The organism is Pontibacter cellulosilyticus (assembly GCF_014306105.1).
Lineage (GTDB): Bacteria > Bacteroidota > Bacteroidia > Cytophagales > Hymenobacteraceae > Pontibacter > Pontibacter cellulosilyticus.
Map to the genome: position 1 here is coordinate 519,043 of NZ_JACRVF010000001.1, position 57,671 is coordinate 576,713.

The following is a 57,671-nucleotide window of genomic DNA, read 5'->3' on the forward strand; positions in this document are numbered from 1 at the left end:
AGAAAAGTTTTCAACCAGCACCTTGTGCACCTTACCAACGTCACGCTTATTGCGATTAAGCGAAGTTTCACGCTGCTTGTTTATGATCTCGTCCAGGCGACGTTTCTTAACTTCCAGCGGAATATCATCTTCCAGTTTTCTGGCAGCCAAAGTACCCGGACGCTCAGAATAGAAGAACATGTAAGAGTAATCGTACTGCACGTAATCCATCAATGACAGTGTATCTTGGTGCTCTTCTTCGGTTTCGGTGCAGAAGCCGGCGATCATATCAGAAGATATACCGCAGTCTTCACCAAGTATAGCTCGTATAGCATCTACTCGATTCAGGTACCACTCTCGGTCGTAGGTGCGGTTCATGAGTTCCAGCACGCGGGAATTACCACTCTGAGCCGGCAGGTGTATGTATTTACAGATGTTGTCGTACTTCTTCATGGTATAAAGTACTTCATCTGTAATGTCTTTAGGATGTGACGTAGAGAAACGCACACGCAGGTCAGGAGATACCAGCGCCACTTTTTCCAGCAGCTGGGCAAAGTTTACGCTTTCTGTTCCGTCTTCTGATGCCCATTTGTATGAGTCCACGTTCTGCCCCAGCAGTGTTACCTCTTTATATCCCTGTTCTACCAAAGCCTCTGCCTCACGCACAATTGAATGTGCATCTCGGCTACGCTCACGGCCACGGGTAAACGGCACCACACAGAAAGAGCACATGTTATCGCAACCACGCATAATCGAGATAAAAGCACTCACGCCATTGCTGTTCAGGCGGATAGGGTTAATGTCAGCATAAGTCTCTTCACGCGAAAGCAGCACGTTTACAGCTTTATGGCCACCGTCCACTTCGTTGATCAGGTTTGGCAGATCACGGTAAGCATCCGGACCTACTACAAGATCTACAATTTTCTCTTCCTCCAGCAATGATTTCTTCAGACGCTCTGCCATACAGCCCAACACTCCGACCATCATCTCAGGCTTCTTCTTTTTAAAGTAGTTGATCTGGCCTAAACGGTTACGAACGGTTTGTTCTGCCTTCTCACGTATAGAGCAGGTATTCAGAAATACCAGGTCAGCCTGTGCAATATCAGAAGTAGTATCAAAACCATTCTCAAACATAATCGACGACACAATCTCACTATCAGAGAAATTCATGGCGCAGCCATAGCTTTCTATGTATAGTTTGCGGCTTTTACCTGTTTGGGTTTCCTGTGTAATATGGGTGGTATCGCAGGCAGCTGCTTCTTCTGGCGTACGGCTATCTATAAAATCTAAATCTACTATCGGATCCATGCTAATTATTTTACTGCTGCAAATATACTATAATCTCTTCAAAACCGTGACAGAATGGCAGGCCTTTTAAAAATTATGAATTAGGAATTAAGAATGATAAATTAAACTTGGTGTACTTATCTCATTAAGTATGACTTCCGATTATTTTCATTCATAATTATAATTCAACATTTAGAATTTGAAGGCGCAAGTTTAACCTTGGTTTAATACCTTCATGATTGCCTGCGCCTTCAACAGGCATTCTTCATACTCGTGTTCAGGGTCGGAGTCGTAGGTGATGGCGCTGCCCACCATAAAAGATAGGTACTTGTTGCTGGCGTTGTATTGAATACTCCTGATCACTACATTAAAATCACAGTCGTTTTCTGGAGTGATATATCCGAAGGTGCCTGAGTATAGACCACGTTTTGTAACTTCCAGTTCTTCTATCAGCTGCATAGCGCTTATTTTAGGGGCACCCGTCATGCTACCCATCGGAAAAGCACCTGCCAATGCATCTATTAGATTATTCTCCTCTCTTAATTCACCGCTTACGGTTGAGATCATTTGCGACACTTGCCTGAAACCGTATATCCCGAACATTTCCTCTACCTGCACGGTTCCGACCCCGCAGGAACGGCTTAAATCATTTCGCACCAGGTCCACGATCATCATATTTTCGGCCAGTTCTTTCTCGTCGTGGCGCAGTTGGTGCTGTAGTTGCGCATCTTCTTCCGGGGTTTGTCCGCGCCTGATGGTACCCTTTATCGGTTGGGAAATCAGTTTAGGCCCTTCTTTTTTAAGAAAGCGTTCCGGAGAGGCACACAGCAGGTACTTATCGTTATACTTCAGGTAACCGGAAAATGGGGTAGGAGAAGCTTCGTTCAGAGCCAAGTATAAAGGTAAAGGGCTAACTTCTACGTCTTCAGCATAAAACTCCATGCAATAATTTAGCTCGTACACATCACCTTCCAGTATATGCGCTTTTATACATTCTACATTTGCTTTGTATATTTCCGGAGTTACCTTTTGCTGTATTTTAAGGTTGGAAGATGCCGCTGCAACTGGCGTGGGTAAGGCAATAATACTTTCAACTACTTCGCTTGTGTTGTTCTTTGTGCTTTTGATTGTTACACCGCCATCTTTAAAGTATAACTGTACCTCTGGCTCGAAAAAAAAGGCCAGCGGAAAAGCAAGATTATCTGAATTATGGCTATTGAGGTTTTCAATCTGGTTCTTTAGGTCATAGGCTAAATAACCACACCACATGTTATGCTGCTTCGAAAGCTCCTGCCGCATACTTTGCAGTACCTGCTGCTGATCGATTTTTACAGCGGCGCCCGAGGAGACAGCCAGCCTATGTTCAAAGCCATTATGCGGATAAGCTATGTCGTTTGGGTTGTAATAGGCAACAAAGCTATACTTATCAGCCCATGCAAGCGCTCTTTTTTGAAACTCACTTAAAGATATTGGCAGTTCCTCTGCTTTTATAGTTACCGTAAACATCCTTATCTGTGACTATAGTGCTGACAGGGCTAATTTTGCCTTTGCATCGATACTGTTTTTATACTCATGGTCTTTGTAGCTCATCGCCTTCTGGAAGTATACTTTTGCCAATGCCTCCTGTTTTTGTTCTTTGTAAAGGTAGCCCAATTGCAATGCGGCATGCGGCGCAAAGTATAAATTTGTGTCGTCACAAATGGCAATCGTGTTTTTATAAAACTTAACAGCCTGTATCGTGTCCTGTAAACCGTGGAAAATACGTGCTTTTCTGTAAGTGAATTCTGCCTGCACCGGAGTGGCCGCTTTTGTTGTATCCAAAGCTCTAAGTGCTGCAAGCGCTTCTTTGTAATATCCGCCATCAGACTGTAGCCTTGCCAGCAACAATGGTTTGATTGGCTTTTCCTGATTCATTACATACTTTGCGGCGTACTTGTCTTCTTCGATCTCTTCCTTGCCTAATTCACTTACTTTGTTGTAGTACCATAGCGCCTGTGGCTGGTGGTTACCCAGGTAATAAGCCAGATAAAGTTTGAAGTGCGCGGCTTTGATGTAATGCTCACCTTTGTGCTGCTTCAGAAATGTAAGATTATGTGCTACAGATTTGTCAAAGTCACCGCGGTACAAGTATAAATCCGCAGCCATGTGCTGCAGGTACGGAAACTTAAGGTACTGGCTGCTTACCGGTCTGTTTAAAAAGTGCCGGAGTGCCTGTTCGCTGTGCTTTGTTTTTTTAAGCAGGTGCATGGCAGCAAATCGAAAGAGCAGGTTGTCAGGCTGGATTTTAATGGCACTCTCAATTAACTGTATGGCCTGTCGTTCATTCTCCTGGTCCACCAGTTGCAGGGTAATGGCATACATAAGTTGCGCCTCTTCCTGGAAAGGATTCTCCTGTGTGGCTGCAGTTCTTAAGTTTGAAAGCCCAGATTTTATACTTCCCTTCATGCCGATGATGTTCAGAAACCACCTGTAGTTATCCGGCACTGAGCCGATGAGCACCTGCAGCATACCCAGCGTCTTTTTGTTTGGTATAAAATCAGGGTGGCGCCTAGCGATGAAAGCATACTGTAAGTATGCCTGTCGGATATCCCATGCAGCAGATAACTTATTGCCGAATAGCAACTTGCTGATACCTATCTGCATTTTTACTTCAGCTTGGGCGTAGCTTTTCCAGGTGCTGTTGCTTTTTAGTTTCTCTATCTGAAGCAACCTGTTTTCCTGGCTCTGCAAAAGTGCGTCGTAATTGGTAGCATCCTGTTGCACACACAGTTCCAGAAAGTCTCCGTAGTTTGCTACAAGCAGGGCAGCGGCATTTGCTGGATTCTGTTGCAGTTCTTGCTTTACCAGTTGCTCTGCAGTGCCAATCTTTAGCTTCAGGTATTCCTGGTGAGCTCTAAGCGTGGTTGTATTATAAACCGAAACGGCATGCAGGGGAAGGGTGCTTAGCAGTAAGAGGTAGAGCACCAAAAAAAAAGGATGGGGTTGAGCCATCCTTTTTAATAATATATATAAGCGTCGTGCGCTCAATTTCTAATTAGTATACACGCTGCTCCACACCAGCCAAGATACGGCCGCAGTGCTCGCATACAATAACTTTCTTCTGTGCTGCAATGTCAGCCTGGCGCTGTGGCGGAACTGTATTGAAGCAACCACCGCAAGCATCACGCTTAACCGTTACTACCGCAAGGCCATTGCGTACGTTTTTACGGATACGAGAATAAGCACTTAGCAAACGATCTTCAATGTTTGTTGATGCATCCTGACGTTCCTGCTCCAGTTTGTTTTCTTCTTCCTCGCTTTCAGAAACAATCTGATCCAGTTCGTGCTTCTTGTTGTCAAGGTCTTTGCGGCGCTCGTCTAAACGGTGCTTAGTACCCTCGATGTCGTTGTTTTTCTGCTCGATCTGGTAGTGAGCTTCTTTGATTTTCTTCTCAGCGATCTGGATCTCCAGTTTCTGAAGCTCAATCTCTTTTGTGATAGCATCGTATTCGCGGTTGTTGCGAACATTCTGCTGCTGATCTTCATACTTGCGGATTAGAACTTCTGCGTCTTTAATGGCTTGCTTACGCTGTGCGATAGAATCATTAAGTGCTGCGATCTCGTCATCAAACTTACGAACCCTCACCTCATAGCCTTCAATTTCATCTTCCAGGTCCTGAACCTCTTCGGGTAAGTCACCTCTAACGCGTCTAATTTCATCAAGCTGCGAATCGATGCTCTGAAGCTTTAATAATGCTTCTAACTTGCTGGCTACAGTACTTTCCATGTATTAAAAAGTGTATCTGACAGGGTTTGTGTTAACGTTTGTTAAATAGACTGCAAAATTAGTAAAGTTTTTGGAAATTGTATCATAAAAAATCTCCTTTGTATATACTTCGCTTTCATAGTGCCCTATGTCAGCGATCATCATGCGGCCTTCTGCGTCAAAAAACTCATGGTACTTCACGTCGCCAGTTACCAGTGCATCAGCCCCTTGACGTAGGGCATCTTTGATAAGAAAGCTGCCGGCACCGCCACAAACGGCAACCCGTTTTATATTTTTAGTACCCACTGTTGTATATCGCAGGCCTTGCAGTTCCATCTTCTCTTTGAGGTAAGCCAGGAACTCTTCTTCGCTTAGGCCCCGCTCTAATTCGCCAATTACCCCAATGCCCACTTCCTGATTCTGGTTTTCGAGGCTGTAAAGATAATGAGCCACTTCTTCGTATGGGTGCGCCGCTCGTAAAGCAGCCATTATTTTACCTTGCAGGTAGGCCGGAAAAATAACCTCCAACCTGTTTTCCTGCACCTGCTCTGGCTTACCGGGCTGGCCTATTTTGGGATCAGCGTTCTCAGAAGGCAAGAATCGGCCAGTACCCTGTACCTGAAAACTGCAGTTGCTGTATTCTCCAATATTACCGGCACCTGCCTGGTGCAAGGCAGCTAGTACTGCTTCAGTGTTTTCTACAGGTACAAAAGTAACCAGTTGCATCAGGGTTTGCGGTTTGTTTGCCAATATGCGCTGCTGCTGCAGTTCGAGCCTGTCTGCAATTTTAGTGTTTACACCATTCACCACGCTATCCAGGTTAGTGTGGCTGGCATAGATGGCAATATTATTCTGAATGGCCTTGATGATAGTGCGCTCTACATAGTTCTTGCCAGTAAGCGATTTCAGTCCTTTAAATATAATAGGGTGGTGCGCCACGATCAGATTACAGCCTTTTGAGATGGCATCCTCTACAACTTCTTCAGTGCAGTCGAGTGAGATCAGAACAGCTCTAACTTCATCCTTAGGGTTGCCTGTAAGCAGGCCGGCATTGTCGTAACTTTCCTGGTAGCGGAGCGGAGCAAGCTGTTCCAGGTGGTCGGTTACATCTTTTATTATGGTTATCATAGTTCTTATTAATTCCTGTTTTGGCGTATTGCTTTAAAATTAATTCTAATTTTGCTTTAGCTACAACCCTATGGCAAAATATCTGAAATTACTGCTTTGGCCTTTCTCACTGCTGTATGGTGGTGTAACAGGCCTCCGCAATATTTTATACAACAAAGGTATACTTAAAAGCACTGCTTACGATATGCCCGTGCTTGCTGTTGGCAACCTAACTGTGGGTGGCACCGGTAAAACCCCACACGTGGAGTACCTGTTGCGCCTGCTGCACAAGTATAAAATTGCAACGCTAAGCAGAGGCTATAAACGCCAGACCACCGGATTTATACTTGCTGATGCCACTTCTACGGCAGCGCAGCTTGGCGATGAACCTTACCAATACCACCTGGACTTTGCAGATGTTGCTGTAGCTGTTTGTGAAAAAAGGGTAGAGGGAGTAGACAAGCTGAAGGCATCGGTTCAAGACCTTGAAGTAGTAGTGCTTGACGATGCTATGCAGCACCGCGCTATAAGGCCTTCCCTAATGATTATGCTTACCGACTACGGCAGACCTTTTTTTAGAGATTTTATACTTCCGGCGGGGCTGCTGCGCGAAAGCAGGCAAGGGTCAAAACGTGCCGATGTGGTGGTGGTCAGCAAATGCCCTCAAAAGCTTAGCCAAACTGAGAGAGAGAAGTACGTTTCAAATATCAGCAAGTATACTTTGCCGGGCACACCGGTGTTCTTCTCTACTTTTGATTATGGTAAACCTGTAAGTGTGGGGGTTACAGATCTGGTGTATAAGAACATTGTTTTACTCACCGGAATCGCCAACCCGGAACCGATGCGGGATTATTTGCAGCAGCAGGGTTATACGATAGTTAAAGCTTATACTTTCCCGGACCACCATACATATGCTACTGATGATTTACTTGAAGTAAAAGACTTTGTGAGTAAGTATAAAGGCAAAGATATCAGTATTATAACAACCAGCAAAGATGCCGTTAAATTAACCGCTCCAGATCTTGCAACAATAAGTAAACAGCTGCCCTTGTTTTACTTGCCGATAGAAGTTTCTTTTCTGGAACACGCCGAAAAATTCAATTCAATAATATCAGAACACGTAAATCAAAAGTTGGCCTTAAAGCAGATATAGCTTTTTACTTATACTTTTATCAGGTATAGAAATGGCACAAGCATACTTTTATGCGAAAATCACTAATTTTGAACTGTGAAAGTTAAATTACTAGCCGGATTCCTCCTCGTTATTTGTCTGTTGGCTGGCCGCAATGCCTCAGCCCAGATCATAGATGATTCTACCAAGGTACTGTACAGCCCAAAAACCACGCTTCAGCTATTTGAAAGAGATGTGCTGGAAGGCCTCCTGCAGCGCAGCCGGATCGATACTTCCATTAACAATATGCAGAATGAGCGTTTCTGGTATAACGATACAGCTTACTATCAGCATTTGGGTAATGTGGGTACTGCTGCCCAGCCTTTATTTTTCCGGGTGCCACAGAAGCTCGGTGTGCGATTTGGCAAGAATACGTTTGACCGTTATGCGTACGACCCTCAGACGATAAACTATTACGATACCCGTTCGCCTTATTCGCATTTATACTATGTGCAGGGGCAGCGTGGCGAGCAGGTGTTCGAAGGTATTTATGCACGCAATATATCTTCCCGCTGGAACGCTGGTGTAGCTTACCGCATACTTTCGGCTAACAAGCAAATAGGAACAAGTAACCGCCGCGAAGGATTGATTGACAACCAGGCGGTGAAAGCTTTTTCACATTATTCTTCCAAAAACAAAAAATACGATCTGTTCTTCAATTATACTTTTATGAAAGTAGAACAGATTGAGACAGGAGGCATACGACCTGTTCCAGACACTGTCCGCTACGAAGATCTGTTTGACTATGAAACAGAAAGTATATGGCTACAGCAGGCTGCCACCGAAGAATCCAGAAATGCATTGCACCTCACTAACATCTTTAAACTGGCTGGTGAAAACCTAAAGCTTTACAGCACAACCGATTGGTACCGCCAGGCCAATGAATACAGCGACAACTCCTTTACTTTTGACGTTGAAAGTGGTAACCTCCTGTTTTACCCGGATACAATCTATACTAACGTTCGAACGCATGACAGGAACATCTACACAGAACTGCAAAACCAGTTTGGCTTTACTGGCAACAGCAGCATTTCTTTTTATAAAGCTTATTTAAAGTATCGCCGCGCGAACGTTGATTACAGTGTACTGGATTTTGTACGCAACGACACTGTGCGAAGCGAAATCAGAAGAGGAGACGAGGCAACCTTTAACCAATTGTTTGTGGGAGGGCAGCTGCGCTTGTTCTACGAGAACAAAGCTGAGATTCTAGTTGACGGGGAATTCCAGATTTCAAATGATTACCGTGTGAAGGCACAGGGGAAACTGGCAGGACTTAAAGTTTCGCAGGAGCGTATTTTGCGGGCACCATCGCTTGTGGAGGAATTTATGCTCAGCAACCATTTTGCTTGGGACAACGATAATTTCAACAGTTCTGTTATTGATAGAACAGAGGTAGGTTATAGCGGCAAACTAGGCGAGAGGCAGTATGTGAAGCTGAGTGGTAATTATACAAACATTAAACGGCACATCTTTTTTAACGAACAGGCCGTGCCGGAGCAGCTTAACGGAAACCAGCGGTTCTGGGGAGCAAACATACTGCACCACATAAATTTCGGATCTGTACATTTTGAGAATTTTGCTGCTTATACCAACACAGATGAGGCAGATAAGATCAGGATACCGGAACTGGTGCTTGATTCGAAGTTGTATTACGAAGGCTTTATTTTCAAAAAAGCATTGTTCGGACAGTTCGGGGTGCAGGCTTACATGCCTACGAGTTACTTTGCTGATGCCTACATGCCTGTAACGCAACAGTTCTACCTTCAAAATAACCTCGAACTAAGGACTTATCCTGTAATTGATGTCTTTGTAAACGCCGACATTAAAACAGTAAATGTATTCCTGAAGATGAGCCACGTAAACGACGAACTGTGGGAGCCTGGATACTTTGTAACGCCATACTATCCTGGCATGCGCCGCAGCTTTGTCTTCGGTTTAAAGTGGATGTTCTTTGATTAAAATACTTATGTCTGAATTACAGCCAAACAAGACCATACTTCGCCTTGAACTCCCGACTGATCCACGTTGGGTGAACATTGCCGAAAAAAACATAGAAGAAATACTGGTAGATCATGCTTACTGCGAGCAAAAAGCCGCCACTTCAGCTATATCGCTTATTGTTAAGTACCCTGATAAAACTAGGCTTGTAGAAGAGTTGACAGACCTGGTAGCTGAAGAATGGAGTCATTTTGAGCGTGTACTGGAGCAACTAAAAAAACGAGGCTATGGCCTGGGTCGCAACCGGCCTGATGAATATGTAGTGCAGCTGAGTAAACACATCCGGAAAGGAGACAAGCGTGAACGCCAGTTAATGGATCACCTCCTGGTTAATGCATTGATTGAAGCACGTAGTTGTGAACGTTTTAAATTGCTCTGGAAGAACATACAGGACGAAGAGCTTCAGAAATTCTACTACGAACTAATGGTTTCAGAAGCAGGCCACTATGTTAGCTTTGTTAAACTAGCCAAAGAATACATGCCAGCCGATATAGTGGATGCCCGTTTTAAAGAGCTGCTGCAAATAGAATCAGAAATTATCCGAAACCTGGAGCCCCGCCCAGACAGAATGCATTAATTTAGTTCTGAGTTATGAGTTACGAGTGTTACTAATAACTCGGAACTCATAACTCATAACTCTTATCTTTTAGGTCTTCTGTTTCTTTTTCTTAGCTGCCGGAAACAGGATGTTGTTAAGTATAAGCCTATAACCCGGTGAGTTAGGGTGCAAGGCGAGGTCAGTTGGATCTTCGCCAACAAGGTGTTGGTAGTCTTCAGGGTCGTGGCCGCCATAGAAGGTCCAGGTTCCTTTGGCATAAGTACCGTGCATATAGCGGATCTCACCTAGCTCTTTGTTCTCGCCCATAACCACCACCTCAGGCTTTATCAGGCTTTTTCTGAAGGCAGTTGTCTGGCCCATAAATCCTTTGATGGTCTTCGCATGGTTTTGCGTTAGCATGGTAGGAATGGGATCCCATTTGGCTGAGAAAGTGAACAGCTGGAAATAATCGTTTGCTTCATTTACAGGGCGTTCCTGTGGCTGCATATCGATGTTGGAGTACTCATACTCGAGCGGGTTTCTGGATATCCTGAAGTCTTTGAATGCAAAGGTTTTAGCGTAGTCTAGTTTACTTTGTGCATTAGGGTCAGCTGCGTCACCATCGAACATTGCTTCTACTATATCCACGCCTTCTGCGGCCAGTGCAATATCATAGGTGTCGGTGGCAGAGCACATGGCAAAAAGAAAGCCGCCACCGGCACAAAACTCTTTTATTTTGTTTACCACTGCCATTTTTAAATGCGAAACCTTCTTAAAGCCTAGCTTAGTGGCAGATTCTTCGGCCTCGCGCTGTTGCTCCTGGTACCAGGGGTAGTGTCGGTAACTGGCATAAAATTTACCGTACTGCCCTGTAAAATCTTCGTGGTGCAGGTGCAGCCAATCATACTTCGGCAGGTCTCCTTTTACAATTTCTTCGTCGTAAATAATGTCATAAGGAATCTCGGCATAGGTTAGCACCAGCGTCACGGCATCGTCCCATGGCATTTTAGATTTGGGAGTATACACCGCCACTTTCGGCACTTTCTCCAGCTTCATGATGTCCATGTTGGCGTCTGGATTGCTGATCTCGGTGAGGATACCGTTGTATTGTGCATCCGAGATAACACTGTAGGTGATGCCCCGCACAACCAGCTCGTTTTCCAACTGTGGTCCGTGGGTAAACGCAAAGCTGCCGCCTCTGTAATTGAGTAGCCAATCTACCGGTACATTCTTGCTGAGCACCCAATAAGCTGCACCGTAAGACTTCAGATGGTCCTTCTGCGACTCATCCATAGGCACCAGGATGGTGCTGGCAAAGGATGAGAATGCACTCAATAACAGGGTGAAGAAAAGCAGTGTGGTACGGAAAAACATCAGGTTCGTCTTTAAAATATTATCAAATGTATAAAATTGACTCATTTTTAAAAGAAAGCAGTTAACTTAGAAGCTGAGCAGCTGTTTTATACTTAACGCAAAAAAGGTAAAAAGCGCACAAAAATCTTTCACTGTCGGATGAATCTGCTAGAAAATATACGCGAAGGTCTACGAGCCATACAAGGCAACTTGCTTAGAACCATACTTACCGGACTTATTGTGTCTATTGGCATCATGTCTTTGGTAGGTATCTTAACGGCAGTGGATAGTATGAAACACTCATTAACCCAAACGTTTTCAAATCTGGGAGCAAACTCCTTTGACATACGCAGAAAAGGGTTTAACAATCAGGGTGGAAAGGATCGTGTGTATCCTAATATCTCTTACGTGCAGGCCATGCAGTACAAAGACATGATGTCTAACAACGCCAAAGTAAGTTTATCAGCTAATATTTCGGGGGCAACTGTTGTAAAGAACGAAATAGAAAAAACGAATCCAAACATTAATGTGATCGGTGGAGATGAGTATTACGTGGAGGCTCAAAATCTGATACTGCAAGCGGGTAGGGGATTCTCTAGTTTCGAACACGAATATGGCTCCAATGTAGCTATAATCGGCAGTGAAGTTAAAGATAAGCTGTTTAAGAAAAGAAGTGCTATAGGCCAGTATATAACTATGCTTGGCCGAAAGTTTAAAGTAGTAGGCCAGCTTGAGTCTAAGGGCAGCAGTATGGGCGGAGGTAGTGATCGTAGAATTATTGTCCCACTCGAAACCGGCCGCCAGATACCACTTGTGGGTGGCGCAGAACTCACGTATGCCATCAAAACGGTTATACCTAAGCCGGAAGAACTTGATTACGTAATGGGAGAGGCAACAGGTATTATGCGCAGTGTTCGCCAGGACCCTTTAGGCCAGGAGGAATCTTTTGAAATAAGACGCAGCGACTCACTACTGCAGAGCCTGAACGAAATATCTGGCTACCTGAAAGCCGGCGGCTTTATTATAGGCTTTATTACGTTGTTGGGAGCCTCTGTTGGCCTGATGAACATTATGATGGTATCGGTGAACGAGCGTACCCGGGAGATAGGCGTAAGGAAAGCTTTGGGTGCTACTGCCAAGCAAATACGCCAGCAATTCTTGATCGAGGCTATCGTTATCTGTATACTTGGTGGACTAGTGGGTATATTTTTAGGTATACTAATGGGTAACGGAATTGCCTCTTTAATTGGAGAGGGTGGTTTTATTGTGCCATGGCTTTGGGTAATAGTGGGCCTTACTATTTGCGTAGGTGTTGGGGTGATATCAGGCTACTACCCAGCGTTTAAAGCCTCTAAGCTAGATCCAATAGAATCATTGCGTTACGAGTAGGAGATTAGGGTATACTTGCTTATTGCTCAATTAAGGTTTTGCTACGCCATGCATTATAGCTCATCTCAAATCTGGTTTCGTCAGATCCGTTAAGTCCGGTTTCTTCCCAGCCTTGCCTGCGGTAAAATTCTTCAGCTCTGGTGTTAAAGCCTGTCCCTAACCAGATGGTGGCTGTCGTCTGGCTGAAGTACCAGTTAAGCATGATGTTTTGCAGTTGTTTGCCGATGCCGTTCCCTTCGTGTTCTGGTTTAAGGAACAGTGCCCATACATTACATTCCTGCAGATCTGCTATGGCAAAGCCCACAATTTCACCATCAATCTCACAAACCCAGCCTTTGCCACGTTTAGTTAAATAATCCTCACAATGCTGATCAGTCACTAAAGTAGGATCCGAAAGTATGTTTTCTCTAACTGAGTGCCGGACTTTTTGAATCTGTGGTATATCGGAAACTGTTGCTTCTCTGAAGGTCATATAAATTTGGTATTTGGCTACTTGTTCCAGTACTGCTTGTCACTTCACTTTAGTGCGCTTAGAGCAAAATTATGAAGCGTTATGGATAAACTTTATAAACTTACTGCATTTTTATTCAATCCTCAGTTTTAAATATACCTATCTATTGCTTCTTCTGTGTGTCTATTTGTAGAAACCTTGCAGCATTGTTGTATAGAATATCTCTTTTTTGTTCCTCTGTCAAAAAATCGGCGTCTTCAATGGTCTGAATCCCTTTTTCAATCATCTCCGGCCAGCGCATCTGATCGGAGCCGAACATTATCCGCTTACCCAGTCCGGCGCTTATAAGTGCTTTTAAGTAACTATAAAATGCACTTCTCGGAATCACCCAGGTAATAGTGGATACATCGCCATAAAGTTGCGGGTACTGATACATCATTGCTATCATTTCATCGAGATAGGGATATCCGGAATTTTCTACATAAAGCCTGAGTTTTGGATGTCGAACCAACACATCTTCCAATAAAAGCGGGCTGCCGTAAGCTGAACGAAAAGACGGAAGGTAGGGCCCAATGCCTGCTGTGTGAATGAGTGTAGGGACGTTAAGTTCTTCGGCAAGGGCAAAGTAAGGTTCAAGTTTCGGGTCGTTTGGCGCGATGCCACTTAGTTGTGTAGCTATTTCTCCCATGCCGCCATAAAAGCCTTCTGCGTATTTCTTTCTAAGGTCTTCTGCTTTGGGTTGTCCAGGTTGGAAGATAAATGGAGCGGCAATAAAACGATCCGGATCCGCTTTGATCCATTTCGCAATGATTGCGGGGTCAAGGCCACTCAGATGGGCCCTGACGATATTGTAGCGATCCATGATCTCTAATGTTTTTCTTAACGTTTCATCATGGCTCGCAGTAGCACCACCTGTACCTTCACATGGTTCCGGCCTGCAGAGAGCAGGTTCTCCTTCATTAATCTTGTAAGGTGGCAGGTCGGCATGCAGGTGCATGTCGATTATGGGTGGCCGTTTCTGACCATACAAAGCGCTGGTAAACTGACTTAGAAAAAGAAAAAGGTAAAGGATACTGAGCGTTTTCATAATAATGTATTTAAGTATAAACTCAATGAGTTATTCAGTTTTGCTCAATTATTGGCCTACATAAATGCAAATCCCGGTTACCACACTTTAATAATGTTTACGGTAGTTGTTTGATTTTTTGGTAAAAACTTATGGTTAAAGCACTACTGCGTGATACCTACATCAGTTATGAAAAATCATTATATAAAAAAAAGGCGAACCTAATGGCTCGCCTTTCTGGTATAGCTATTGCTTATTACTTCTTCTTCGGAGTTTCTTTTGCTTTGTCGGCTTCAACTTTCTCTGTTTCGTACTCTTTGTTAAGGCCTTCAACTACTTCAGTAGTGATATCTCTTGTAGAGTCGCTATAAAGGATGGCGCTGTTGCCACGCTGGTAAGTAAGTACCATTTTATAGCCTTTCTCTTCGCTCAGTTTCTTAAGGTAAGACTCTACCTGATCGTAGATTTTCTTCATTTCCTCAGACTCTTCGCTCATTAGCTCGTTGCCAGAGCTTTGTTGTAGCGCCTGCAACTGCTGCTGCTTCTGCATCAGGCGTTGCTCTGTAGCGGAAGCCTGCTGAACAGTCATGTTTGCAGCCTGCTGCTGGAAACGCTGAACTTCTTTCTGGAAAGACTCTGCCTGAGAACGCAGGCTTTTCTCTTTGGCCTCTGCTTTACCCTGTAGTCTGGTTCTAACGTCTTTAAAATACTCATAGTTAGCCAGTAGCGAATCAGAGTTAACATACACAATGTCAGGAGTGCCTGCTTCGGTTGTTTGTGTAGCACCAGTTTCTTTTACAACTACTGCCTTTTCGCCATTTTGATCGCAGGATGCAAGGGCAGCTGTAGCCACAGCAAGGCCCAAGGTTAGTTTTAATAATTTCACAGTAAGTTTTTAGTTTATCTAAGTTGGAAGTTTTTCAACTCTAAATATAGCTTAATTTTCGTTTAAGCCTAAACATTTTAATGCTTTAGTATCTCCTGGTAGGTTTCTTCAGCCTCCATCAGGCCATTTGTGTCAATCCCTGTCAGGCGCACATGCTTCAGTTCGTTAACCAGCACCGGGTCATACTTGGCAGCTACACGCACGTAATTTTCCGTCCAGCCTTCCATTACTCCGTCTTTCACGTCGTCTTCAAACAACACTGTAAACTCACGGCTAATATTCTGCTCGTAGAAGTGACGCTTCTTTTTCTCAGATAAGATGCGAAGCATATCGGCACGGCGGTTACGGTCTTTTATACTTACCTTGCCGGGCATGTCTGGAGCAAGGGTATTTTCACGCTCAGAGTATGGGAATACGTGCAGGTAGCTAACATCCAAGTCATTGATGAAGTTGTACGTCTCCAGGAAGTCCTCTTCTGTTTCGCCTGGAAAGCCCACAATCACATCCACCCCAATGCAGCAATGCGGCATAAGGGCTTTTATTTTAGCCACACGATCTGTATATAGTTCGCGCTGGTAGCGGCGGCGCATCAGTTTTAATACCTTATTCGAACCCGACTGTAGCGGCACGTGGAAGTGCGGCATGAAACGCTGGCTCTGACTCACAAACTCAATAATTTCGTCCTTCAGCAGGTTTGGCTCAATAGAAGAGATTCTAAAACGCTCAACTCCTTCAACCTTATCCAGTTCCTGCACCAGTTCAAAGAAAGTCTCTACACGTTTGCCGTCCTGCAGCCCAAAATCACCAGTATTTACCCCTGTCAGCACAATTTCTTTTACACCTGATTCAGCAATCTCGTGTGCAGACTTCACTACATTAGCTATACTGTCGGAGCGGCTATTGCCACGGGCTAAGGGTATAGTGCAGAAGGTACAGGAGTAATCGCAGCCGTCCTGTACTTTAAGAAAGGTACGGGTGCGGTCGCCGAAGGAGTAAGAGTTATGGAATGTATTGGCTTCTGAAATAGGGCTGGCGTATACTTCGGCCTTGTCTTTTTTCTCAAACGTCTCCAGGATATCTACCAGTTGAAACTTTTCGGCAGCGCCCAATACGGCATCTACACCCGGTATTTCAGATATCTCTTTTGGTTTAAGCTGCGCATAACAACCTACTATGGTAATAAAGGCATTAGGCGAGTGCTTCAGGGCCTCTTTTACAATTTTACGACATTTCTTATCGGCATTGTCGGTTACCGAGCAGGTGTTAATGACGTAGATATCAGGCGTATCTGTAAACTCTACTTTCTCAAACCCACGCTCCTGGAAAATGCGTCCGATGGTGCTGGTTTCGGAGTAGTTTAGTTTACAGCCTAAGGTATAAAAAGCTACTTTCTTCATAATAAGAGCGCAAAGGTACGAAATTTAATTGTGAATGAGTGAATGCGAGAAACAGTGAGTTTTGTTTTTTACGCAACGTGTAAATTGTTGGTAATTAACTAGAAAGATGAGCTTGGTCTTTAAGCGTCTGATGTGTCTTTAACATTCACACAATCACTCATCTTGATTATTTCTTTACAAAATCGCCATATGAGTACTGCATATAGGCTTTACCCAACTCTACCTGCTCTTCCGGTACGCTGCTGTCTTTACTGATCACTTGCTTCGATACATTATCAAAAGTAAGCACACCCTGTGGAGTAATGTACCCAAAGCCGTCGTTAAACACATAAAAAGCAAACGGATTGGCTACAGGAGCCAGCAAATTGTGCCCCCAGGTAAACTCCTGGTGCGGCAGCTTTAGTGTGGCCAGCAGGGTAGTGGCAATATCTGTTTGGGAGCCGATAGTGTTAATTTTAAGGCCCTGTCGCTTTACAGCACCTCCGGTAAGTATAAACGGTATCCGGAATTTGCTGGGCTGGTGGTTAGCATCATCGCCGGGCAGAGGGTGTCCGTGATCTGCAGCCAGTACGATAAGGGTGTTATCCCACCATGTTTGCTGCTTTGCCTGTTCTATAAATCTACCCAGTGCCCAATCTGTATAATACACGCTGTTCCGGAACAAGGCTTCATTAGTTGTGCCGGAAAATTTAGGATCGATTGGAATCTCGAAGGGTTCGTGGCTGCTTAAAGTATAAACTGTCGAGAAAAAGGGCTGCTTCTCCTGCTTCAATTCCTCCAGCACCCTATCAAAAAGTACATGGTCATGCGCTCCCCACTTAGAATTATAGGTACTCGGATCAAAATCATACTTGTCTGCCAGCTTATGATAGCCACCATTTAGCAAGTATGATTTAATGTTTGCAAACTCCAGTTCTCCTCCGTAATAGAAACTGGTCTTATAACCCCGCTCCTTAAAAACTTTACTTAACTGCGGTAGCTTCTCTGTTTTTTTAGGGGTTTTGATGATCGAAGTAACCGTTTGTACAGGATAACCGCTTAATAAGGCAACCATTCCTTTTTCGCTTCTGTCGCCGCTGGCATAGAGGTTAGTAAAGGTGATACCTTCTGCTGCCAGTTTATCTAAATTAGGCGTTACATCCGCTTCACCGCCTAAATGGTCTACTAGTTTGGCAGTATAACTCTCAAGTATGATAAAAAGAACATTGGGCTTGGCTGTGTTGCGGAGGACAGTTGTGTCAACTGGCTGTGAAGTATGATAAAGAGCCGCAATTTTTTCAGCTGCTTCCTCTTCTGGCATGTACTGATATGGATTACTGCTCGTCTTGCTATACTTGAGCATGGCGTGCATCAGGTTCCAGGGCATGTTAAGGCCGGCATGGTTAGCATAAGGCTTATCCGAAAAGTATACAACACTCTGGTTAATCGGAATCTGCTGCCATCCGCCACGCAGCGGCAACACCAGTAGTACCAGGTACATAAAAGAAAGGCCCCCGGCTAAAAGTTTGCTGCTGTTAAATGAGTACTTCTTTTTGCCGAAGAGATACAAGTATAAAAGTATAAATCCAGCGCTCAGTGCCATTGTAACCAGGCTTAGCAGGAATACAGGTGCTGTGGCTGCTGTGGCAAACATTTCGCCGGGTGTATTTAAGTATTGTAGCGGCGTAGCATCTAGTCTGAAGCCCCAGAAAGTATAAAGTTCCAGGTCTGCAGAAAGCAAAACCGATATCAGCACCAATATGGTAAAGGTATAGGACCTGATAAAACCGCCGACTTTAAGCCTTGGCCAAAAAGCGGCAACTGTGCTCACCAGAAAGGGAATAATACTGATATAGGCTGTAAATGAGGCATCCAGTCTTAAGCCGTACAGGAAAGTATTAAAGAGGTCTCCACTGCTCAATTGCTCTGATTTATCCAGGTGGTAAACCAGAAACAAGGCACGGGCTACTACAAAATACAGCAGCCAGAACAAAAAGTATAAGGGTTGAAAGTATACGTGTTTTTTCACGTCACAAATATAAAGTAATACTCCAGCCAATCTTAACGATAGCCTGAGAAAGAAAATTCCAGTATCAAACTGTTGGGGTTAATCAAATATGAGGGGGTGTACTATGTAATAATATTATCGGCGCAATTGGCCTTTATAATTTAGGGGGTGTTAAATAAATATTGTATTTAAAATCTTAAGCACCCCTGTAAATTTATACCCCTTTCTGTTGCACTTGCATAAATTCCTTTATCTTTGCCTCAGAAATTTAACCCAACCCCTTTTATATCCATGGCAATACTTCGTTTCAAGGCGCTCGAGCTGGTAAGCCAGCGCAAATCAGGTGAGGTAGTACTTCCATCTCACAAAATATCAGATTACTACGGCGAGAACGTGTTTGGCTTCGATGCCATGCGCGCTACTATGTCTTCAGAATACTTTAAGCGACTGGTTCGCACAACGGAAGCAGGAGAGAAGGTAGACCGCAACCTGGCCGACGCTGTTGCTGCTGCCATGAAAACATGGGCCATCAGCAAAGGGGCTACGCATTATACGCACTGGTTTCAGCCGTTAACAGGCACTACTGCCGAAAAGCATGACTCTTTTTTCGACCTTACTTCTGACGGAGAAGCGATTGAAAGCTTTAAAGGCAATGCCTTGGTACAGCAGGAGCCGGATGCATCGTCTTTCCCGAGCGGTGGTATTCGTAACACCTTCGAGGCGCGTGGCTACAGTGCCTGGGATCCGTCTTCTCCGGCTTTCCTGATAGAGAATGCGGGTACCAAAACTCTTTGTATCCCTACCATATTTGTTTCTTATACAGGTGAGGCATTGGACTATAAAGCTCCTTTGCTTAAGTCGCTGAAACTGCTGAACGATGCAGCTGTGCCGGTTTGCCAGTATTTTGATAAAGATGTAACCAAGGTTAGCACTACATTAGGTATAGAGCAGGAGTACTTCCTGGTAGATAAAGCCCTTTATGAAGCGCGCCCTGACCTGATCGTTTCTGGACGTACTTTATTTGGACATGCGCCAGCCAAAGGACAGCAGTTGGAAGACCACTACTTCGGAAGTATACCTAGCCGCGTACACGCTTTCATGGTTGATTTCGAAAAGTCAGCCTGGAGATTAGGCATTCCGCTTAGAACCCGCCACAATGAGGTAGCGCCAAACCAGTTTGAGTGTGCCCCTACGTTTGAAGATGCAAACTTGGCTGTAGACCACAACCAGTTGCTGATGGATATCATGGATCGTGTTGCGGAGCGTCATAACTTTAAAGTGTTGCTTCATGAGAAGCCATTTAAAGGTGTAAACGGTAGCGGTAAGCACAATAATTGGGCTATGAGCACCAATACAGGCATTAACCTATTATCCCCTGGTAAAAAGCCAAAAGAAAATCTTCAGTTCCTAACGTTCTTCATCAACACGATTAAGGCTGTTTACAAGTATGACGACCTGCTTCGTGCAAGTATAGCCTCTGCCAGCAACGACCACCGCTTAGGAGCCAACGAAGCACCACCGGCTATCATGTCAGTGTTTATCGGTCAGCAGCTAACAGCAGTGTTGGATGAGTTTGAGCGTACCTCTAAAGTGCCTATCGAAAAAGGCGATAATATGTACCTGAAACTGGGCATTGACAGAATACCGGAAGTTTTACGTGACAACACAGACCGTAATCGTACTTCTCCATTTGCCTTTACAGGTAATAAATTCGAGTTCCGTGCCGTAGGTTCTTCTGCTAACTGCTCTTCGTCCATGACAGTTCTGAACACCATTGTAGCAGATCAGCTGCTGGAGTTCCGCAAAACAGTGGATGACTTGATCGAGAACCAGGGCGTTAAAAAAGAAGTGGCTGTTATCCAGGTGCTGCGTGAGTATGTAGCCGAGTCGAAGCGAATTCGTTTTGAAGGGAATGGTTACTCAAAAGAGTGGGAAGAAGAGGCAGAGCGTCGTGGTTTGTCTAACATTAAATCTACACCGCTTGCCCTGGATGTATACGAGCGTGAGGATGTAGTGGAGCTTTTCTCCAAGCACGGCATCTTAACGAGCGTTGAACTAAAGGCGCGCCATGAGATCCTGTTGGAAGACTACATCAAGAAGATTCAGATCGAATCGCGTGTGATGGGCGACCTGGCTGTAAACCATGTCATTCCTACGGCTGTCGCATATCAGAATAAACTCATACAGAACATTCGTGGTTTGAAAGATCTTGGTTTAGAAGATGAGTTTACTCAAACAACACTAGAAGCTATCAAAAAAATGTCTCGCCACATTACTACTATCCAGAAGAATGTGGATGCCATGATCGAGGCCCGTAAGATAGCTAACAAAGAAGAAGATGTGCGTGAGCGCGCCATCATGTACCGGGAGCAGGTGTTTAACTATTTTGATACTATCCGTTATAGCGTTGATAAACTGGAGCTGATGGTAGATGATGAAGACTGGCCATTGATAAAGTACAGAGAACTGATGTTCCGCCGATAGTACTTCACTAATATCAATTAAAAAGGCACCTATAATGGGTGCCTTTTTGCATTCTGCATCTTAAGGTTTCAGTGCAAGAGTTTCGGGTAGTATTGTGATTATGCTAGTTTAAGCGGAAGTTCTGCTGCTTAATAGAGTTTAGCTTGCGCGAAGTCTGCAGCAGCGTTGCCACAAGTAGTGCTATGATAACCGCCATGGCAATTACAAGTGTAGTCAGGAGTTTTATAAAGTTCATTTGCCTTTCGGCCGAATTCAATAATTCATGTCCTATGGTACCCTGAATTTTGCTTAAATCATGCAGTGGGTTAAGCAGTAACTGAAATGAAGCGTTTCCAGCTGTATTAAAACTTTTCTTGGCTGCCACAGTGTTCAGGTTACCGCTTTGGCTAAGTATCGCATTTTGGACGGTCAGCAGGTTTTGCCGCGCTTTTTTATAGTTCTCAAGGCTCTGCCGCTCGTCTATGGTGAGGTAGGTACCCTCAAATTTAACAAGTATAGAGTCTATCTGCTTCTGATTTTGGCTGATATCTCCGCTTAACTTCTCTTTTTCAGTTGTATCGTCTGTAAGGATGTGCTCCTCCAGCAGCAGGTGATTTTTATAGCTGCGCTCTACTATAGCTGATATATCCAGCGCCGGCACCAACCTGTCTTCATACACAGATTTGAAGTGATGGCTAACCTGCTTCATGCTGTAGTTAACAAACCAGTTAGCAAGCACAATCACCAAAAAGATAAACCCAAGGGCAAGAGCTACTTTGTCACGTTTCCTTATACCTATGCTCCAATTCATAGACGCTACTGCTTATTTTATCTTAAATCTATAAAAACTTACAAGATTTACAAGTTAAAGAGTAGCTGATTTCGTGCCAGATTATGTATGAATGACAACAACATCGTTTAAAAATACTAAAACTAAACCTGACAGGCGCGTATAAAAGGCACATCAATGATGTCTTAAATTAGAAGCCATACTTCGTGATCCCGATAAAGATACACACGCAACCAGACGACTCCACTTGTGGCCCCACCAGCCTGCATGCCGTGTACCGATATTTTAAAGATCCAATCACACTTAGCGATGTAATAAAAGAAGTACCCTACCTGGATGAGGGTGGCACACTGGAAGTATTGCTTGCCTGCCATGCCTTAAAGCGCGGCTACAGGGCCAGTATTTATACTTACAACCTGCACATTTTCGACCCAACTTGGATCGGCCTCAGCAACGAGGAGATCATCTTAAAACTAGAGCAGCAGTTGGAGTATAAGAAAGGAAGCAAGTTCAGGAGGGCAACGATGGCGTACATCGAGTTTCTGAGGCTGGGCGGGGAGCTCAAAAGCCGCGACCTTACCAAATCACTTTTAATAGAATATTTTGAACAGGGTATACCTTTGCTTACAGGTTTAAGCGCCACTTATCTTTATCGCAGCGCACGCGAGTTTGCCGACGAAGCAGGCAATTCGGTTTACGACGATGTACAAGGCTACCCCATGGGGCACTTTGTGGTGCTCTGCGGGTTCGGCGAAGACATGAAGAGTATTGTAGTGGCTGACCCGTACCAGGAGAACCCCTACTTTAAAGACAATTATTACGAGGTAAAAGCATCTCACCTGATTAATTCCATTATGCTGGGCATGGCCACGTTCGATGCGAACCTGCTGGCTATACAACCATCCATCACTGAACCCGACCAAGTATAAAACATGCGAAAAATAGTTGTTGTTGATTATCTCAAAGACTGGGATGCGGCGATAGAAGATATAGAGGTAATTGAAGCACAAAGCTATCTTACCGACACAAAATACACCGATATCCGGAATGCCCGGATATTTAACCTGTGCCGATCTTACAGATACCAGAGCGCGGGCTACTATGTATCGTTGCTGGCAGAGGCGCGCGGGCACAAGCCCATACCCAGCGTTACCACCATGCAGGACCTGAAAAGCCCCACCATTGTGCGGGCCATTACCGTGGAGCTGAACGAGTTGATACAGAAAAGCCTGAGCAGCCTGCGTTCTAAAAGCTTTACCCTGAGTATCTATTTCGGGCAGAACGTAGCCAAGAAGTATGAAAAGCTCTGCAAACAGCTGCACGACCTGTTCCAGGCGCCACTGCTGCGCGCGCAGTTTGTGTTTAAAGATGAGTGGGTGCTGCAAAGTATAACTCCTATACCAATAAACGAGGTACCCGAAAACCATCAGAGCTACTTAAGGCGGTTTGCCAAATCATACTTTGCAAGGCACCGTTTCTCAGGCGCGCGCATCACCCGCAAAACATATGACCTGGCCATACTTGTAGACCCTGACGAGCAGGAGCCGCCTTCAGATAAAAAAGCTATTCAGCAGTTTATGGATACCGCCGACGCGATGGGCTTTTACGTGGAGCTTATAACAAAGGATGATTACCGCAGGCTGCCGGAGTTCGATGCGCTCTTTATCCGCGAGACTACCTCCGTCAATCACCATACTTATAAGTTTGCCCGTAAGGCGTTTGCAGACGGACTTGCCGTGATAGACGACCCTATATCCATTTTACGCTGCACAAACAAAGTATACCTGGCAGAATTGCTGGCGAAGGCAAAGGTACCAACGCCAAAGACCATGATCATCCATAAAGACAACCGGAATGAAGTGGAGAAGGAACTGGGCTTGCCTTGTGTGCTCAAGAAGCCGGATAGCTCTTTCTCGCAGGGGGTGGTAAAAGCTAAGGACCCGGAATGCCTTAAAAAGAATCTGGATGAGATGCTGGCAGATTCTGAGCTAATAATCGGGCAGGAATTCTCGCCAACAGATTTTGATTGGCGCATTGGTGTGCTGGATAAACAACCGCTGTACGCCTGTAAGTACTTTATGGCGAAAGGCCACTGGCAGATATATAATTGGGAAGGAAAGAAACAAGATACAGCCGGAGACGTAGAGACAGTTCCATTCGAAGATGTTCCGTTTGTGGTACTCCATACCGCACTTAAAGCTGCTAACCTGATAGGCGATGGCCTGTATGGAGTAGACGTAAAAGAGATAGACGGAAAAGCTTACATAATTGAGGTAAACGACAACCCCAGCATTGAGGCGGGGTGCGAAGACAAAATTCTAAAAAAAGAACTTTATGCATCCATTATTAAGTCCATTAAGCGCCGTATCGACAATCACAAAAACATTAGGACAGATGAGTAGCCGCAAAACACCCTTGCACCTTTTTGAAGGATTTGGTGTCGAACTGGAGTATATGATCGTGGATCAGGACAGCCTGGAGGTAAAGCCTATTACAGACAAACTGATTTATGACGAGGTGGGAGAGTACTTGTCTGATGTGGAGTTTGGCGACATTGCCTGGAGCAACGAACTGGTGCTGCATGTAGTGGAATTGAAGACACAAGGGCCTGTGGCGAAACTGGCCGGTCTGCAATGGAAAATGCTGGAGCACGTGCGTAAGATAAACCAGATGCTGGAGAAGTATAATGCAATGTTGCTCCCGACTGGTGCTCACCCGCTTATGAACCCAGACACCGATACTAAACTGTGGCCGCATGAGTACAATGCCGTGTATGAGGCTTACAATAAGATATTCGACTGCCGGGGCCATGGTTGGGCTAACCTGCAGAGCACGCACCTGAACCTGCCATTTGCCAACGACAAAGAATTTGAGAAACTGCATGCGGCGATTCGTGTGCTGCTTCCGATAATACCTGCCTTAAGTGCCTCATCTCCAATTCTGGATGGTAAGCTCAGTGGTCTGGATGATACCCGACTGGAAGTATACCGCCATAACCAGGACAGGATTCCTTTGATCGCCGGTAAGGTAATACCAGAGCAAGCTTTTAGTAAGAAAGCGTATGAAGACAAAATTCTTAAGCCGATCTATCAGGCTATCAAACCCTACGATGAAGAAGGAGTGTTGCAGGATGAGTTCCTGAACTCCAGGGGTGCCATTGCCCGTTTTCAGCGAAATGCCATCGAGATCAGGCTTATAGATATACAGGAGAGTCCGGTGGCGGATATGGCCATTGCACAGGCAGTTGTATCTGTATTACAAGCCCTAGTTGCAGAGCGATGGGTAAGCATAGCAGACCTCAAAACCTGGGATGAAAACAGGTTGGCAGCCATACTTGAGGACGTGATTGCCAAAGGACAGCAGGCTGTAATCACAAACATGGAGTTTATAGACCTGTTCGGGTTTAAGTGCACTGAAAACTGCACAGTTGGGGAGCTCTGGAAACATCTTGCCAAAGAAACCATTATGCTAGACGATCAGCCTGAAATAGCCTACGCCTTGCACGTGATCCTATCAAGAGGAAATTTATCGAGAAGAATATCTGAGGCAGCCGGCGAGAATCCATCAGAAGAACGTATAAAAGAAGTATACCAGAACTTAGCTATTTGCCTTCAGAACGGAGGTGTGTTTTTACCAGAAAAACCATGCTAAAACTACTGTTAACTTGTGAGCACGGAGGTAACCAGATACCTGTTGCCTACCAGTCGCTTTTCCAGGGGCACCAAGATGTACTAAAATCCCATGCCGGTTATGATATAGGTGCACTTGAGTTATTTAGAGAACTAGAGCCTATAGCTGATATCTGTTTTTTCTCCGAAACGTCGCGTTTGCTTGTAGAACTGAACAGGTCGCTGCACCATAAAAAGCTCTTTTCAGACTATACTAGGTCTTTGGCTGATAGCGATAAGAACTTTATACTTAAAAACTACTATTATCCGTACCGCGACAAGGTGGAGCAACTTGTGCAAGATTTTGTAAGGGCTGGCCGCAGTGTGCTGCACATATCCATCCATTCGTTTACCCCGGTGCTAAACGGAGAGGTTCGTCATGGTGATATTGGTTTACTATATGATCCGAAGCGAAAAGGCGAACAGCAATTTTGCAAAGAGTGGCGACAGGCAATAAATAAACAGAGCCCGGCATTCCTTGTCCGCAACAATTATCCTTACCTGGGCATTGCAGATGGTTTCCCGACATACCTGCGCAAAAGATTTAAAGCTGATGAATACATGGGCATTGAGCTGGAGGTTAATCAGAAGTTTCCGGAGGGAGATCCGAAACAATGGCAGGTGCTAAAGGATGTTTTGAAAGCTTCTTTATCTGAGGCATTCCAGAATAAACGTCCTCAGCAGCAGCAGGAAAGGGTAGCCTGATTTGGTAATAATGGTACTTTATTAAAACAAAGTTTATACATATGAAGTATTGTTCATTATATAGCTAGTTACTATACTTGCTGTAAAAGCATGTGTATTAAATTTTTTAATTACTTAATTCCTGAAACTATGAAATTTAAAAGTCTACTTAACCTGGCCATTATTATTCTAGCTGCGCAGATGATGTTTGCCTGTAGCTCGGCCGAATACTATAAGTTTGCACCTCAAAAGCCTGAAGCGTACAACAAGGCAAAAGAAAAGGCAACTCCAACTCCTGAAGCAGATGCTCTTTCACTTTCTGAGATAGCTTTATTGGCAGCAGAGGAAGAGGCCACTAAACAGAACGCAGAACCTGCTCTGGAAGCGAGTGTAGCTGCGCCTGCAGTAACTCCTAAAAAAGCAGTAAAGCCAATAATTGTAGAAGAGAAAGTAGTTACCGAAACTATAACAGAGGCGGAGGCCATGGAACTGGCAAAAGAACGCATTGCCAACATGACCAAAGCAGAGAAAAAAGAGCTTAAGAAAGATTTGAAAGAGGCACTTAAGCAGGACAGAGGAGGAAGCAGAACCTCTATCGTTGAAATCATACTTGCTATACTGCTGCCTCCATTGGCGGTGTTCCTGCACGATGGTATCGGCACCTCCTTCTGGATCAATATCATCTTGACGCTGCTCTTCTTCTTACCTGGTGTGATACACGCATTACTCGTTGTAACAGATTCTATCTAACATCAGCATAAGTGTAAAAATTGACGGAAGCACTGCCTTGGCAGTGCTTCTTTGCGTTATGCAACTTAACAAAGAGGTAACAGTACAACATAACATACTACTGCAAAGTCAAAAAGTATCGCCAAATGGAATACAAGGACTATTATAAAATACTGGGAGTAGAGAAATCTGCTTCGCAGGCAGACATAAAAAAAGCCTACCGTGCCTTAGCCAAGAAGTATCACCCGGATAAGAACAAAGGCGACCAGGCAGCTGAAAATAAGTTTAAGGACATCAGTGAAGCCTACGAAGTATTAGGAGATAAAGACAAGCGTGCGCAGTATGATCAGTTGGGTGCTAATTGGCGGCAGTTCCAGCAAGGGGGAGGTCCGGCAGGTGGCAGTTACCAAAGCTACGGCGGCGGCTTTTCGCAGCAGGACATTAACGATATGTTTGGCGGCAGCGGAGGTGGCGGCGGCTTCTCAGATTTCTTCCAGCAGTTTTTTGGCGGAGGTGGCGGTTTTGGCCAGGCAGCGGGTGGCAGAACACGCACCCATAGAGGACAGGACTATCAGGCCGAAATGGAGATAACCCTGGAAGAAGCATACAGCGGTACCTCCAGGCTGATTAATACAGATCAACAGCAACTTCGTATCACCACCAAGCCCGGCGTTGCAGACGGACAGACACTTCGTATCAAAGGCAAGGGAGGTCCGGCTGCCGGTGGTGGCCAAAGCGGTGATTTATACATTAAGGTACTCATCAGGCCGCACCCCAAATTTGACCGCAAAGGCGATGATCTGTACACGGACCTGAATCTGGACATGTACACAGCCATACTTGGGGGAGAGACGCATGTGAACACTATGAGCGGAACCATCAAGCTAAAGATACCCGCTGGGACACAAAACGGCAAGACACTGCGGCTACGCGGCAAAGGGATGCCACACTACGGCAAACCCGACCAACACGGTGATCTTTACGTAAAAATAAATGTAATGCTGCCAACACAACTTAACAATGAAGAGCGCAACCTGCTTGAAAAACTAAGAGATATGCACCATACAAAGGCAGCCTGATTAGTATTAAATTAAAAACTGATAGCCATGCTGATGACCATTGAAACAACAAGTACAAATAGTCCGCTGGAGCAATTCATAGATAGCCTGGCTGACCAGAACCTGACGTACTATGCTTCGGACCTGCTGCACCTGACTGGTTGTGAAAGCATGGATGAGTTAGGAACTGCCCTTAGGCGCGCCACAGAAGTGTGCACCTGCATGCATATTCCGCTGCGAGAGAACTTTAAAGTTGTGTTCAGGCCACAGAATGGTGAGTTGGTGCAAGACTGGCGCCTTTCGCCGATGGCCTATATGCTCATGGTGCTTAACTCTAACTCACAAAACGATCTGGTAGCCCACTTGCAGGTAGAAATGGTCAAACGTGTGCTCAATCCTGAGTAGCCTGTACTGGCTGTGGCAGCACCTCCTGCGTGTTTAAAACATCCATCCACTCAAAGCGGAAACAAAGGCGCAGCATGTTATCCGGCATCTGTGCTTTTATACTTACAGCTTCTCCAGTAAACGGGTGTTCAAAGTATAAGTTAGCAGCGTGCAGTAGCAGGTAAGGGCTTTCCAGTTCCTCCAAAAACATCTTGTTATGGCGCCAGTCGCCGTGCCTTTTATCACCTACAATATAATGCCTGATGTGGGCAAAGTGTTTCCTGATCTGGTGCATACGGCCTGTTTCGGGTTGTATACTTACCAAACTATAACGTGCAGTTGCATAACGACCTACGGGTATGGGCAGCTCAATAGTGGCTAACCGGGTGTAGTGAGTTATAGCATCCTGTGGAGCCTTTTTTTTGTGGTCTTTGTCTGGTTTGATCGGGTTATCGATTGTCTGGGCTTCAGGACTGTATCCCCTTACAATGGCAAAATAAGTTTTATCTACCTGTTTGTCTTCAAAAGCCTTTACCATTGGTGCAGCAGCCTCCGGTGTTTTGGCAAATAGCAGTACACCAGAGGTGCCCCTGTCAAGGCGGTGTACCGGGTACAGACGGTATCCCAATTGATCGCGCAACAGTTGCAGCGCAAATTCCTTTTTCTCTTCGGCTATTCGGGTGCGGTGTACCAACAGGCCGTTTGGCTTGTTAATAGCCACGTACCATTCATCTTCGTAAATCAGCTGCAGCACAGTTTTAATAGTAATTCCAATGCAAAGATAAGCTAATCTGCGGTTTGTAAGCATGCTGGTATAGTTTGCCGACTAAATCATAACAAACCATGATTAACACGTATATTTGCAAGTATAAGTATACAGGCAAAATCAGACCAGATGGCTATTTCAGTAGATAATCTTCGTAAAGGGAAAAAGTATAGGCTCACTAACTACGGCGAACAGTTTGATTTTCAGGTGATGGAGATGCCAGAAGAAGAAAAGTACCTTTTAAAAGATTTGCACACTCTAGAATTCTACCATCTACATGATTTGATAAAGTATGGAAGAGGAAGGGATTTTGATCTTGAGGAGATTTAGAAATTTACATTCTGCTATCATACTATCTGAATATGATACATTTAGGGTCTAACGCGTATAGCAAGTATACTTAAGTTAAACAGATAAGCTAAATGATAACCAAAGGGGTCAACTTCAAAGGCAGAGTTTTATATACCACTGATTTTCTAACCGTATCATTAGAAATAGATGAAGAGTACCTCTATGCTGATTGGTCGGGAGTAATAGATGCTGCCAGAGCCAAAGCCGGTTGCAATGCCATACTTGACTGCCTACGTAATCATTCTAATGCCAAAATTCTTAATAATAACAGTAAAGTAACCGGACATTACCCAGGAGCTATCGATTGGGTAGGTAACGTATGGTTTCCTGAAATGTATAAGCTTGGCGTGCGTTGGTTTGCCTGGGTTTACTCTCCTGAATTTTATACACAACTTGGCACAGATCAGATTATCAGCCTAAGTTCACAGGTAACTATAGAAACATTTTATGATATAGATTCCGCCCTGCAATGGCTGGTAAATAAAACCTCCTGATTTACACATATAGGGGCTAAAACAACAATACTACTTTCTTCTCCTTTGCGTTAACCTTACAGGCATCCATGCAGTATACACATGGTAGCTACTAACCTGCAAGATCTACTCTTATGCAAAAGAAACACCCTCATTTTTTCGTGTACATTTTCGGTGAAGAGCCCGGAGCAGATGTACAGATAGGCATTGCCGACAACTTACTGCAACGCGTTGCCCAACTTAGGGAGCAGGACCATTCTATTCAGCCATTGTCGCATAAACTGGTGTACTACGAGCACTACGATGAAGAAGCGGTTGCGCTGAACAGAGAGCGGCAAATTAAAAGCGGAGATCGAAACAGCACAAACAGTTTGATAGCCTCCATGAACCCAAACTGGCTGGACCTTAGCGATACTCTTTAGTTTATTACTGCTGCTCTTGTACAGGCGATGAAACAAAGCATCGCCTTTTCTTTTTCGTGCCAACTAAGTAGCAGCTAAATCGGTTATTTAAACCAAAGTGGTCTTCTGCAATGGCCTTTGTGGTGGCAAAGGTGTATCTTTAGCTAGATCTAAGTATAATTACCTCTGATAAACTTAACTCCGCTTAGTGGACTTAAACAGAAAAAACTATCGCGAAAACATCAGGCTACAGATATCTGTGTTGCTAGTGGGTGGATTGTTGCTGATAGCCAAGTTTGTAGCTTTCTTTCTTACTAACTCCAACGCCATACTTACAGATGCACTTGAGTCTATCATCAATGTGGTGGCAGGTGCTTTCTCGCTTTATAGCCTGGTGCTTTCGGCGCAGCCAAAAGATTTGAACCACCCTTACGGGCATGGGAAAATTGAGTTTGTAGCTGCCACTCTCGAAGGCTCATTAATTGTAGTAGCAGGAGGTGCCATCATTGTAAAGTCAGTTTATAATTTGTTCGAGCCTCAGATTCTCAGGCAGCTAGATATCGGTATTATACTTGTTGCTGCCGGCGGGATCATAAACTATGTTGTAGGCGCTATAACTGAACGGCGCGGCAACCGCAATAACTCTTTGGTATTGATAGCAGGGGGGAAGCACCTGAAAATTGATGCCTATTCTACTGCGGGTATTTTGATAGGTTTACTGCTTATTTACCTCACTGGCATGGTGTGGCTAGACAGTATAGTAGCTATTATTTTTGGATTAATGATCGGTTATACCGGCTATAAAATACTGCGCTCTGCCATTGCAGGTATCATGGATGAGGCCGATTACGAACTGCTGAAGCGCATTGTACAGGTGCTTAACGAAAACAGGCGCGAAAACTGGATTGATATACACAATCTGAGGGTGATAAAGTATGGTGCCACGCTGCATATCGACTGCCACTTAACCGTGCCCTGGTACCTGAACGTACAGGAGGCGCACGACGAGGTAGAGGCAGTCGGAAAGCTTATCCAAGACAAGATAGACCCAAGTATAGAACTCTTCATCCACACCGACCCTTGTATAGCACCTTCCTGTCAGATTTGCACAAAAGACGATTGCGAGGTGCGCCAACACCCATTCAAAGAAAAAATAGAATGGGACTTTGATAAAGTAATTGCCGATAGGAAGCATGGCCTGTATTAACGCTGCTATAAGAATGGTTTAAATCCGTTACGTAGGTTGGTGCGTACATAATTTTATAACTATCATTGCTATGGCTATACTTTCATACTTATTTCTTCCTTTAATTCTCCTGGTCAGTGCCTGCTCCCAACAAACCACTGACAAAACATCGATTATAGGTCCTTCAGATACAAGCAACTTGATTGAGGCTGACACAGCAGGACTTGCAAAAGCCACTTTCGCAGGTGGTTGTTTCTGGTGCACCGAAGCATACTTTGAGCGTGTGCAGGGAGTTAAAGCAGTTATTTCTGGTTATGCCGGAGGAACAACCGCAAACCCCACTTACGCAGAAGTAAGCGCAGGCAACACAGACTTTGCGGAGGCTGTGCAGGTATACTATAACCCGGATAGTATAAACTACGAAAAATTAGTGGAGGTTTTCTTTGCTACACATGATCCAACTACCTTAAACAGGCAAGGCCCAGATGTAGGGGAGCAGTACAGGTCTGTGGCTTTTTATCGCACTGCCGATGAACGCCGCATCATAGAAGACCATATTCAGAAACTGGCTAGCTCAGGGAAGTATAAAAACAAGATTGTTACCTATGTGCAGCCGCTTAAAAAGTTCTGGCCCGCAGAACAATACCACCAGGATTACTACGTCCGCAATCCATCAGATCCTTATGTAGTTTCAGTGGCAAAGCCAAAGGTGGAGAAATTCGAGAAGCAATATAGCAGTATACTTAAGCCCCAATATGATAACTAAAGTAGGTTTCCTATCAAATTAGCGCCTTTGTACGTAACATGAAGTCTAAGAACTAAAACAACTAAAATAAAACTATGGACTTTATAATTAACCTGTTAGTTACAGCTGGTGTTATTCTGATACTTTCTTATGCCATGTCGAGTGTGCATGTAAAGAGCTTTATTACTGCGCTTTGGGTTGCCTTTCTTATAGCCATTGTAAACGCCACACTAGGATGGATTTTAAGAGGAATTTTTAACCTGGTATCGTTTTTCCTGCTGGAGGCGATTGTCAGCCTGATCGTAACGGCATTGATGATAAAGCTAGTTGATGCTCTGGTGAAAAACTTTAAAGTAGATGGTTTTTTACCTGCTCTGATAATTGCTGTTGTTACAGCACTGGCAGTGGCTGCAGTAGGTTGGATTACAGGCGGAAACGAAGAATACGGTATGATGATTGAACCGATGCAGCAGTTAACTGAACAGTACTTTGCTTAACTGAATAAAATAGCCCATCAGCTGCAGAAGTTAGTTGATGGGCTATAATTCAGGCAGTGCTTCCATTTCCTGCTCTGTAAATATCCTCGACCTGATGTGAAACCTGACACCCATTGGAATTTCAAGGGAAAAGCTGGAGCCTCTGCCAGGTACTACATCCAACGTTAGCTGCGTGTGCTTCCAGTATTCATACTGGAATCGGGCCATGTAAAACTTGCAGCCATGCACTTCGCCAAGTAGCACGTCATTATCTCCAATTTTAAATTCGCCTTCTTCAAAACACATCGGCTGTGATCCGTCGCAGCAGCCACCGCTCTGATGAAACATCAGGGGGCCATACTTTGCCCTTAGTTCATCTATCACTTCTTTGGCTTTATCTGTAACTAATACCCGCTTTACATCCATAGTTGAAATATATAAACAAGCCCTCCCGGCTATACCAGAAGGGCTTGTTGTTTGTTAGAAACTTTTAAAAGAAACCAAGTTTACGCTTATCGTAAGAAATGAGCATATTTTTGGTCTGGTGATAATGGTTGAGCATCATCTTATGGGTTTCACGGCCAAAGCCAGACTTTTTATATCCTCCGAAAGGAGCATGTGCCGGATAAGCATGGTAGCAGTTTACCCAAACCCGGCCCGCCTCAATGGCGCGTGGTATCTGGTAAATTTCATGCGCATCGCGGGTCCATAAGCCTGCGCCAAGGCCATACAGCGTGTCGTTGGCAAGCGCTATTGCTTCTTTAGTGTCTTTAAAAGTAGTTACAGAAGTTACAGGCCCAAAGATCTCTTCCTGGAAAACACGCATTTTGTTGTTACCCTTGAAGATGGTAGGCTGAATATAATAGCCGCTCTGTAAACCGTGGTTTATTGATGCCGCACTGCCGCCGCACAATACCTCTGCACCTTCGCGTTTGCCAATATCCATGTATGATAAAATCTTTTCAAACTGGTCGATAGAGGCCTGGGCACCCATCATTGTATCTTCTGCCAGCGGATGCCCAACTTTGATGGCTTGTGTACGCTGCACAACTCTGTCCATAAAGCGATCATACACGCTTTCATGCACAAGTATACGGGATGGACAGGTACATACTTCGCCCTGGTTTAAGGCAAACATTACAGCGCCTTCCACGCACTTATCAAAAAACTCGTCGTCGGCGTCGTCTATACTTGGCATAAAAATATTAGGAGACTTGCCACCTAACTCCATTGTAACTGGAACAAGGTTTTCAGAGGCGTACTGCATAATAAGCCGCCCTGTGGTAGTTTCGCCGGTAAAGGCAACTTTAGCAACGCGAGGGGAGGAGGCAAGCGGTTTTCCCGCTTCAGTTCCAAAACCGGTTACCACGTTTATTACACCAGCAGGAACGATATCTTTGATTAGTTCCATTAAAACAAGAATGCTGGTAGGAGTTTGCTCTGCCGGTTTAACCACAACTGTACAGCCTGCAGCAAGTGCAGGAGCCATTTTCCAGCTGGCCATCAGCAGAGGGAAGTTCCATGGTATGATCTGGCCGACCACACCTATAGGTTCCTGCAAGTTTATACTTATTGTAAACTCATCGTGCTCAGACATAGTGCTTTCGTCAGCACGTATTACACCGGCAAAGTAGCGGAAATGATCAATACAAAGTGGAATATCGGCTGCACGTGTTTCGCGAATAGCTTTACCATTGTCTACGGTTTCAACGCGAGCTAAAAGCTCCGCATTCTGCTCAATAACATTGGCTATATCAAGCAGCACTTTACTTCTGAAGGCAGCAGAAGTTTTAGACCAGCTCTTAAAAGCCTTGTGTGCAGCATCAAGTGCACGTTCTATGTCTTCTTTGTTGCCCCGGGCTGCTTTCGTAAAGGGTTTGCCATCTATAGGAGAGATGTTGTCGAAGTATTCGCCACTGCTGGGCTGCACAAATTCACCACCAATAAAGTGCTCATACTTTTCTTTAAAAGCGGGCCGCTCTAATATTGCCTGCGTTTCCTGGGTCATTTCTAGTGTATCCATCTTTAAAATTGTTTGATTTGCGCAAACAAGTTCAATATTAAAACCGTTATCTACTTGTCCAATTGTATCAAAGTATAATCTTATTGTCTCATTTTAGTTTATACTACAACTTGTTACCTCTCAACTGTATATGTACAGCAAGTATACTTTAGCGCCTGTTCCTGTTCATGATGAGCAGTCTCTCTACACGCTGGTGGAAAACCGTTCAATTTATACCATGGACAACTGCGAACTTAATGTGTTTGAGACACACAAGAGGGCAGCTGAGGTAGAGCTACAGTTCGGAGATTGGGTTTTTACTAGTATGCTGCGGGGCAAGAAAGTAATGCAACTTAAATCGGTTGAGTCATTTGATTATCTGCCAGGAGAGTCTGTTATCGTGCCACCTAACGAGCTGATGAAGATCGATTTTCCGGAAGCTGCCAAGGATAACCCGACACAATGCATTGCGCTGGCTATTTCTGCTGACCATATTAAAGCAACATTAGATGTATTAAATGAGCGACATCGAAAAATCGAAGACAGGGCCTGGGAACTGGACAAACACTATCTGCACCTGGAAAACAACCCGGATCTGGTGGAAATCTCTAATCGGCTCATCAGGTTAGGTTTAAAAGACCATACACCAGAGAAAGACATTATTGCCAACTTAACGCTTCGGGAGCTACTAATTCGGCTGATGCAGACGCAAGCACGCCATATTTTTGAGCGGGGTTGTAAAAAATTAGCATCCGTTAATCCTTTTGCTCATGTCATGCAGCATATTAAAGACAATATTACTACGCGTATTGATGTAGACAGCCTTTCAAATAGAGCCTGCATGAGCAGAGCCAACTTTTACAGGAAATTTAAAGAAGAATTCGGCTATACACCGGCAGATTTTATACTTAAGGAGCGGATACGGCTTGCTAAGAACTATTTAAAAGATCCTTTTAACTCTGTTACTCAGACTTGCTATATGGCCGGATTTCAGGACCTCAATTATTTCATCCGCGCATTTAAAAAGGAAGTGGGTGTTACGCCAAAAATTTATCAGGTTAATTACCGAAATTAAAGTATAACTGCATACAATGTTATATTGCGGGATTACTACAACTACTTAACATAAAGTATATTATTAGTGACACTTATTATAGATGTATTACATCGTATATTATAAGTCTTATAATTTATATTATGTTAAGTAGTGTTTGTGGTAATGATTTAAATCTAATTATAAGCTCTATCCGCTCCATTATAGTTAACTTGTAAAAATTTATACTTCGCCTCCCATTTCACTGCATGCTTGAATTTTATCTTACCTACTTCCTTTATTTATCAAAGTGAATCCTCATAGTATTTAGGTTTAAACGATTGCTGTAGTCTTACTATTCATAAGCTACTTGTTTAGGTTTAAGTATGAATACTCTAAGCACCTTCCCTTGCTATACTTATCTTGAAAGGCTTTTATTTAACATAATCTACTGATTGGGCATAAAAAAAGAGGAACATTTCTGCTCCTCTTTTTTTATGGTGTTTAAAATTACTGATTCAGCTTTTTAGAATATTTATCTGCTTCAGCTTTATTTCCTAAGCGAGTATACACTTTAACTAGTGTAGACATAGTAGCTTGATCGTTTGGCTGTACTTCTAATGCCTTCAGGAAGTAAGGTAAAGAGTCTTGGTAGTGTTTTTTAGCCTGAGCCTCAAGTGCTTTACCTTTTTTCTGGTATGTTGCGTAGTCCATTTTAGCAGCTTTGTTGTTTACTTCACTGCCTTTGTTGTACTCTAATACACCAAGGTTATAATAAGCATCAAAATTGTTTGGATCTATTTCGATTGCTTTTTTATAGCTAGCTGTTGCACCTTCTAAGTTGTTTTTACGCTCCTGCAGGTTACCAAGTACTGCATAAAGGCTTGCATTCTTAGAATCGGCTTTGATAGCGTTCTCTAATTTAGCCATAGCCTCATCGCCACGGTCATTCTTTAGATAATACTTAAGCTCCTCCTGCATCAGGTAAACGCTATTTGGATGCTCTTTTAAGCCAGCAGAAAGTGTGCTCATTACCGCATCGTCACTAGCTTCGATTGCCTGCTGAAGCTGTACTTTGTTCTTGTACACATCCTCAGTTTTATGGCCAATCTCAATCAGCTTGTCATAGAATTTAATTGCCTGCGGATAATCTTGTTTAGCTGTAGAGGCATAAGCAGCATACATTACGGCCGTAGTGTCGGTTGGGTCAACTTTAGAGGCTAATTCATACTTCTCAATCGCTTTGTCCCACTCCTGGTTGTTGTGGAATTCAACAGCTTGGTTAAGTACCTGGCCATATAGCATCTGTCTGCGCTCTGGCACCAATTTACCAAACTCACCGTCTTTACCATCAAGAGCCACTGTTTTGTCAAAAGACTCTAGTACAACCATTGGTGTATTTTCGTTAGCTAATTTACCGTAGATTGGGTTGCCAATCATGTCTTGGTAAATAACACCACGGTAAAACCAAGTCTTGGCTTTATCTTTTGTTTTATCATGCTGTATTGCCTTATCAATATCAGTCTGTGCCTTGTCTAGTACGCCATTCTTATGGTTTAAGATAGCACTATTCACAGCTGAATTCTGCGCACTTGCAACTGTAACAGTTGCAGCGGCAAAGGCAGTCAAAAGTATTTTTTTCATGCTAGTTTGTGAAAAATGGTTTGTTTGTCTGTTTAACGAATATTAAGTGAAATAAAATTCCCTTTAAGTACAGTTTACTATTCTTCAGTTGTTTCCGGGTCGATCATTGTGTCTGGTTGCAGAGAATCTTCCGGAGTGATTTCTGACTGCTCTAAAACAATCTCTTCCTCATCCTCCATCTCAATTTTAGCCACCGAAGATATTTGATCGCCTTCTGTAATCTTGATAAGGCGCACACCTTGTGTTGCACGTCCGATTACCCTGATCTCAGAAACACGTAGCCTGATCGTAATACCGGAGCGGTTAATGATCATTAGATCATCTGTATCTACCACACCTTTAATTGCCACCAGATTACCGGTCTTTTCAGTTACATTCATCGTTTTCACACCTTTGCCACCACGGTTAGTGATGCGGTACTCATCTAACAATGAACGTTTACCAAAGCCGTTTTCAGAAACAACTAATAGTTCTGTGTTTTCATTCTGTACACAAACCATACCAACTACTTTGTCGTCTGGTCCGCCAAGTGTTACACCACGTACTCCAGCTGCATTACGGCCCATTGGTCTTACCTGGCTTTCATTGAAGCGTATTGCTCTACCGGACTGTAACGCAATTACGATCTCACTGTTGCCATTTGTAAGCTGAACATCCAGCAGTCTGTCGCCTTCGTTGATGGTAATTGCATTGATACCGTTAGTTCTTGGGCGTGAGTAGGCTTCAAGTACGGTTTTCTTAATTGTACCTTGTTCGGTACAGAACACTAGGTTATGATTTAAAATATAATCCTGGTTTTTAAGATCATGTACATTTAGTACGGCACGTACTTTATCTTCCTTCTCAATCTGAATGATGTTTTGTATAGCGCGCCCCTTGGTGGTCTTCCCTCCTTCCGGAATCTCGTATACTTTAAGCCAGAACACCTTACCAAACTCTGTGAAGAACAGCATGTGGTGGTGTGTACTGGCAATAAACAAGTGCTCTGTAAAGTCACTTTCTTTAGATGCGGCAACGCCTCTTGAACCAACCCCACCTCTACTTTGGCTGCGGTATTCGCTCAGCGAAGTACGTTTGATATAGCCTTCGTGAGAAATGGTAATTACCATGTTCTCCTCCGGTATCATATCTTCGTAAGAAATATCACCGGTGCTAGCCTCTATACTTGTGCGGCGGGTATCACCGTAACGGTCTTTAATCTCTAACAACTCATCTTTGATGATCTGCATTCTTCTGTCTTCATTAGCCAGAATGTCCGTCAAATCATCGATCAGTTTCATGATCTCCTGGTACTCTGCCTGGATCTTATCGCGCTCAAGGCCAGTAAGGCGCTGCAGACGCATATCAAGTATGGCACGGGCCTGAATCTCACTTAACTCGAAACGCTCCATCAAACCATTGCGGGCAATTTCCGGATCGCGTGAAGAACGGATCAGGTTAATTACTTCGTCCAGGTTATCTAGGGCGATCAATAAGCCTTCTAAGATATGAGCACGCTTCTGTGCCTCTTCCAGTTCATACTGCGTTCTGCGGATAACTACCTCATGCCTGTGCTCCACGAAGTGGTGGATCATATCCTTCAGATTCAGCGTCATTGGGCGGCCTTTAACAAGGGCCACGTTGTTCACGCCAAACGAAGACTGAAGTGCAGTATACTTGTATAGGTTGTTCAGTACAACATTTGGAATAGCATCACGCTTCAGGTCGTACACAATGCGTAAGCCATCACGGTCAGACTCATCGCGAAGATCCGAGATACCTTCGATTTTCTTTTCGTTGATCAACGCAGCCGTTTTCTCGATAAGAGAGGCTTTGTTAACCATGTAAGGAATCTCCGTTACGATGATCTGCTCCTTACCGGATGGCGTTGTTTCGAAGATAGCGCGTCCGCGCATCAGCACACGGCCACGGCCAGTTTCGAAAGCAGATTTTACTCCATCATAACCATAAATGATACCGCCTGTTGGAAAGTCTGGCGCAGTAATATGCTGCATCAGTTCCGCAATAGTTATTTCACGGTTATCGATAAATGCTACAATGCCGTTTACTACTTCGGTAAGGTTATGAGGCGCCATGTTGGTAGCCATACCTACCGCAATACCCGAAGTACCGTTAACCAGAAGGTTAGGAAGCTTCGCAGGCATTACGCTTGGCTCTTTCAGAGAGTCGTCGAAGTTAGGTACAAAGTCAACGGTATTCTTATCTAGGTCATTCAGTAATTCGTCGGCAATACGCTTCAGGCGTGCCTCCGTATAACGCATGGCAGCCGGCGAATCACCGTCAATTGATCCATAGTTACCCTGTCCGTCTACCAGCGGGTAGCGCAACGACCATTCCTGGGCCATACGCACCATGGTGTCGTAAACAGAGGAGTCACCGTGCGGGTGATACTTACCCAACACCTCTCCTACAATCCTGGCAGATTTCTTATAAGCTTTGTTGTACGATACCCCCAGTTCGGACATACCGTAGAGCACGCGGCGGTGCACAGGCTTTAATCCGTCCCGAACGTCGGGTAAGGCTCTTGAAATGATAACTGACATTGAGTAGTCGATATACGCGCCGCGCATTTCGTCTTCAATGTTAATCGGTATTATTCGTTCGCCTTCAATCATGTCTAAGGTCTAAAATAATTAATTTTTGTTCGTGTTTTTAGATAGGGCAAGTTAAGCAAAAAAGGCATTAAGGCCTATATAGCTTAATTCTTATTTTTGCTTTTGTTTGTTCTTGTTGGCGGCTGTTCCTTCGATCTCTTTGGTAGTTTCTCTCCTACTTTCGGATTCTGTTTTTTCCAGAGCGGCTGACCTCTAAACTCCTCCTCCCCGTGAGCGTGCACCATGCGTACATGGCAGGAGTATATAGGGCAGGTTTTACAAGAAGTTAAAGTTGAGAAGGTTAAAGCAATGCCAAGTATAAGAAGCAGTCTGGTTGTTGCCATGTAAAGTAGATTATGAAGCGTTACTTTTCTTAACGCTTAGTATATCCATATCATACAAAAGTAAGCATTTTTGCACAAAAAAACCAGCTTTTGCATCTATACTTTCACCTATCTAAGTATAATTTAAGGCTGAAAACCGTTGATCGTAAAACCGCCGTCTACGGCAAGTGTCTGGCCAGTGATATAGGCAGCGGCAGGCATACAAAGAAAGGCAACAGCTGCAGATACATCTTGTGGCTCCCCTATTTTCTGCATGGGAGTCCTGCTGATCACTGCATCTGCATATTCTTTATTCTGAAGCACCGTTTGCGCTAGCGGGGTACTGATATACCAGGGAGCAACTGCATTGACTCTAATGCCATCTAAAGCCCACTCAGCTGCCAGATTTTTAGTAAGCTGGGTAAGGGCAGCTTTCGTCATACCATAAATGCTGCCGGTGCGCACATGTGTTAAACCAGCCACAGAGGTTACGTGTATAATGTTGCCTTGTCCGCTTCTCTTTAGTTCCGGGTACAGCAGCCTGTTTAGGTCGAAAGCAGATCGAAGGTTTGTATTCATGACAAAATCGTACTCATCAGGGCTGTATTCTGCAGTAGGTTTACGTATGTTTGTACCCACGTTGTTTACCAGGATATCCAGATCGGTCCATAGTTCCTGCACTGCTTCCTGAATTTTGGCTCTACCTACCGGCTTGCTTACATCGGCGATTAGGGTGTTTAATCTTTCCGGATGTTGCTCATGCAATTTTTCCAGGTCTTCGGCTTTGCGGGCAACGGCCAATACTTCTGCGCCTAAAGCTATCAACTCTGCCACAATGGCCTCTCCTATCCCTTTAGACCCTCCTGTTACAACTGCTTTTTTATTCTTAAGTGACCAACGATTATCATTCATACTTTATTGATTTTGGTTCGTATTTAAGCCTCCTACTGTACTTATAGGCTTTTGTTACCCCTGATTCTGTTCCAGTAAGCTGCGAAATATTCTTTGTCAATATTCGGTCTATTGTTTATTTCGTCAAACTGAAGTTGACCTTCTTCATCTTTCCAGACATGGTACACAAACACGTACCCACCGCCGTTCTCGCGCCAACCGTCAAACTTACCAAAACGCAGATCGTTGATCAAAATGCCTTTATCAGGTGCCTGCTCAACGGTGTAATAGCCTTTGGTCAGTTCCAGCAGCCTGTCTAATTTAGGGTGGCCCATGTATGGCTCTAGCAACTGCTGTTGTTGCGGTTCAAACTCCAGCGGTACCAATTTTTCTTTATCCGCTAAAGAATAAAACCCATTATAAAAGCCGTTCTCTGTTTTAGCTGTAACAGACCAGAATACAGTATTAAGCGGAGTTGGCTTGCTGATGTATGATTCTTGGTTAATACTTTTGGCTTCAAAATTCTGTTCAAAAACATCGTTTGCCTGTGCCTTAAAAACAAAAGATAGCAACAGGTAAAATGTACTTAGTGCAAGGCCTGTATAATTAAGCCTCCTGCGCTTCATGCTGTGCCTGCTGTAAAATGCTGTTGCCAGTGTAAAGCCAAGGAAAGGAAGCGTGTACAGCGGGTCTATCACAAATATGTTATAGAAAGCAACGCCATAGTTGCTGAATGGCCAGAACAGTTGCGTACCCCAGGTTGTGCAGGCGTCTAGCAGCGCATGTGTCGTAAAGCCAAAGAAGAACAGTAGCGTCCACGTCCATAAACCAGCATTGTGTTTCTTATAAAGCCGGTGAAGCAACCAGCCCAGCACAGGAGATACTACCAACGCAAAAAGAAATGAATGGGTAATTGACCTGTGAAAGCTTAACTGTTGTACTGTGTCAAGCCACGGGTTTATAAGTACATCGAGGTCTGGGATAGTGCCCGCTACTGCACCCCATAACAATGCTTTGTTGCCCAGTTTTTTTCCGGCTACCACCTCCCCTACAGAGGCACCTAATACAATCTGTGTAAGTGAATCCATACATTTTAACCTTAATCCAATTACTCAAACTTGTTGCCGCAGACACAGGCTATCACATTTGTAGTAACAAGAAAGGGTATACAAAAGTATAAACTTCTGCGGTTTCGCAACATCGCCTAAAACGCATTTATCCATTTATGGACTCATACTTCTTTTTATTTGCTGGAATATCTATTGTTCTAATTACTGCCTATGATTTAATTTATACTACGTTTTCTCCGCGTGGAGCCGGATTTATAAGTGATTTTGTTACCTCAGTTATTTGGAACACGCTTAGGCTCTTTTACAAGATAACAGGCAACCATAAAATAATGCGCGGCGCAGGTATCATAATCGTTTGCGCTACTTTACTTAGTTGGCTGCTTTTGCTTTGGGGAGGACATTTTATGATCGTATTGGCAGATCAGGATGCTGTGCTGGATAGTACAACCAATCTGCCGGCTACCTCCATGCAACGGTTATACTACTCAGGATACATATTATCCACTATGGGCAATGGTGATTATAAGGGTGGCTCTGATGGCTGGAGAGTATATTCTGCTGTGATTTCCTTTGCAGGGCTTACACTGATCACTATAGCTATCTCCTACATGGTACCGGTAATATCGGCTGTAACAGAACGCCGTGCTTTAAGCATCAGGATAAGATCAATAGGTGAAACAAGTCAAAGGGTTATACTTGACAACTGGAATGGGAATGATTGCAAACGGCTGGAAGATCAGTTTAATGGGTTGGCAGAGAGTGTCGCTTTACAGGCACAGATGCATCTCTCTTATCCCGTCTTGCAGTACTTCCACCACGGGCAAAAAGCAACTGCACTGCTTCCGAGCTTGGCGATGCTTGATGAAGCGCTTACGATCATGCTGCTATACTTGCCAGAGAATACGAGGCCGGATCCGCAGCACCTGATTCCGCTCCGGAAGGCTGTCACAAATTTTTTACAGACACTTGACATAGTATCAAATCGTGCTGCTGAAACAGAAGTGCCATCTCTGGATGTGGATTTATTGCTTGCACGCGGACTTCCATTAAAACAACTGGATCCATCTCTCTTAAGTAATTTAGATTACAGACGCAAAATGTTACGCTCTATGGTAGAGCACGATGGTTGGAAGTGGAACGAAGAAGCAGATTCACCTTTTGATTCAAAGATGGACCTGCCTTCCGTTTCTTAGCGTATGATAGCGGCGCGCTTAAATTCTTTTGTTCTGTCGAATAGATAACGATAGGTAGCATGCGTTTTATAAATGCGGCCGCCAACCTGCTCTACCAGGTGCATCATCTTCGGGTTAAAGTCCCCTATCCAGTTCATCTGCAAATCTACATAAGGCATGCTTGGATTACCCTGTATGAATTTTCCGGCCTCTACAATCATGGCAGCCTCTACGCCCTTGCTCTGATGTTCTGGTGTAATACCGAAAACGATCCCATACATGGTGTTGCAAGCCCCTCTCCACTTATGAAAAACAAACTTAAGCTTGCCCCACAGGTCCAGTTCCCCATTTACATACTTAAATACTTTGTTTAGCTCAGGGATGGCAATAAAGAACCCTGCCGGCTCCTCGTTATGATAAGCAAACCAGATAATGCGCTCATCAATAACTGGCTTCAGAGTTTTCATAACAGTGGCAGCCTGTGCTTCACTCATCGGTTTCACTCCTTCGTGCTTGGCCCACCCTTTGTTGTAAACTGTCCTGAAATCTTCTGTATACTTTGCAAGTTTTGTCTTTTCCATGTGCCTGAAAGAATAGGCAGAATCTGAAAGTATACGTTGTGCTTTCTCGTTATACTTTTCTGGAAGAGGATCCTCTACAGTTCTGTAATAAGTATACTGGTTAAAGTATAATCCGAATCCATAGTTCTCAAACAGCTGCTGGTAGTACGGGAAATTGTAGTGCATCCCATAGTTAGGCGGTGTAAAACCATCTATCAACAGGCCCCACCACTTATCCCTGTCGCCAAAGTTTACGGGGCCGTCCATGGCCTCCATGCCACGCTCCTGAAGCCAGTTTTTGCAGGCATCAAAAAGCATATTAGCTGCCTCTTGATTATTTATGCAATCAAAAAAACCCATGCCTCCGGTAGGCTGCTCAAAGGTCTTTGCTGTTTTTTTATTTATGAAGGCAGCTACTCTTCCTATCGTTTCTCCCTTGCCATCTTTCAGTATCCAACGTATCGCTTCGCTGTCCCTGAGCAGTTTGTTTTTTTTCGGATCAAAAACATTGTTGATGTCCTTGTCGAGTGGACGGATATAGTTAGGGTCTTTTTTATACATCCTTACCTGTACCATCAAAAATTCTTTGGCAAGTTCGGGCGTGTTTACCTCAATTAGTTGCATAGCTCTGTTTTGAAAAGATGCGCTAAATAAATCAATCTGCCAGATAAAACATAATCAAAGTATAGTTATGCGGGGCAGCAACAGGAATGGTGTAAAATGAAAAAAGCCCTCAGATATCTGAAGGCTTTGCTCTTAAAGAGCCCCCAGTCGGAATCGAACCAACGACCTACTGATTACAAGTCAGTTGCTCTACCAGCTGAGCTATGGAGGCTTGTACTTTATGTTTGTCTAAAAAAGCAGAAGAAGTACAAACAGCTGCTTTTCGGAAATGAGCCCCCAGTCGGAATCGAACCAACGACCTACTGATTACAAGTCAGTTGCTCTACCAGCTGAGCTATGGAGGCTTACTATCTGGTGTGCTTTATTGTTTTAAAGCGTTGCAAAAGTATAGCGAAGATTTAAATGATGCAACTACTCGCTTATATTTTTTGCAACGCTTTAGGTAAGAAATTGAGATTCAGCTTAAAATTTTTTAAGATCGGAATGCATCCAATTGGTGCTGCAGCAGATTGATGCGTTTCTGAGCATCTGCAATACGGCCTTCATACTCTATACGAAGCTTGTCGGCGTTTTTAGATCGCGCAAAAAACTCGATGTTTGTGCGTAGCGTCTGAATGTCGTTCTGCAGTTGCGAAATTTCGCGGCGAATAGTGTTTTCGCGTTGGTGCAATTTCTGTCCTGCATCTGGGCTGTGCTTCATCCGCTCTACCTGTAGCTTCACAAGCTTGTCAGTTCTTTCTTCTAGAGACAATTCAGGCACACGCTCCAGGTACTTCTCCATTAAAGCAACAAATTTGTCCTCTGCTTTCGGGCTTGTGCGTTGATTGCCTTTGTCCAGGTCGGACCACTGCTGCTTAAACTGCTCAAACTCCTCCAAAGATCCAGTTGCCGTAGGTTGTGCCAGTTTGCTTGCTACTCTATCGCAAAGCTCCAGTTTCTCAGCAGACAGTTTCTCCTGCTCAGCGGATTTCTGCTGCTCGTTTGCCTGCTTGCGGTCAAAAAACTCGTTACAGGCTGCTCTGAAGCGCTGCCAGATCTTATCGGAATGTTTATCAGGTACACGGCCAATAGTCTTCCATTTTTTCTGCAACTGTATCAGCTTTTCCTTTGTACTGTTCCAGTCGGTACTGTCTTTCAGGTTTTCGGCTTCTTCGCACAATTCTGTTTTTAAGCGCAGGTTTTGCATCTTCTGCTCATCCAACCCCTTAAAGAACTGGTTTTTGTGCTGGAAGAAAGCTTTATAGTTGCCCCAGAAGGATTTGTTCACTTCTTCTGCATGCTCTTTCGGCACAAGTCCGGCAGCGTCCCACTCCTCTTTCAGCTTCTGGATCTCATCAGTTTTGTCACGCCATTCGTTAATGCGGTCGGTATTAAAGTTCTGGTATTGCTGCAAACGCTCTAGAATAGAACGCTTCTTATCTAAGTTGGCTGTTTCTATCTCACGGCGGTTTTCCTGATAAGCGCGACGTTTTTCGTGTACTTTTTCAGAGGCCTTTATAAATCTATCCCAAATTGGGTCGCGCTGATCGTTTGGAACAGGTCCGATGTTTTTCCACTCTTCGTGCAGGTGGCGCAGTTCCTGCAACGCCTTGTTTACAGATGTCTCTGAGGCTAACGCTTCGGCACGGTCTATCAGCTGCATTTTAGCATCGAGGTTTCGCTTGCGGTCAAGTTCCTTCAGCTCATAAAAGATGCTGCGGTTATTATAGAAGATATCCAGCAGGGCATGATAAGAGTCCCAGAGCTCCTGCGCACTACCGGCAGGTACCTGGCCCAGGCTCTTCCATTCTTGCTGTATTCGTTTTACCTCTTCGTTGCTGTTCTTTGTTTCAGCAGACTCCACCAGAGCGCGTAATTGTGTAAGCAATTCGCGCTTGCGATCCAGGTTACGCTGGCGCTGCTCCTCTACGTTCTGGCGTTGAGCATAGCGTGCATCGCGGTATGAAGTAAAGAGTGCTTCAACATTCTGGTGCTCAGGAGAAGTGTGGTAGTCAAAATCATCTTCAGTGCCTCCCTCCTGCTTAAATTTTTCTAATGCCTCGGAACGCTCTGTCTGAAATTTGGAGTCATATTGCTTATGAATCTCAATAACTGTTTTATGGCGTTTAGCTGCGTCACCACTCTTTAAAAGGGAGGTTAATTGCTGTCTCAATTCATCAATCGATAGCTGGCTGTAATCAGTATGATCTTCCTCGTCTTCGTCTTCTTCGCCTTCGTGATGCTCCTGCGGTTGTTTTTCTTCCGAAGCAGTAGAAGGCTCATTTTCCGCCTCACTGGTTACTGTAGTACTTGGTTCTTCTGTGCTGGTAGCCTGTGAAGTATTTTCAGCTTCTACATCCACAACATCTGTGTTTGCAGCTGTAAATGCTTCTGTTATTCTTTCAGATGACTCAGACTCCTCTGCCGATTTTAAATCCGGCATTATTTCGGGTTGCTCTTCCTTTGGAACTTCAGGCGTTGCATCAGGCTGCTCATCTGCCTGGTTCTTTGCATTGATTTCTGCGAGGCGCTGCTCTACAATATTCATCTGCGATTCCTGATTTCCGTTAGCCGGGTTTTTCTCGTTTTGATTCTCTGGCTTGTTTGCCTCAGCTCCGGTAGAGTCCGTATTCCTGTTTTCTGTTGTCATGGCTACTTTTATATAAGTATAACGTTAGGGCGTACTAGTTTAGGCGAGGGTCAACTGGGTAGTTGGAAAGCACTTTGTACTTCCCTCCCATTTCTTTCAAAACACTTCGCCACAGCTTATCTGTCTCCAAATTAAATAATTTATTTGCAGCATTGTTATTAACTATCCAAACATTTTTGTCGATCTCTTCTTGAAGCTGGCCTGGAGTCCAGCCGGAATAGCCTAAAAAAAACTTTATATCTGATGTTGATACAATACCAGAACCTATCATAGTTCTCAGCATTTCAAAGTCTCCTCCCCAGTACAGGTCATCGCTCAGCTTAATAGCTTGTGGCAGCTCCGAAAGTTTATGAATGTAATGCAGCGTATTGTACTGCACAGGCCCACCAATTCCGAGTTCAGCATCAAAAGAGTCGTTATAAATATCAATCACATCAGAAAGTTTTAAGTTGGACTTGCGGTTAAGTACAAGTCCAAAAGTACCTTCCTGTTCGTTGTGGCTACACAATAGCACCACACTTCGCTCAAAGTTAGGGTCACCCAAAAAGGGCTCTGAGATAAGCAGGCTACCATTCTGCGGCTTTATAAGACTAGTATCATCCATTTAGTTAGTTTCTTGCTTTTTATGTTTTATACTTGTTTATGACTGGCTTAGCTTAACTCGGCTACCTTACAAGTATGGTTTTATGTCTTCTTACGCAAAGAAAGTAATATTGTATCATTGCATAGAAATATTTGAGCTAACATAAGTTAGGAACTACTGTTATCGGTTTAGCATATATCTATGCGGTAATTAATTTATTTGGCGTAGAATATTTTTTAAATTTGGCAAAATCCTAAAACTATGGCACTCTCCTATAATATTGCCGACATCCGTACAAATTACTCTAAACAGGCCCTGACAGAAGACACTGTAGATGAGAATCCGATAAAACAATTTCAGTTCTGGCTGGAAGAAGCCATTAAAGCAGCGGCTGAAGAGCCAACCGCATTTGTTCTGTCTACTGTAAGCCCTGAAGGGAAGCCTTCTGCACGTGTTGTACTGCTAAAAGAAGTTGACGAACGCGGTTTTGTGTTTTATACGAACTACAGCAGTAGAAAAGGAAAAGAACTGGAGCAAAACCCTTACGCCTGCTTTACGTTTTTCTGGCCTGCCCTGGAACGCCAGGTGCGTGTTGAGGGCAATATTATGCGTGTGCCTGAAGAGGAATCGGACGCATATTTTAAGAGCCGTCCTAAAGGTAGTCAGATTGGTGCGTGGGCTTCTCCGCAAAGCCAGGTGATCAGTGGCCGCGATGTGCTGCAGGATGCCGATCAAAAGTACACAGAGCAGTTTGCCAGCACAGATTTAATACCAAGGCCGTCGCATTGGGGAGGTTACGTGTTGCAGCCTATCCGCCTGGAGTTCTGGCAGGGCCGCCCCAACCGCTTGCACGACCGCATTATGTATGAAAGTGTAGATGGTAAATGGCAGATAAACCGTCTGGCACCTTAGTTCTATAATTTCATCTCCTACACACACTCAAAACAAAAAAATGGCAGAGATTTTACCCTTAAAAGCCTGGCGCTACAGCGAACTGCTTGATAACAACATAGACGAACTGACATCACCGCTTTTTGATGTGGTGTCGGCGAAGCAACGCGAGGCACTCTACCGCAACAACTTTAACAGCATTCACCTATCTGTGCCACGCGGCGATTCTCCTGCCGAGGAGGCCGCTATACTTTTACAGGAATGGAAAGCAAACGGAGTGCTGGCACAGGATCCGCTACCGGGTATCTATGTGTACTACCAATACTTCAGGTTACCGGGTAGCGACAAAGAATACTGTCGTAAGGGTTTCATCTGCAATATCAAGGCCTACGATTGGCATGAGCGTGTACTTCTTCGGCACGAAAATACTATACCAAGCGCAGTAAACGATCGCATAGAACTTCTCGAGCGCACAGAGTTGAATACCAGTCCAACGCACGGCCTGTATACGGACTCAGCATTTATACTTGAGCCCTTTATGGATGAAAGTATAAAGTCACCGCTTTACGAAACGGAGGATTACCAGGGAGTGCGCGATGTACTGGCTGTTATACACGACCATGCAGTTATTGAGCTTTTCCTCAAAACCCTAGAAGATAAGCAGGTACTGCTAGCAGATGGGCATCACCGCTACGAAGGATCACTGGAGTACCGTAAAAAAATGACCGCGCTTAATCCAGAACATACCGGGTATGAGGCTTACAACTATCACCTGATGTACCTTACAAACTCTGAGCATGACGATCTGCGCATTTTGCCAACGCACCGCGTACTGCAGCACATGGATATCAGTGATGAGGAGTTTTTAAACAAGCTGGAGCCATACTTTGTGATTACTCCTAAGGAAGACCCTTTTGAGTTGAACGAAGTAATACTGGGTAAGAAATGGGCCTTTGGTTTATACTTGAGCGGTAACGCCTATAAACTTAGGTTAAAACCTGAGGTGCACGACCAGATCTACTGGAAATTTCCGGAGGAGGTAAAGGACCTTGATCTGACAGTGATGCATTATTTCGTATTCGAGCAGGTATTAGGCATTCAGCGCGAAGCACAGCGTAACATGGCAGGTTTGACTTATGAACGTAATTTCACGGCCTGCATCAGGAAAGTAGATACCGGTGAGGCACGCCTGGCGCTGATTACAAACGAGGTATCGATGGAGCAGGTAAAGCGTGTGTGCTACAGTGGCGCCATTATGCCGCAGAAGTCAACGTTCTTCTATCCTAAAGTTATTTGTGGTTTCCTGTTCAGTTCAATTAAAGAAGATGAATTTATCACGGCCCCTGCTGCTTGCCTCTAACTCGCCGAGGCGTAAAGAATTACTAACTGGCTTAGGCCTTGATTATATCGTGCGGGTGAAGGACGTGCACGAGGAGTTTCCAGCCCATCTAAAAAGAGCAGAGGTTGCAGAATACCTGGCTTCGCACAAAGCAGACGCATATTTTGACGACCTGCAAGATGAAGTTGTAATCACGGCTGATACCATTGTTTGCCTTGGCGACAAGGTGCTGAATAAACCGCAAAGCCACCACGAAGCAGCTGAGATGCTCCGCTCTCTTTCTGGCACGTCACATGAGGTAATTACCGGCGTTTGCCTACTTACTAAGGAAACCAAGCATGTTTTTCACGACATTACTAGAGTACACTTCAAGAAACTTACGCAGACTGAGGTAGACTTTTACATCAATCATTACAAACCGTTTGATAAGGCCGGTGCTTATGGCATTCAGGAATGGATTGGCATGATTGGGATTGAGCGTATCGAAGGTTCATACTTTAATGTAGTAGGGCTGCCAGTACAAAAGCTGTATACTCACTTAGTGGAGTTGGGCTATCTGACTGTCGAGTAATAAAGCTGCTTTCTTCTTAGCAACACAGTACTCGTTGAATTAACTACCTTTGCATTTCGTTCAGGCACTAGTATGTTTGAAGGATGAGCAATCAATAATTAGCAAACAGCATTATAATGTCTTTTATAAAGTTATACCTGGCTCCGGGAAAGGAGCATTCTCTTAAGCGTTTCCACCCGTGGGTATTTTCCGGCGCTATACGCAAAATGGATGGCAATCCCGAGGAAGGTGATATAGTGGAAGTATACTCGAGCCAGCGGGAATTCCTGGGCATGGGCCACTACGCTCCCGGTTCTATTGCTGTGCGTATCTTCTCGTTTGAGCAGGTGGAGCCGGATTATACTTTCTGGAAAGGTAAAGTGCAGAAAGCTTACGACTACCGCAAAAAACTAGGACTGGTAGATAATCCGCATACAGATGTTTACCGCCTTGTTTATGCCGAAGGCGATGGCGTGTCCGGCCTTATCGTTGATTTCTACAAGAACACAGCTGTAGTACAAACGCATACCATTGGCATGTACAACGTGCGCGATCACGTATCAAAGGCGCTACAGGAAATTTACGGCAATAAATTGGAGGCAGTTTATGATAAAAGTGCAGAGTCTTTGCCGGCAAAGGCGGCGGTTAATCCTGTAAACGGTTATTTATATGGCCAGTCTAAAGGTGGCGTAGTAGTTACGGAAAACGAGAATGAGTTCTTTATTGACTGGGAAGGCGGCCAGAAAACTGGTTTCTTTATAGACCAGCGCGAGAACCGTGAACTGCTGGGCCGTTACGTTAAAGGGAAATCGGTACTGAATACCTTCTGCTATACAGGTGGCTTCTCTGTTTATGCCTTAAATGCAGGCGCTAACGAGGTACATTCTGTTGATGTTTCTAAAAAGGCGATTGAGCTTACGATCAAGAACGGAGAACTAAGCCAGGCACCTGAGCGTCATGAGGCTTTTGCTATAGATACATTTGATTTCCTGAAAGGCAAAGAAGACCGTTACGATGTGATTGTGCTTGATCCTCCTGCCTTTGCCAAAAGCAAGAATGTGCGCCATAACGCATTAATGGGTTACAAAAGGCTAAATGCAGAGGCTATGAAGAAGATCAAGCCCGGCGGTATACTTTTCACCTTCTCCTGCTCACAGGTAGTAGATAAATACCTATTCAATAACACCGTAATGGCAGCGGCTATTGATGCTGGTCGTAATATCAAGATCATGCACCACCTGTCGCAACCAGCCGACCACCCGATTTCTGTTTTCCACCCGGAAGGAGAATACCTGAAGGGGCTGGTGCTTTTTGTGGAGTAAGAACTAGTGATGAAGTATGGTCTAAGAGATTATGCTGATTATACTCTAGAACGAATAAATGATTCATATACAAAGGCCGGAGCTATACGTTTAGCTCCGGCCTTTATGTTATGTCATCTCGAATCTCATGAGAGATCTTACCAAGACGTATGAATAAGCTTAAAAAAATCTAGTGTAAGTAGAAGCTTAAATTATACTTCCTTCCGGTAACTCTGCTGGTAGTTCCATTCTGATGCGCCACTCCTTCGGGTAATAGTTGTTGACTCTATTCCCTATCTGTTTTGCAAATCCTAATGGTATGTTTTTGTACTGCAGCAGTACCCAGTCGTTTCCGCTGCTATTAAGGCTGATATCTTCTTTGCGGAGATACTTTAACGCCAATTCCAGGTCCATGTCAATTATCGTAAACGCATCTTTATTCAGATGCTGAGAAAGCGCCAGTGCGTGCATCGGCTTCAACTTTTTGCCATTTGCTTCAGCCACCTCTGTTCCGGCATATATCACGTGCAAGTTCTGATACACCTCATCCGCTGCCTCAAAAAGGTTTGCTGGCAGGGCAGATATAACTTCGCCATACTGCAGCCATTCATACTTATCAGCTTCCTGAAGCCAATCCTGTACCAATGCTTTTTCTTTTTTGCCGGCATGCTGCAGTTTATACTTCTTCTTCTTTGAAGATTTTGAGGATACTTCAACGTCGCCTGTTTTGCGCAATACAGCCATAAAGAACCCCTCTCCCTGAATGCGATGCGGGTAAAAACGATAACCCTCCACTCCTTTCATTTGAGATGGCACCACACCCCACGCATCATCTAGTTTCAGTTTTATACTTTCGGCCTGCTCCTGTGCTGCTAGCCACGAAATGTTTTCTTCGTTTTCCTGCTCGTTCCAGGTGCAGGTGCTGTACACAAGTATACCTCCGGGTTTTAAAGCTTCCCAAACATCTATCAAAATGCGCTGCTGCCGCTGTGCGCACAGCTTCACGTTCTCCTCCGACCACTCGTTTATAGCCTGAGGGTCTTTACGGAACATCCCTTCGCCGCTGCACGGGGCATCTACCACCATCACATCAAAAAACTCTGGTAACCTCGAGAAATTACTGGGGTCACTGCTCGTTACCATGGCGTTGCCGCTTCCCCATTTAGCTATATTCTCGGCAAGTATGTTGGCGCGGCTTTTAATAACTTCGTTCGCTACAAGCAGGCTATCTTCAGAGATAAGGCTGGCTAAGTGTGTTGATTTTCCCCCGGGAGCCCCGCAAAGGTCAAGCACGTGGAGTGGCTGCGAAAGATCGACGGCCTGATTTAACGCCTGCTCCAAAAACATAGAACTTGCCTCCTGCACATAGTAACAGCCAGCATGTAGCAAAGGATCTAAGGTAAAAAGAGGCCGCTCCGGCAAATAGTAGGCATTATCTGCCCAGGGTACTCGTTGCAAATCAGGCAAGTTGTCCACCTTTTTGCTGTTTACCCGGATACTAACAGGAGCGGATTTTAAAAGGGCTGCCTCAAAATTTGTATATTCATCTGACAACAGCCGCTGCATGCGCTCTTTAAAACTTATAGGTAGTTCCATAGGGTAAAGGTACGGCAATTAACCAACAGGTAAAAGTATAGCTGCATCAGCCCTGCAGGAGCTGCAGGTAAGTTTTAATAACAGGTATATCGGCGGGGCACCAGGTATAAGATGCTAAAGCACCAGGAGTTACCCATTTATACCTTAAGTGCTCCAGTAAGTTTATTTCACTGCCTTTAAAAGCGCAGGTATAAGGTATTAGCTCAACGATCTTGTCTGGATAAGTATAGGAAGCAGGAGTTAATCGTTGCTTTGGCGTTATATCTATACTTAACTCCTCATTTATCTCTCGTACTAAACACTCCTCTTCTGTTTCAGATGGCTCCAGTTTACCGCCCGGAAACTCCCAAAGCAAAGGCTGCGACATGGATTCGCTTCGCTGCGTGATCAGCACCAAGCCGTCTTTTTCTATGATGCCGCAGAGTACTTTTATAGTTTTCAAAATCAGCAATTAATTAGAGTTAAGCTCAATATCATGCAAAACTAAAGTACCGTTTACTCAAAGGTGTTTCAATTTTGTAGTATAAATAACCCAGCAGCAGGCAAATTGCCAGGTTTAACCAGAGGTTAGAGAAGTCGGATACCAAACCGAAATATACGACCTGTACCAGGAAAATATGATATGAAGCCTGACCCAGTTTAGCAAAGCCCTGAAGTATAAAATTATCTGATTCCGATGGCAAAGTATAAATTACCATAAGTATAAGTAAAGCGGCATAACCAAATGACATCACGTTTTGCATGGCCCAGGAGTTATAAATAAACGGTATAGACAGGCCACGGTAAACAACAAAGTATAAATAATTTATAGCTATAGCACCTAACACCAAGAATGCGAGCAATATCGAAATCCTGTATGGTTGCCTGATGGCTTTAGCTAACCAGAGACCAAAGGCAAACGCTGAAAAATACCGGGGCAAGGCTGCGCTGTACAGGTATTCCATGTCATCTCCCTCAAACAAGCTATACTTTTTACTAACAAGCAGGAAGAGTACTTCAAGTGCTATCAGGGCTATGGTAGTTAATACAGGACGTCGGTTAAAACAATAGCCAATAAGAGGCAGCAAAAGTATAGACTGCAGCAATAGCGTAATAAAATAATTGCCTCTTCCCGATACAGGCAGCACGCCTACTAAAACTACTCTCTCCAACTCCAGCACATTACTTTGAAAATATACTTCCCAGAATAACCCAAAAAAGAGTGCGAGTATAAATGTGAACAGAAAAGGAATAAGTATGCGCGTAGCCTTTTTAGTAAAGTAAGCTTTATTGTATAGCAATGACAGTGTTAAATGATCAGGCTTTGAACCTATGCCTAGGTTAAGCCCCATTATGATCATAAAAACAGGTACTGCCTGCCAGATATGAAATATTGCCCAACCCTGCACCAGTTCAGGCTTAGTAAGAGAATGAAGTGCTATCACAGCAATAATAGCCATTCCTTTTAAAACGTCTATTTGCTGATAATGCTTTTTCATTAAGTTCTTAAAACAGTTGGTTATACTTTAGCACAAGAGTGCAAATTGTTTTACCCTCATAAACGATACATTAGCAACAGCCACAGGGTGTTTAAACTTATAAAATATCTTTTGCCGTTAAATAAAGTATAAAATAAGTGTACAAATGCTCAGCCTCTATGCCACTCAGTTTAAACTATAAATTCCTGTTGATTGCGAGTGCAACATCCGCTGCAGCTACAACTATCATAAGCCTTGCTTTGGCTCATACCCTTTGGTATAATTATGAGGTAATTCCTCTTATGGGCCGGAACAGTATTGCCAGTTTTCTTACTAGTGCTAGCATGCTGTCGAGCTTTATTATTACGTTTATGATAACAAAGGCGACCCGTAACGCTATACGTTCGCAGCAAATCTATCCCCTGCATTGGCACCTAAAAAGCCAGACCTTGATAGATCAGTTGCCCAGGCATACAGTGCACCGGGCATTTATACTTGGTATTATTGGTGCCCTTATGTCGGGGTTAACAATATACCTGCTCCAGTTTAAAGGATTTACTTCGTTTTACTTTTCTCAGTTTGTAGGGTTTAGCATCATGTATTTTGTATTGCTGCCTACTGCTGTTGCTGTTATGTCAGCTTACCGTGCCATGGGAGACGATGTAATGAAACAGGTAAAACTATAGGAAAAACAAAAGGCACACCTTCAGAGTGTGCCTTTAAATTGTAAATATGATATTATTTAAACTTCTCTTTTAGTATCTCGAACTCCACTGCGGGCGAAATGCGCTCATAAAGTATGTGATACACAGCATTTGTAATAGGCATTGCTACACAAAGGTTTTTGTTTAGCTCAAATATACTCTGCACAGCATAATACCCTTCTGCTACCATGTTCATCTCTACCTGTGCGGATTTTACCGTATAGCCACGGCCAATCATGTTACCGAACGTACGGTTACGGCTGAACTGTGAATAAGCCGTTACCAGAAGGTCTCCTAAATATGCTGAGCCGCTCAAATCACGATGGATAGGCATGATTGCGTCCAGGAAACGCTCTATTTCAAACATAGCGTTTGACACCAGCACCGCCTGAAAATTATCGCCATAGTTCAGTCCGCGGGCAATGCCGCAAGCCAGGGCAATAATGTTCTTCATAACGGCACAATACTCTATACCATCCAGATCGTCCAACGGGTTGGCTTTTACGTAGCGATTACGAAGCAATTCGCAAAACCTCTCTGCCGTGTTCATATCGTGCGAGCCGATTGTTAAGTATGACTGCTTTTCAAGGGCAACTTCCTCGGCATGACAAGGACCAGCAATTACCAGTTGGTGCGTATTCGGAACATGGTATTTGCGCTCTACATGGTCCGATATGAGTATGTTATCCTTCGGGATCATACCTTTTACCGCCGACACAATCACTTTACCTTGAAAGGCATCCTCCGGCAACTCAGCAAGCGCCTGCTGCACAAACGCTGCTGGTACGGCTAGAATAACCCAATCAGCAGCAGCCACGACAGACTGAATATCTGAGGATGGTTTTACATAATTCAGGTCATACGTTACTCCGCTTAAGTAGCGTGGGTTATGTTTAAAGTTGATAAGATGCTGCACATCATTTTTGTTGCGCATCCACCAATGTACCTGTGATTTGTTCTCTGAAAGGATTTTAACCAGGGCAGATGCCCAACTACCTCCTCCTAAAACGGCTACTTTTTCCAAATTGGGTGCTTATTCTTTTTATTAATCATTGCCTTCAGCAGCAATGGCTGACTTGTCTAACGATTTAGCGTCTTTTACGGCTACTTTGGTGCCATCTTTCAATGTTGTGGAAACTGCTCTGAAAGGCCCCACCACTACTTCCTGCCCCGGCTTAATGCCGCTGATAATTTCTATGTTTTCGAAATCGCTGATGCCGGTTTTAACTTTTACAGTATTAACTGTATTTGTGCCTTTGTCATATACAAATACAACCTCTTCTACTTTAACTGGCGCTTTCGGCTTGTCTTCTTCAGTGTTTTGTTCTGCTTCTTCATCTTCTCCTTCTTCAGTTTCCACTTTCTCATTTTCATTGGAACGTGTGGTTACAGCAGACAAAGGTACAGATAAAATATTAGGCTTACGCTCTGTAATGATATCAACTGATGCTGTCATGCCTGGTCTGAAGGGACGTGCATTCGTTTTAGCCAGGTGGTCATAAGACTCATTCAGTAAGCGAATGCGTACTTCAAATTCTGTAACAGCCTCCAAAGTTGCTGCATCTTTAGCTGTGTTGGCAATGGCCGTAACAACCCCTTTAAATTTCTCGTCTCTGCTGGCGTAAGAATCTACTTCCACTTCAACAGAGTCGCCAAGAGCCACACGGATAATGTCGTTTTCATTTACATTAACGCGCACCTCCATATTGTTAAGGTTAGCAATACGCATAATTTCTGTACCGGCCATTTGCGATGTTCCTACCACACGCTCACCGCGCTCTACATTAAGCTTTGATACGATACCGCTCACTGGAGCATAGATTGTAGTTTTATTCAGGTTTTCACGGGCGTCTTTTAGGGATGCAAGCGCATTCTGAATGTTATACTCCGAAGCACGCACGCTCTGGCGCAACGACTCTACTTCCTGCTTAGCCGACTCATAGGTAGCTGCTATCTGCTGCCACTCTGCCTGTGAAATAACTTTCTGGTCGTAAAGCGATTTATTGCGCTCATAGTTCTGTTTTGCCTGCGTTAAGTTAGCCTGCGCCTGTGCCAGCCTGGCTTTAGTTTGCGCCAGGTTTGCTCTTGAAGAGTTAACGCTTGCCTGCTGCGCATCTACAAACGACTGATAGTTGTCAGGTCGAATGCGTAACAGAAGCTGGCCTTTTACTACAGAGTCA

53 protein-coding genes and 2 tRNA genes (2 of these 55 only partly in view) are annotated in these 57,671 nt (G+C 44.2%); 25 read left to right on the forward strand and 30 right to left on the reverse strand.

Going from position 1 to position 57,671, the window contains the following annotated elements; genetic code table 11:
* From miaB to H8S84_RS02270, 5 genes are all read right to left on the reverse strand, one after another.
* Window positions 1-1,287: the 5' portion of a tRNA (N6-isopentenyl adenosine(37)-C2)-methylthiotransferase MiaB gene (gene miaB, locus H8S84_RS02250; protein ID WP_187065649.1), read on the reverse strand. The gene continues 147 nt to the left of window position 1, outside the view; only the first 1,287 of its 1,434 coding nucleotides appear in the window; its start codon is at window positions 1,285-1,287; its stop codon lies off the left edge, out of view.
* A 192-nt stretch (window positions 1,288-1,479) separates the two neighbouring features.
* Window positions 1,480-2,772: an anthranilate synthase component I family protein gene (locus H8S84_RS02255; RefSeq protein WP_187065650.1), complete on the reverse strand. Its 1,293-nt coding sequence runs from the start codon at window positions 2,770-2,772 to the stop codon at window positions 1,480-1,482.
* 12 nt (window positions 2,773-2,784) lie between these two features.
* Window positions 2,785-4,230, reverse strand: a complete 1,446-nt coding sequence (locus H8S84_RS02260) for a tetratricopeptide repeat protein (RefSeq protein ID WP_317175415.1) — start codon at window positions 4,228-4,230, stop codon at window positions 2,785-2,787.
* Between the two features lie 70 nt (window positions 4,231-4,300).
* On the reverse strand, window positions 4,301-5,032 hold the full coding sequence (locus tag H8S84_RS02265) for a zinc ribbon domain-containing protein (RefSeq protein ID WP_187065652.1): 732 nt from the start codon (window positions 5,030-5,032) through the stop codon (window positions 4,301-4,303).
* Between the two features lie 3 nt (window positions 5,033-5,035).
* Window positions 5,036-6,139, reverse strand: a complete 1,104-nt coding sequence (locus H8S84_RS02270) for a Nif3-like dinuclear metal center hexameric protein (protein WP_187065653.1) — start codon at window positions 6,137-6,139, stop codon at window positions 5,036-5,038.
* Window positions 6,140-6,209: 70 nt separating this feature from the next.
* On the opposite strand from H8S84_RS02270, the gene lpxK reads away from it, so the two are divergent.
* The 3 genes from lpxK (at window position 6,210) to miaE (ending at window position 9,864) form a co-directional block, all read left to right on the forward strand.
* Window positions 6,210-7,271 carry a tetraacyldisaccharide 4'-kinase gene (gene lpxK / locus H8S84_RS02275; RefSeq protein WP_187065654.1) on the forward strand — a complete coding sequence of 354 codons (1,062 nt, stop codon included), beginning with the start codon at window positions 6,210-6,212 and terminating at the stop codon, window positions 7,269-7,271.
* A gap of 75 nt (window positions 7,272-7,346) precedes the next feature.
* On the forward strand, window positions 7,347-9,248 hold the full coding sequence (locus H8S84_RS02280; RefSeq protein WP_187065655.1) for a putative porin: 1,902 nt from the start codon (window positions 7,347-7,349) through the stop codon (window positions 9,246-9,248).
* Window positions 9,249-9,255: 7 nt separating this feature from the next.
* Window positions 9,256-9,864 carry a tRNA-(ms[2]io[6]A)-hydroxylase gene (gene miaE / locus H8S84_RS02285; protein WP_187065656.1) on the forward strand — a complete coding sequence of 203 codons (609 nt, stop codon included), beginning with the start codon at window positions 9,256-9,258 and terminating at the stop codon, window positions 9,862-9,864.
* A 69-nt stretch (window positions 9,865-9,933) separates the two neighbouring features.
* Here the strand turns inward: miaE and H8S84_RS02290 are convergent, their stop codons facing one another.
* Window positions 9,934-11,199 (reverse strand): asparagine synthetase B, encoded by a 1,266-nt coding sequence (locus H8S84_RS02290; protein WP_187066638.1) that lies wholly within the window; start codon window positions 11,197-11,199, stop codon window positions 9,934-9,936.
* Between the two features lie 138 nt (window positions 11,200-11,337).
* Between H8S84_RS02290 and H8S84_RS02295 the strand changes: the two genes are divergently transcribed.
* Window positions 11,338-12,567: an ABC transporter permease gene (locus H8S84_RS02295; RefSeq protein ID WP_187065657.1), complete on the forward strand. Its 1,230-nt coding sequence runs from the start codon at window positions 11,338-11,340 to the stop codon at window positions 12,565-12,567.
* Window positions 12,568-12,586: 19 nt separating this feature from the next.
* Here the strand turns inward: H8S84_RS02295 and H8S84_RS02300 are convergent, their stop codons facing one another.
* From H8S84_RS02300 to H8S84_RS20270, 5 genes are all read right to left on the reverse strand, one after another.
* Window positions 12,587-13,039, reverse strand: coding sequence for a GNAT family N-acetyltransferase (locus tag H8S84_RS02300; RefSeq protein WP_187065658.1), 453 nt, complete (start codon window positions 13,037-13,039; stop codon window positions 12,587-12,589).
* A gap of 142 nt (window positions 13,040-13,181) precedes the next feature.
* Entirely contained in the window at window positions 13,182-14,105 is a 924-nt protein-coding gene (locus tag H8S84_RS02305; RefSeq protein ID WP_187065659.1) for an amidohydrolase family protein, read from the reverse strand.
* Between the two features lie 235 nt (window positions 14,106-14,340).
* A complete protein-coding gene (locus H8S84_RS02310; RefSeq protein WP_317175416.1) occupies window positions 14,341-14,970 on the reverse strand; it encodes an OmpH family outer membrane protein in 630 nt (209 codons plus the stop codon).
* Between the two features lie 77 nt (window positions 14,971-15,047).
* Window positions 15,048-16,367: a tRNA (N(6)-L-threonylcarbamoyladenosine(37)-C(2))-methylthiotransferase MtaB gene (gene mtaB, locus H8S84_RS02315; RefSeq protein WP_187065660.1), complete on the reverse strand. Its 1,320-nt coding sequence runs from the start codon at window positions 16,365-16,367 to the stop codon at window positions 15,048-15,050.
* Window positions 16,368-16,533: 166 nt separating this feature from the next.
* Window positions 16,534-18,375, reverse strand: a complete 1,842-nt coding sequence (locus H8S84_RS20270) for an LTA synthase family protein (RefSeq protein ID WP_187065661.1) — start codon at window positions 18,373-18,375, stop codon at window positions 16,534-16,536.
* A 270-nt stretch (window positions 18,376-18,645) separates the two neighbouring features.
* On the opposite strand from H8S84_RS20270, the gene H8S84_RS02325 reads away from it, so the two are divergent.
* Window positions 18,646-20,838: a glutamine synthetase III family protein gene (locus tag H8S84_RS02325; RefSeq protein WP_187065662.1), complete on the forward strand. Its 2,193-nt coding sequence runs from the start codon at window positions 18,646-18,648 to the stop codon at window positions 20,836-20,838.
* 103 nt (window positions 20,839-20,941) lie between these two features.
* Here the strand turns inward: H8S84_RS02325 and H8S84_RS02330 are convergent, their stop codons facing one another.
* The gene (locus H8S84_RS02330; protein WP_187065663.1) at window positions 20,942-21,628 is read right to left on the reverse strand and encodes an MCP four helix bundle domain-containing protein; all 687 of its coding nucleotides are present in this window, start codon (window positions 21,626-21,628) and stop codon (window positions 20,942-20,944) included.
* Between the two features lie 185 nt (window positions 21,629-21,813).
* Here H8S84_RS02330 and H8S84_RS02335 point away from each other — a divergent pair, with 185 nt between their 5' ends.
* The 7 genes from H8S84_RS02335 (at window position 21,814) to H8S84_RS02365 (ending at window position 28,151) form a co-directional block, all read left to right on the forward strand.
* A complete protein-coding gene (locus tag H8S84_RS02335) occupies window positions 21,814-22,536 on the forward strand; it encodes a peptidase-C39 like family protein (RefSeq protein WP_187065664.1) in 723 nt (240 codons plus the stop codon).
* A 3-nt stretch (window positions 22,537-22,539) separates the two neighbouring features.
* Window positions 22,540-24,009 (forward strand): RimK family protein, encoded by a 1,470-nt coding sequence (locus H8S84_RS02340; RefSeq protein WP_187065665.1) that lies wholly within the window; start codon window positions 22,540-22,542, stop codon window positions 24,007-24,009.
* Window positions 24,002-25,258, forward strand: coding sequence for a carboxylate-amine ligase (locus H8S84_RS02345; RefSeq protein ID WP_187065666.1), 1,257 nt, complete (start codon window positions 24,002-24,004; stop codon window positions 25,256-25,258). The genes H8S84_RS02340 and H8S84_RS02345 overlap by 8 nt, the downstream gene beginning before the upstream one ends.
* Window positions 25,252-25,980 (forward strand): N-formylglutamate amidohydrolase, encoded by a 729-nt coding sequence (locus H8S84_RS02350; RefSeq protein ID WP_187065667.1) that lies wholly within the window; start codon window positions 25,252-25,254, stop codon window positions 25,978-25,980. Before H8S84_RS02345 ends, H8S84_RS02350 begins: the two co-directional genes overlap by 7 nt.
* Before the next feature lie 129 nt (window positions 25,981-26,109).
* The gene (locus H8S84_RS20275) at window positions 26,110-26,709 is read left to right on the forward strand and encodes a YqaE/Pmp3 family membrane protein (protein WP_317175417.1); all 600 of its coding nucleotides are present in this window, start codon (window positions 26,110-26,112) and stop codon (window positions 26,707-26,709) included.
* A 125-nt stretch (window positions 26,710-26,834) separates the two neighbouring features.
* Entirely contained in the window at window positions 26,835-27,767 is a 933-nt protein-coding gene (locus H8S84_RS02360) for a DnaJ C-terminal domain-containing protein (RefSeq protein ID WP_187065668.1), read from the forward strand.
* Window positions 27,768-27,794: 27 nt separating this feature from the next.
* Window positions 27,795-28,151: a hypothetical protein gene (locus H8S84_RS02365; RefSeq protein WP_230407019.1), complete on the forward strand. Its 357-nt coding sequence runs from the start codon at window positions 27,795-27,797 to the stop codon at window positions 28,149-28,151.
* Here H8S84_RS02365 and H8S84_RS02370 read toward each other — a convergent pair.
* Complete coding sequence (locus H8S84_RS02370) at window positions 28,138-28,938, reverse strand: pseudouridine synthase (RefSeq protein ID WP_187065669.1); 801 nt, start codon at window positions 28,936-28,938, stop codon at window positions 28,138-28,140. The genes H8S84_RS02365 and H8S84_RS02370 overlap by 14 nt on opposite strands.
* Window positions 28,939-29,025: 87 nt before the next feature.
* Here H8S84_RS02370 and H8S84_RS02375 point away from each other — a divergent pair, with 87 nt between their 5' ends.
* From H8S84_RS02375 to H8S84_RS02400, 6 genes are all read left to right on the forward strand, one after another.
* Window positions 29,026-29,226, forward strand: a complete 201-nt coding sequence (locus tag H8S84_RS02375) for a hypothetical protein (RefSeq protein ID WP_187065670.1) — start codon at window positions 29,026-29,028, stop codon at window positions 29,224-29,226.
* 92 nt (window positions 29,227-29,318) lie between these two features.
* Window positions 29,319-29,741 carry a hypothetical protein gene (locus H8S84_RS02380; protein ID WP_187065671.1) on the forward strand — a complete coding sequence of 141 codons (423 nt, stop codon included), beginning with the start codon at window positions 29,319-29,321 and terminating at the stop codon, window positions 29,739-29,741.
* Window positions 29,742-29,854: 113 nt separating this feature from the next.
* Entirely contained in the window at window positions 29,855-30,142 is a 288-nt protein-coding gene (locus H8S84_RS02385) for a GIY-YIG nuclease family protein (protein ID WP_187065672.1), read from the forward strand.
* Between the two features lie 187 nt (window positions 30,143-30,329).
* Window positions 30,330-31,328 (forward strand): cation diffusion facilitator family transporter, encoded by a 999-nt coding sequence (locus tag H8S84_RS02390; protein ID WP_187065673.1) that lies wholly within the window; start codon window positions 30,330-30,332, stop codon window positions 31,326-31,328.
* A gap of 70 nt (window positions 31,329-31,398) precedes the next feature.
* The gene (msrA, locus tag H8S84_RS02395; protein WP_187065674.1) at window positions 31,399-32,073 is read left to right on the forward strand and encodes a peptide-methionine (S)-S-oxide reductase MsrA; all 675 of its coding nucleotides are present in this window, start codon (window positions 31,399-31,401) and stop codon (window positions 32,071-32,073) included.
* A 74-nt stretch (window positions 32,074-32,147) separates the two neighbouring features.
* Complete coding sequence (locus tag H8S84_RS02400; RefSeq protein WP_187065675.1) at window positions 32,148-32,549, forward strand: phage holin family protein; 402 nt, start codon at window positions 32,148-32,150, stop codon at window positions 32,547-32,549.
* A 42-nt stretch (window positions 32,550-32,591) separates the two neighbouring features.
* On the opposite strand, the gene H8S84_RS02405 is transcribed toward H8S84_RS02400, so the two are convergent.
* Both H8S84_RS02405 and H8S84_RS02410 read right to left on the reverse strand, forming a co-directional pair.
* Window positions 32,592-32,954, reverse strand: coding sequence for a DUF779 domain-containing protein (locus tag H8S84_RS02405; protein WP_187065676.1), 363 nt, complete (start codon window positions 32,952-32,954; stop codon window positions 32,592-32,594).
* A gap of 64 nt (window positions 32,955-33,018) precedes the next feature.
* Complete coding sequence (locus H8S84_RS02410; protein WP_230407020.1) at window positions 33,019-34,551, reverse strand: aldehyde dehydrogenase family protein; 1,533 nt, start codon at window positions 34,549-34,551, stop codon at window positions 33,019-33,021.
* A gap of 130 nt (window positions 34,552-34,681) precedes the next feature.
* On the opposite strand from H8S84_RS02410, the gene H8S84_RS02415 reads away from it, so the two are divergent.
* Window positions 34,682-35,605 carry an AraC family transcriptional regulator gene (locus tag H8S84_RS02415; protein ID WP_187065677.1) on the forward strand — a complete coding sequence of 308 codons (924 nt, stop codon included), beginning with the start codon at window positions 34,682-34,684 and terminating at the stop codon, window positions 35,603-35,605.
* 468 nt (window positions 35,606-36,073) lie between these two features.
* Here the strand turns inward: H8S84_RS02415 and H8S84_RS02420 are convergent, their stop codons facing one another.
* From H8S84_RS02420 to H8S84_RS02440, 5 genes are all read right to left on the reverse strand, one after another.
* Window positions 36,074-37,207 carry a tetratricopeptide repeat protein gene (locus H8S84_RS02420; protein WP_187065678.1) on the reverse strand — a complete coding sequence of 378 codons (1,134 nt, stop codon included), beginning with the start codon at window positions 37,205-37,207 and terminating at the stop codon, window positions 36,074-36,076.
* Window positions 37,208-37,284: 77 nt separating this feature from the next.
* Window positions 37,285-39,822 carry a DNA gyrase subunit A gene (gyrA, locus tag H8S84_RS02425; RefSeq protein WP_187065679.1) on the reverse strand — a complete coding sequence of 846 codons (2,538 nt, stop codon included), beginning with the start codon at window positions 39,820-39,822 and terminating at the stop codon, window positions 37,285-37,287.
* An 83-nt stretch (window positions 39,823-39,905) separates the two neighbouring features.
* Window positions 39,906-40,145, reverse strand: coding sequence for a hypothetical protein (locus H8S84_RS02430; protein ID WP_187065680.1), 240 nt, complete (start codon window positions 40,143-40,145; stop codon window positions 39,906-39,908).
* Between the two features lie 123 nt (window positions 40,146-40,268).
* Window positions 40,269-41,036, reverse strand: coding sequence for an SDR family oxidoreductase (locus H8S84_RS02435; protein ID WP_187065681.1), 768 nt, complete (start codon window positions 41,034-41,036; stop codon window positions 40,269-40,271).
* Between the two features lie 41 nt (window positions 41,037-41,077).
* Window positions 41,078-42,103 (reverse strand): metal-dependent hydrolase, encoded by a 1,026-nt coding sequence (locus tag H8S84_RS02440; RefSeq protein ID WP_187065682.1) that lies wholly within the window; start codon window positions 42,101-42,103, stop codon window positions 41,078-41,080.
* Between the two features lie 137 nt (window positions 42,104-42,240).
* Here H8S84_RS02440 and H8S84_RS02445 point away from each other — a divergent pair, with 137 nt between their 5' ends.
* A complete protein-coding gene (locus H8S84_RS02445) occupies window positions 42,241-43,278 on the forward strand; it encodes an ion channel (protein ID WP_187065683.1) in 1,038 nt (345 codons plus the stop codon).
* On the opposite strand, the gene H8S84_RS02450 is transcribed toward H8S84_RS02445, so the two are convergent.
* From H8S84_RS02450 to H8S84_RS02470, 5 genes are all read right to left on the reverse strand, one after another.
* Window positions 43,275-44,441, reverse strand: coding sequence for a hypothetical protein (locus tag H8S84_RS02450; RefSeq protein ID WP_187065684.1), 1,167 nt, complete (start codon window positions 44,439-44,441; stop codon window positions 43,275-43,277). The two genes, H8S84_RS02445 and H8S84_RS02450, sit on opposite strands and share 4 nt — an antisense overlap.
* A gap of 138 nt (window positions 44,442-44,579) precedes the next feature.
* Window positions 44,580-44,652: transfer RNA gene (locus tag H8S84_RS02455), tRNA-Thr, on the reverse strand.
* 60 nt (window positions 44,653-44,712) lie between these two features.
* Window positions 44,713-44,785 (reverse strand) — tRNA-Thr (locus H8S84_RS02460).
* A gap of 128 nt (window positions 44,786-44,913) precedes the next feature.
* Window positions 44,914-47,070, reverse strand: a complete 2,157-nt coding sequence (locus tag H8S84_RS02465) for a DUF349 domain-containing protein (protein WP_187065685.1) — start codon at window positions 47,068-47,070, stop codon at window positions 44,914-44,916.
* Window positions 47,071-47,104: 34 nt separating this feature from the next.
* On the reverse strand, window positions 47,105-47,674 hold the full coding sequence (locus tag H8S84_RS02470) for a YqgE/AlgH family protein (RefSeq protein WP_187065686.1): 570 nt from the start codon (window positions 47,672-47,674) through the stop codon (window positions 47,105-47,107).
* Window positions 47,675-47,914: 240 nt separating this feature from the next.
* Between H8S84_RS02470 and pdxH the strand changes: the two genes are divergently transcribed.
* The 4 genes from pdxH to H8S84_RS02490 all read left to right on the forward strand — a co-directional run bounded on the left by pdxH (window position 47,915) and on the right by H8S84_RS02490 (window position 51,755).
* Window positions 47,915-48,565 carry a pyridoxamine 5'-phosphate oxidase gene (gene pdxH, locus H8S84_RS02475; RefSeq protein WP_187065687.1) on the forward strand — a complete coding sequence of 217 codons (651 nt, stop codon included), beginning with the start codon at window positions 47,915-47,917 and terminating at the stop codon, window positions 48,563-48,565.
* Window positions 48,566-48,605: 40 nt separating this feature from the next.
* Window positions 48,606-49,904, forward strand: a complete 1,299-nt coding sequence (locus H8S84_RS02480; protein WP_187065688.1) for a DUF1015 domain-containing protein — start codon at window positions 48,606-48,608, stop codon at window positions 49,902-49,904.
* Complete coding sequence (locus tag H8S84_RS02485) at window positions 49,870-50,454, forward strand: Maf family nucleotide pyrophosphatase (RefSeq protein WP_187065689.1); 585 nt, start codon at window positions 49,870-49,872, stop codon at window positions 50,452-50,454. The genes H8S84_RS02480 and H8S84_RS02485 overlap by 35 nt, the downstream gene beginning before the upstream one ends.
* A gap of 116 nt (window positions 50,455-50,570) precedes the next feature.
* On the forward strand, window positions 50,571-51,755 hold the full coding sequence (locus H8S84_RS02490; protein WP_187065690.1) for a class I SAM-dependent rRNA methyltransferase: 1,185 nt from the start codon (window positions 50,571-50,573) through the stop codon (window positions 51,753-51,755).
* 186 nt (window positions 51,756-51,941) lie between these two features.
* On the opposite strand, the gene H8S84_RS02495 is transcribed toward H8S84_RS02490, so the two are convergent.
* The 3 genes from H8S84_RS02495 to H8S84_RS02505 are packed head-to-tail and all read right to left on the reverse strand — an operon-like array spanning window position 51,942 to window position 54,808.
* Window positions 51,942-53,330, reverse strand: a complete 1,389-nt coding sequence (locus tag H8S84_RS02495) for a methyltransferase RsmF C-terminal domain-like protein (protein ID WP_187065691.1) — start codon at window positions 53,328-53,330, stop codon at window positions 51,942-51,944.
* Between the two features lie 46 nt (window positions 53,331-53,376).
* Entirely contained in the window at window positions 53,377-53,772 is a 396-nt protein-coding gene (locus tag H8S84_RS02500; protein WP_222621553.1) for a (deoxy)nucleoside triphosphate pyrophosphohydrolase, read from the reverse strand.
* A gap of 31 nt (window positions 53,773-53,803) precedes the next feature.
* Complete coding sequence (locus H8S84_RS02505; RefSeq protein ID WP_187065692.1) at window positions 53,804-54,808, reverse strand: acyltransferase family protein; 1,005 nt, start codon at window positions 54,806-54,808, stop codon at window positions 53,804-53,806.
* 350 nt (window positions 54,809-55,158) lie between these two features.
* Between H8S84_RS02505 and H8S84_RS02510 the strand changes: the two genes are divergently transcribed.
* On the forward strand, window positions 55,159-55,473 hold the full coding sequence (locus tag H8S84_RS02510; protein ID WP_187065693.1) for a hypothetical protein: 315 nt from the start codon (window positions 55,159-55,161) through the stop codon (window positions 55,471-55,473).
* A gap of 52 nt (window positions 55,474-55,525) precedes the next feature.
* Here H8S84_RS02510 and H8S84_RS02515 read toward each other — a convergent pair whose 3' ends face one another.
* Window positions 55,526-56,515, reverse strand: a complete 990-nt coding sequence (locus tag H8S84_RS02515) for an NAD(P)H-dependent glycerol-3-phosphate dehydrogenase (RefSeq protein WP_187065694.1) — start codon at window positions 56,513-56,515, stop codon at window positions 55,526-55,528.
* Window positions 56,516-56,536: 21 nt separating this feature from the next.
* On the reverse strand, window positions 56,537-57,671 hold the 3' portion of the coding sequence (locus H8S84_RS02520) for an efflux RND transporter periplasmic adaptor subunit (protein ID WP_187065695.1). It continues 251 nt past the right edge of the window; only the last 1,135 of its 1,386 coding nucleotides appear in the window; its start codon lies off the right edge, out of view — the gene reads right to left on this strand; it ends in the stop codon at window positions 56,537-56,539.

Excerpts from the sequence above, each read along its gene's own strand:
- H8S84_RS02440 (WP_187065682.1), bottom strand. The coding sequence starts at position 42,103 with ATGGATTCACTTACACAGATTGTATTAGGTGCCTCTGTAGGGGAGGTG.
- H8S84_RS02420 (WP_187065678.1), bottom strand. The coding sequence starts at position 37,207 with ATGAAAAAAATACTTTTGACTGCCTTTGCCGCTGCAACTGTTACAGTT.
- H8S84_RS02295 (WP_187065657.1), top strand. The coding sequence starts at position 11,338 with ATGAATCTGCTAGAAAATATACGCGAAGGTCTACGAGCCATACAAGGC.
- H8S84_RS02350 (WP_187065667.1), top strand. The coding sequence starts at position 25,252 with ATGCTAAAACTACTGTTAACTTGTGAGCACGGAGGTAACCAGATACCT.
- lpxK (WP_187065654.1), top strand. The coding sequence starts at position 6,210 with ATGGCAAAATATCTGAAATTACTGCTTTGGCCTTTCTCACTGCTGTAT.
- H8S84_RS02300 (WP_187065658.1), bottom strand. The coding sequence starts at position 13,039 with ATGACCTTCAGAGAAGCAACAGTTTCCGATATACCACAGATTCAAAAA.
- H8S84_RS02505 (WP_187065692.1), bottom strand. The coding sequence starts at position 54,808 with ATGAAAAAGCATTATCAGCAAATAGACGTTTTAAAAGGAATGGCTATT.
- H8S84_RS02510 (WP_187065693.1), top strand. The coding sequence starts at position 55,159 with ATGATAACAAAGGCGACCCGTAACGCTATACGTTCGCAGCAAATCTAT.
- H8S84_RS02270 (WP_187065653.1), bottom strand. The coding sequence starts at position 6,139 with ATGATAACCATAATAAAAGATGTAACCGACCACCTGGAACAGCTTGCT.
- H8S84_RS20275 (WP_317175417.1), top strand. The coding sequence starts at position 26,110 with ATGAAATTTAAAAGTCTACTTAACCTGGCCATTATTATTCTAGCTGCG.
- H8S84_RS02415 (WP_187065677.1), top strand. The coding sequence starts at position 34,682 with ATGTACAGCAAGTATACTTTAGCGCCTGTTCCTGTTCATGATGAGCAG.
- H8S84_RS02255 (WP_187065650.1), bottom strand. The coding sequence starts at position 2,772 with ATGTTTACGGTAACTATAAAAGCAGAGGAACTGCCAATATCTTTAAGT.
- H8S84_RS02360 (WP_187065668.1), top strand. The coding sequence starts at position 26,835 with ATGGAATACAAGGACTATTATAAAATACTGGGAGTAGAGAAATCTGCT.
- H8S84_RS02370 (WP_187065669.1), bottom strand. The coding sequence starts at position 28,938 with ATGCTTACAAACCGCAGATTAGCTTATCTTTGCATTGGAATTACTATT.
- H8S84_RS02345 (WP_187065666.1), top strand. The coding sequence starts at position 24,002 with ATGAGTAGCCGCAAAACACCCTTGCACCTTTTTGAAGGATTTGGTGTC.
- H8S84_RS02365 (WP_230407019.1), top strand. The coding sequence starts at position 27,795 with ATGCTGATGACCATTGAAACAACAAGTACAAATAGTCCGCTGGAGCAA.
- H8S84_RS02430 (WP_187065680.1), bottom strand. The coding sequence starts at position 40,145 with ATGGCAACAACCAGACTGCTTCTTATACTTGGCATTGCTTTAACCTTC.
- H8S84_RS02410 (WP_230407020.1), bottom strand. The coding sequence starts at position 34,551 with ATGGATACACTAGAAATGACCCAGGAAACGCAGGCAATATTAGAGCGG.
- miaE (WP_187065656.1), top strand. The coding sequence starts at position 9,256 with ATGTCTGAATTACAGCCAAACAAGACCATACTTCGCCTTGAACTCCCG.
- pdxH (WP_187065687.1), top strand. The coding sequence starts at position 47,915 with ATGGCACTCTCCTATAATATTGCCGACATCCGTACAAATTACTCTAAA.
- H8S84_RS02470 (WP_187065686.1), bottom strand. The coding sequence starts at position 47,674 with ATGGATGATACTAGTCTTATAAAGCCGCAGAATGGTAGCCTGCTTATC.
- H8S84_RS02330 (WP_187065663.1), bottom strand. The coding sequence starts at position 21,628 with ATGAATTGGAGCATAGGTATAAGGAAACGTGACAAAGTAGCTCTTGCC.
- H8S84_RS02340 (WP_187065665.1), top strand. The coding sequence starts at position 22,540 with ATGCGAAAAATAGTTGTTGTTGATTATCTCAAAGACTGGGATGCGGCG.
- H8S84_RS02435 (WP_187065681.1), bottom strand. The coding sequence starts at position 41,036 with ATGAATGATAATCGTTGGTCACTTAAGAATAAAAAAGCAGTTGTAACA.
- gyrA (WP_187065679.1), bottom strand. The coding sequence starts at position 39,822 with ATGATTGAAGGCGAACGAATAATACCGATTAACATTGAAGACGAAATG.
- H8S84_RS02305 (WP_187065659.1), bottom strand. The coding sequence starts at position 14,105 with ATGAAAACGCTCAGTATCCTTTACCTTTTTCTTTTTCTAAGTCAGTTT.
- H8S84_RS02375 (WP_187065670.1), top strand. The coding sequence starts at position 29,026 with ATGGCTATTTCAGTAGATAATCTTCGTAAAGGGAAAAAGTATAGGCTC.
- H8S84_RS02445 (WP_187065683.1), top strand. The coding sequence starts at position 42,241 with ATGGACTCATACTTCTTTTTATTTGCTGGAATATCTATTGTTCTAATT.
- H8S84_RS02480 (WP_187065688.1), top strand. The coding sequence starts at position 48,606 with ATGGCAGAGATTTTACCCTTAAAAGCCTGGCGCTACAGCGAACTGCTT.
- H8S84_RS02405 (WP_187065676.1), bottom strand. The coding sequence starts at position 32,954 with ATGGATGTAAAGCGGGTATTAGTTACAGATAAAGCCAAAGAAGTGATA.
- H8S84_RS02265 (WP_187065652.1), bottom strand. The coding sequence starts at position 5,032 with ATGGAAAGTACTGTAGCCAGCAAGTTAGAAGCATTATTAAAGCTTCAG.
- H8S84_RS02495 (WP_187065691.1), bottom strand. The coding sequence starts at position 53,330 with ATGGAACTACCTATAAGTTTTAAAGAGCGCATGCAGCGGCTGTTGTCA.
- H8S84_RS02490 (WP_187065690.1), top strand. The coding sequence starts at position 50,571 with ATGTCTTTTATAAAGTTATACCTGGCTCCGGGAAAGGAGCATTCTCTT.
- mtaB (WP_187065660.1), bottom strand. The coding sequence starts at position 16,367 with ATGAAGAAAGTAGCTTTTTATACCTTAGGCTGTAAACTAAACTACTCC.
- H8S84_RS02400 (WP_187065675.1), top strand. The coding sequence starts at position 32,148 with ATGGACTTTATAATTAACCTGTTAGTTACAGCTGGTGTTATTCTGATA.
- H8S84_RS02325 (WP_187065662.1), top strand. The coding sequence starts at position 18,646 with ATGGCAATACTTCGTTTCAAGGCGCTCGAGCTGGTAAGCCAGCGCAAA.
- H8S84_RS02485 (WP_187065689.1), top strand. The coding sequence starts at position 49,870 with ATGAATTTATCACGGCCCCTGCTGCTTGCCTCTAACTCGCCGAGGCGT.
- H8S84_RS02290 (WP_187066638.1), bottom strand. The coding sequence starts at position 11,199 with ATGTTTTTCCGTACCACACTGCTTTTCTTCACCCTGTTATTGAGTGCA.
- msrA (WP_187065674.1), top strand. The coding sequence starts at position 31,399 with ATGGCTATACTTTCATACTTATTTCTTCCTTTAATTCTCCTGGTCAGT.
- H8S84_RS02465 (WP_187065685.1), bottom strand. The coding sequence starts at position 47,070 with ATGACAACAGAAAACAGGAATACGGACTCTACCGGAGCTGAGGCAAAC.
- H8S84_RS02385 (WP_187065672.1), top strand. The coding sequence starts at position 29,855 with ATGCAAAAGAAACACCCTCATTTTTTCGTGTACATTTTCGGTGAAGAG.
- H8S84_RS02380 (WP_187065671.1), top strand. The coding sequence starts at position 29,319 with ATGATAACCAAAGGGGTCAACTTCAAAGGCAGAGTTTTATATACCACT.
- H8S84_RS02450 (WP_187065684.1), bottom strand. The coding sequence starts at position 44,441 with ATGCAACTAATTGAGGTAAACACGCCCGAACTTGCCAAAGAATTTTTG.